This is a genomic window from Mycobacterium sp. E1386 (assembly GCF_001672745.1).
In the GTDB taxonomy this organism is placed as follows: domain Bacteria; phylum Actinomycetota; class Actinomycetes; order Mycobacteriales; family Mycobacteriaceae; genus Mycobacterium.
In genome coordinates this window covers 1-50,446 of the sequence record NZ_LZKH01000119.1, presented here as the reverse complement: position 1 = coordinate 50,446, position 50,446 = coordinate 1, and the positions used below count along the sequence as shown (strand labels likewise).

Annotated in this window: 50 protein-coding genes and 1 pseudogene; 20 read left to right on the top strand and 31 right to left on the bottom strand. The window is 69.5% G+C overall.

Features of this window, described 5'->3' with window-relative positions:
* The coding region (locus tag A5709_RS13115) for a hypothetical protein (RefSeq protein WP_068120246.1) at positions 1-754 on the bottom strand (754 nt) is incomplete at its 3' end.
* A gap of 139 nt (positions 755-893) precedes the next feature.
* On the opposite strand from A5709_RS13115, the gene A5709_RS13110 reads away from it, so the two are divergent.
* Together A5709_RS13110 and A5709_RS13105 are read left to right on the top strand one after the other, a co-directional pair.
* Positions 894-1,454: a hemerythrin domain-containing protein gene (locus A5709_RS13110; protein WP_068120244.1), complete on the top strand. Its 561-nt coding sequence runs from the start codon at positions 894-896 to the stop codon at positions 1,452-1,454.
* Positions 1,455-1,514: 60 nt separating this feature from the next.
* Positions 1,515-2,177 carry a UdgX family uracil-DNA binding protein gene (locus A5709_RS13105; protein ID WP_068120242.1) on the top strand — a complete coding sequence of 221 codons (663 nt, stop codon included), beginning with the start codon at positions 1,515-1,517 and terminating at the stop codon, positions 2,175-2,177.
* Here the strand turns inward: A5709_RS13105 and A5709_RS13100 are convergent.
* From A5709_RS13100 to A5709_RS13050, 11 genes are all read right to left on the bottom strand, one after another.
* On the bottom strand, positions 2,167-5,061 hold the full coding sequence (locus tag A5709_RS13100) for an FAD-binding and (Fe-S)-binding domain-containing protein (protein WP_068120240.1): 2,895 nt from the start codon (positions 5,059-5,061) through the stop codon (positions 2,167-2,169). The two genes, A5709_RS13105 and A5709_RS13100, sit on opposite strands and share 11 nt — an antisense overlap.
* Positions 5,062-5,065: 4 nt before the next feature.
* Positions 5,066-6,859: a thiamine pyrophosphate-requiring protein gene (locus tag A5709_RS13095; protein WP_068012297.1), complete on the bottom strand. Its 1,794-nt coding sequence runs from the start codon at positions 6,857-6,859 to the stop codon at positions 5,066-5,068.
* A gap of 226 nt (positions 6,860-7,085) precedes the next feature.
* Positions 7,086-8,387 carry a UDP-glucose/GDP-mannose dehydrogenase family protein gene (locus tag A5709_RS13090; RefSeq protein ID WP_067949836.1) on the bottom strand — a complete coding sequence of 434 codons (1,302 nt, stop codon included), beginning with the start codon at positions 8,385-8,387 and terminating at the stop codon, positions 7,086-7,088.
* Positions 8,384-9,349: a glycosyltransferase family 9 protein gene (locus A5709_RS13085; protein ID WP_304442539.1), complete on the bottom strand. Its 966-nt coding sequence runs from the start codon at positions 9,347-9,349 to the stop codon at positions 8,384-8,386. Before A5709_RS13085 ends, A5709_RS13090 begins: the two co-directional genes overlap by 4 nt.
* A complete protein-coding gene (locus tag A5709_RS13080; protein WP_068120238.1) occupies positions 9,346-10,041 on the bottom strand; it encodes an SDR family oxidoreductase in 696 nt (231 codons plus the stop codon). The genes A5709_RS13085 and A5709_RS13080 overlap by 4 nt, the downstream gene beginning before the upstream one ends.
* Position 10,042: 1 nt before the next feature.
* Entirely contained in the window at positions 10,043-11,461 is a 1,419-nt protein-coding gene (locus A5709_RS13075) for a PfkB family carbohydrate kinase (RefSeq protein ID WP_068120236.1), read from the bottom strand.
* A complete protein-coding gene (locus A5709_RS13070) occupies positions 11,458-12,027 on the bottom strand; it encodes an SIS domain-containing protein (protein ID WP_068120233.1) in 570 nt (189 codons plus the stop codon). The genes A5709_RS13075 and A5709_RS13070 overlap by 4 nt, the downstream gene beginning before the upstream one ends.
* A complete protein-coding gene (locus A5709_RS13065) occupies positions 12,024-13,034 on the bottom strand; it encodes a glycosyltransferase family 9 protein (protein WP_197520136.1) in 1,011 nt (336 codons plus the stop codon). Before A5709_RS13065 ends, A5709_RS13070 begins: the two co-directional genes overlap by 4 nt.
* Positions 13,031-14,524 carry an HAD-IIIA family hydrolase gene (locus A5709_RS13060; RefSeq protein WP_068120231.1) on the bottom strand — a complete coding sequence of 498 codons (1,494 nt, stop codon included), beginning with the start codon at positions 14,522-14,524 and terminating at the stop codon, positions 13,031-13,033. Before A5709_RS13060 ends, A5709_RS13065 begins: the two co-directional genes overlap by 4 nt.
* Positions 14,521-16,161, bottom strand: coding sequence for a carbamoyltransferase C-terminal domain-containing protein (locus tag A5709_RS13055; RefSeq protein WP_068120228.1), 1,641 nt, complete (start codon positions 16,159-16,161; stop codon positions 14,521-14,523). The genes A5709_RS13060 and A5709_RS13055 overlap by 4 nt, the downstream gene beginning before the upstream one ends.
* A gap of 8 nt (positions 16,162-16,169) precedes the next feature.
* Entirely contained in the window at positions 16,170-17,243 is a 1,074-nt protein-coding gene (locus A5709_RS13050) for an NAD-dependent epimerase/dehydratase family protein (RefSeq protein WP_197520135.1), read from the bottom strand.
* Here A5709_RS13050 and A5709_RS13045 point away from each other — a divergent pair.
* Entirely contained in the window at positions 17,242-18,120 is an 879-nt protein-coding gene (locus A5709_RS13045) for a glycosyltransferase family 2 protein (protein ID WP_068120255.1), read from the top strand. The two genes, A5709_RS13050 and A5709_RS13045, sit on opposite strands and share 2 nt — an antisense overlap.
* Positions 18,121-18,129: 9 nt before the next feature.
* On the opposite strand, the gene A5709_RS13040 is transcribed toward A5709_RS13045, so the two are convergent.
* The 6 genes from A5709_RS13040 to A5709_RS13015 form a co-directional block, all read right to left on the bottom strand.
* Positions 18,130-19,350: a glycosyltransferase gene (locus A5709_RS13040; protein WP_068120226.1), complete on the bottom strand. Its 1,221-nt coding sequence runs from the start codon at positions 19,348-19,350 to the stop codon at positions 18,130-18,132.
* Between the two features lie 19 nt (positions 19,351-19,369).
* Positions 19,370-20,338 carry a glycosyltransferase gene (locus A5709_RS13035; RefSeq protein WP_068120224.1) on the bottom strand — a complete coding sequence of 323 codons (969 nt, stop codon included), beginning with the start codon at positions 20,336-20,338 and terminating at the stop codon, positions 19,370-19,372.
* Positions 20,339-20,598: 260 nt separating this feature from the next.
* On the bottom strand, positions 20,599-21,654 hold the full coding sequence (locus A5709_RS13030) for a DNA topoisomerase IB (protein WP_068120253.1): 1,056 nt from the start codon (positions 21,652-21,654) through the stop codon (positions 20,599-20,601).
* A gap of 120 nt (positions 21,655-21,774) precedes the next feature.
* Entirely contained in the window at positions 21,775-22,173 is a 399-nt protein-coding gene (locus A5709_RS13025) for a heme-binding protein (RefSeq protein WP_068120221.1), read from the bottom strand.
* Between the two features lie 282 nt (positions 22,174-22,455).
* Entirely contained in the window at positions 22,456-22,863 is a 408-nt protein-coding gene (locus A5709_RS13020) for an STAS domain-containing protein (protein WP_068120220.1), read from the bottom strand.
* A gap of 170 nt (positions 22,864-23,033) precedes the next feature.
* On the bottom strand, positions 23,034-23,873 hold the full coding sequence (locus tag A5709_RS13015; RefSeq protein ID WP_068120218.1) for an SDR family oxidoreductase: 840 nt from the start codon (positions 23,871-23,873) through the stop codon (positions 23,034-23,036).
* A gap of 169 nt (positions 23,874-24,042) precedes the next feature.
* Here A5709_RS13015 and A5709_RS13010 point away from each other — a divergent pair, with 169 nt between their 5' ends.
* On the top strand, positions 24,043-24,279 hold the full coding sequence (locus A5709_RS13010; RefSeq protein WP_067949814.1) for a general stress protein CsbD: 237 nt from the start codon (positions 24,043-24,045) through the stop codon (positions 24,277-24,279).
* Between the two features lie 122 nt (positions 24,280-24,401).
* Positions 24,402-24,677, top strand: coding sequence for a DUF3349 domain-containing protein (locus tag A5709_RS13005; protein WP_068012294.1), 276 nt, complete (start codon positions 24,402-24,404; stop codon positions 24,675-24,677).
* A 12-nt stretch (positions 24,678-24,689) separates the two neighbouring features.
* Here the strand turns inward: A5709_RS13005 and A5709_RS13000 are convergent, their stop codons facing one another.
* The 5 genes from A5709_RS13000 to A5709_RS12980 are packed head-to-tail and all read right to left on the bottom strand — an operon-like array spanning position 24,690 to position 28,572.
* A complete protein-coding gene (locus A5709_RS13000; RefSeq protein WP_068012293.1) occupies positions 24,690-25,454 on the bottom strand; it encodes an endonuclease/exonuclease/phosphatase family protein in 765 nt (254 codons plus the stop codon).
* Positions 25,455-25,507: 53 nt separating this feature from the next.
* Positions 25,508-26,134, bottom strand: a complete 627-nt coding sequence (locus A5709_RS12995) for an SAM-dependent methyltransferase (RefSeq protein ID WP_068012292.1) — start codon at positions 26,132-26,134, stop codon at positions 25,508-25,510.
* A complete protein-coding gene (locus A5709_RS12990; RefSeq protein WP_068012291.1) occupies positions 26,131-26,904 on the bottom strand; it encodes a PIG-L deacetylase family protein in 774 nt (257 codons plus the stop codon). The genes A5709_RS12995 and A5709_RS12990 overlap by 4 nt, the downstream gene beginning before the upstream one ends.
* Positions 26,905-26,911: 7 nt before the next feature.
* Positions 26,912-27,853 carry an acyl-CoA dehydrogenase gene (locus A5709_RS12985; protein WP_067948183.1) on the bottom strand — a complete coding sequence of 314 codons (942 nt, stop codon included), beginning with the start codon at positions 27,851-27,853 and terminating at the stop codon, positions 26,912-26,914.
* Positions 27,850-28,572 carry a glycosyltransferase family 2 protein gene (locus A5709_RS12980; RefSeq protein ID WP_068012290.1) on the bottom strand — a complete coding sequence of 241 codons (723 nt, stop codon included), beginning with the start codon at positions 28,570-28,572 and terminating at the stop codon, positions 27,850-27,852. Before A5709_RS12980 ends, A5709_RS12985 begins: the two co-directional genes overlap by 4 nt.
* A 106-nt stretch (positions 28,573-28,678) precedes the next feature.
* Between A5709_RS12980 and A5709_RS12975 the strand changes: the two genes are divergently transcribed.
* The gene (locus A5709_RS12975; protein ID WP_068120216.1) at positions 28,679-29,245 is read left to right on the top strand and encodes a nucleotidyltransferase; all 567 of its coding nucleotides are present in this window, start codon (positions 28,679-28,681) and stop codon (positions 29,243-29,245) included.
* Here the strand turns inward: A5709_RS12975 and A5709_RS12970 are convergent.
* Positions 29,239-29,496 (bottom strand): Rho termination factor N-terminal domain-containing protein, encoded by a 258-nt coding sequence (locus A5709_RS12970; protein WP_067948177.1) that lies wholly within the window; start codon positions 29,494-29,496, stop codon positions 29,239-29,241. The two genes, A5709_RS12975 and A5709_RS12970, sit on opposite strands and share 7 nt — an antisense overlap.
* A gap of 145 nt (positions 29,497-29,641) precedes the next feature.
* Here A5709_RS12970 and A5709_RS12965 point away from each other — a divergent pair, with 145 nt between their 5' ends.
* Genes A5709_RS12965 through A5709_RS12955 form a run of 3 tightly spaced genes read left to right on the top strand, consistent with a single transcriptional unit; the run spans position 29,642 to position 33,294 of the window.
* On the top strand, positions 29,642-30,646 hold the full coding sequence (locus A5709_RS12965) for a chemotaxis protein CheB (protein ID WP_068120251.1): 1,005 nt from the start codon (positions 29,642-29,644) through the stop codon (positions 30,644-30,646).
* Complete coding sequence (locus A5709_RS12960) at positions 30,639-31,397, top strand: STAS domain-containing protein (RefSeq protein ID WP_067948199.1); 759 nt, start codon at positions 30,639-30,641, stop codon at positions 31,395-31,397. Before A5709_RS12965 ends, A5709_RS12960 begins: the two co-directional genes overlap by 8 nt.
* A gap of 55 nt (positions 31,398-31,452) precedes the next feature.
* Positions 31,453-33,294, top strand: a complete 1,842-nt coding sequence (locus A5709_RS12955) for a CheR family methyltransferase (protein ID WP_067948175.1) — start codon at positions 31,453-31,455, stop codon at positions 33,292-33,294.
* On the opposite strand, the gene A5709_RS12950 is transcribed toward A5709_RS12955, so the two are convergent.
* Entirely contained in the window at positions 33,291-34,157 is an 867-nt protein-coding gene (locus A5709_RS12950; RefSeq protein ID WP_231986965.1) for a chemotaxis protein CheB, read from the bottom strand. The genes A5709_RS12955 and A5709_RS12950 overlap by 4 nt on opposite strands.
* Positions 34,158-34,342: 185 nt before the next feature.
* On the opposite strand from A5709_RS12950, the gene A5709_RS12945 reads away from it, so the two are divergent.
* The 3 genes from A5709_RS12945 (at position 34,343) to A5709_RS12935 (ending at position 37,465) form a co-directional block, all read left to right on the top strand.
* On the top strand, positions 34,343-35,521 hold the full coding sequence (locus A5709_RS12945; protein WP_067948171.1) for a glycosyltransferase: 1,179 nt from the start codon (positions 34,343-34,345) through the stop codon (positions 35,519-35,521).
* Positions 35,522-35,563: 42 nt separating this feature from the next.
* Positions 35,564-36,655, top strand: a complete 1,092-nt coding sequence (locus A5709_RS12940) for a helix-turn-helix transcriptional regulator (protein WP_067948169.1) — start codon at positions 35,564-35,566, stop codon at positions 36,653-36,655.
* A 414-nt stretch (positions 36,656-37,069) separates the two neighbouring features.
* Complete coding sequence (locus A5709_RS12935) at positions 37,070-37,465, top strand: STAS domain-containing protein (RefSeq protein ID WP_197501102.1); 396 nt, start codon at positions 37,070-37,072, stop codon at positions 37,463-37,465.
* Here A5709_RS12935 and A5709_RS12930 read toward each other — a convergent pair.
* Positions 37,462-38,823, bottom strand: coding sequence for an NAD(P)/FAD-dependent oxidoreductase (locus tag A5709_RS12930; protein WP_068012284.1), 1,362 nt, complete (start codon positions 38,821-38,823; stop codon positions 37,462-37,464). The genes A5709_RS12935 and A5709_RS12930 overlap by 4 nt on opposite strands.
* 131 nt (positions 38,824-38,954) lie before the next feature.
* Between A5709_RS12930 and A5709_RS12925 the strand changes: the two genes are divergently transcribed.
* The gene (locus A5709_RS12925) at positions 38,955-39,911 is read left to right on the top strand and encodes an alpha/beta fold hydrolase (RefSeq protein ID WP_068120214.1); all 957 of its coding nucleotides are present in this window, start codon (positions 38,955-38,957) and stop codon (positions 39,909-39,911) included.
* Here A5709_RS12925 and A5709_RS12920 read toward each other — a convergent pair.
* The 3 genes from A5709_RS12920 to A5709_RS12910 form a co-directional block, all read right to left on the bottom strand.
* Positions 39,906-41,252, bottom strand: coding sequence for a flavin monoamine oxidase family protein (locus A5709_RS12920; RefSeq protein WP_067948193.1), 1,347 nt, complete (start codon positions 41,250-41,252; stop codon positions 39,906-39,908). The two genes, A5709_RS12925 and A5709_RS12920, sit on opposite strands and share 6 nt — an antisense overlap.
* Before the next feature lie 120 nt (positions 41,253-41,372).
* Positions 41,373-42,488 carry a hypothetical protein gene (locus tag A5709_RS12915; RefSeq protein ID WP_068120247.1) on the bottom strand — a complete coding sequence of 372 codons (1,116 nt, stop codon included), beginning with the start codon at positions 42,486-42,488 and terminating at the stop codon, positions 41,373-41,375.
* On the bottom strand, positions 42,488-43,624 hold the full coding sequence (locus tag A5709_RS12910; RefSeq protein ID WP_068120249.1) for a phosphotransferase family protein: 1,137 nt from the start codon (positions 43,622-43,624) through the stop codon (positions 42,488-42,490). The genes A5709_RS12915 and A5709_RS12910 overlap by 1 nt, the downstream gene beginning before the upstream one ends.
* Before the next feature lie 57 nt (positions 43,625-43,681).
* Here A5709_RS12910 and A5709_RS12905 point away from each other — a divergent pair, with 57 nt between their 5' ends.
* Positions 43,682-44,284, top strand: a complete 603-nt coding sequence (locus tag A5709_RS12905; RefSeq protein WP_067948163.1) for a TetR/AcrR family transcriptional regulator — start codon at positions 43,682-43,684, stop codon at positions 44,282-44,284.
* Positions 44,281-45,153, top strand: coding sequence for an SDR family NAD(P)-dependent oxidoreductase (locus tag A5709_RS12900; RefSeq protein WP_068120212.1), 873 nt, complete (start codon positions 44,281-44,283; stop codon positions 45,151-45,153). The genes A5709_RS12905 and A5709_RS12900 overlap by 4 nt, the downstream gene beginning before the upstream one ends.
* Here A5709_RS12900 and A5709_RS12895 read toward each other — a convergent pair.
* Positions 45,150-45,929 (bottom strand): class I SAM-dependent methyltransferase, encoded by a 780-nt coding sequence (locus tag A5709_RS12895; protein ID WP_197520134.1) that lies wholly within the window; start codon positions 45,927-45,929, stop codon positions 45,150-45,152. The genes A5709_RS12900 and A5709_RS12895 overlap by 4 nt on opposite strands.
* A gap of 140 nt (positions 45,930-46,069) precedes the next feature.
* On the opposite strand from A5709_RS12895, the gene A5709_RS12890 reads away from it, so the two are divergent.
* The 5 genes from A5709_RS12890 (at position 46,070) to A5709_RS12870 (ending at position 50,180) form a co-directional block, all read left to right on the top strand.
* Complete coding sequence (locus tag A5709_RS12890) at positions 46,070-47,017, top strand: DUF4129 domain-containing protein (RefSeq protein ID WP_068120208.1); 948 nt, start codon at positions 46,070-46,072, stop codon at positions 47,015-47,017.
* Positions 47,014-47,496 carry a hypothetical protein gene (locus A5709_RS12885; protein WP_067948154.1) on the top strand — a complete coding sequence of 161 codons (483 nt, stop codon included), beginning with the start codon at positions 47,014-47,016 and terminating at the stop codon, positions 47,494-47,496. Before A5709_RS12890 ends, A5709_RS12885 begins: the two co-directional genes overlap by 4 nt.
* Positions 47,493-48,461: a MoxR family ATPase gene (locus A5709_RS12880; protein ID WP_067948153.1), complete on the top strand. Its 969-nt coding sequence runs from the start codon at positions 47,493-47,495 to the stop codon at positions 48,459-48,461. The genes A5709_RS12885 and A5709_RS12880 overlap by 4 nt, the downstream gene beginning before the upstream one ends.
* A gap of 50 nt (positions 48,462-48,511) precedes the next feature.
* Positions 48,512-49,723: a DUF58 domain-containing protein gene (locus A5709_RS12875; protein ID WP_156768035.1), complete on the top strand. Its 1,212-nt coding sequence runs from the start codon at positions 48,512-48,514 to the stop codon at positions 49,721-49,723.
* Positions 49,724-49,787: 64 nt separating this feature from the next.
* Positions 49,788-50,180 carry a hypothetical protein gene (locus A5709_RS12870; RefSeq protein WP_231972170.1) on the top strand — a complete coding sequence of 131 codons (393 nt, stop codon included), beginning with the start codon at positions 49,788-49,790 and terminating at the stop codon, positions 50,178-50,180.
* A 1-nt stretch (position 50,181) separates the two neighbouring features.
* On the opposite strand, the pseudogene A5709_RS12865 reads toward A5709_RS12870, so the two are convergent.
* Positions 50,182-50,446 (bottom strand): annotated as a pseudogene (locus A5709_RS12865) (NADH-quinone oxidoreductase subunit N); the annotation flags it as partial.

Genomic DNA, 50,446 nt, shown 5'->3' with positions numbered 1-50,446 from the left:
CCGCCAAGCCCTCGCCGCCGCGGCGCGAATCCACGGCGTACAGCGTGCTGTCGTCGCGGCCGGCCACATAGCTGCGCGTCACCGCGGCGCCGTCACCCGCCGAGACCGCGACGTTCATGCGCAGCGCGCCGCGCTCCTCGGCGGGGGACGAAGACCCTTGGTAATGCCGGATTCCCGACGGCGCGTACACGTGGTAATCGATCTCGCGGCCGCGGTTGGCGCCGTCGATGGTGTCCGCCGGATCGCCCGCGATCGGGGCGGTGGGCAGCTTCCGGAAGCCGTACTGGTCCACCGGTGTCACCGACCTGCCATCCGAGGACAGCGCCAACAGCGTCCGCAACCCGGCATCTTCGGACAGATACGCCGGGGCGGGTCCGGCATCGAAATCGCCTACCTGGCGCAGGCTTTCGAGGTCGACCTCGGCAACCCTGCCGCGCTCGGGCTGCGGCACGAACACGATCCGGTCGTCCTTCTGGCTGATCTGCAGGTTGCGGCCGACCGGCATGGGTTCGGACACCCGCGTCCTGGCGTCGCCAGGGCGGTCACCGGCGGTGACCTCGGCCAGCCGGTGATCGTCGGTGAGCCCGACGAGGGCGTGCGCACGGTACGACCACACCGGATCGCGCAGCGGCGAGGCTACCGACCAGAGCGCGACGTCGGGCTCGCTTTCCAACGACGCTCCCGGCGCGGCGCAACCGGCCGTCACGATGAGGGCGCCCAGGATTGCCGCCCGACTGCGGACACCGGTGGCCACAAGCGTTCTCCCTTTTCCGCGACTTGGTGAGGAACTACCCACTGGTGGGCCGCCGTACCCGTTTGGTACCGAATTTCGTCGGGTAGCCGATCAGAAGCGCGCAACAGCCCGCGCGCCAAGCCGAAATGGGAAGGACACCATGGCTCAGAACGCCATCCAGTCGCCCACCGATGTGGTCGACTTTCTTGTCAGTCAACACCAGCAGATCAAGTCTTTGTTCGCCGAAACACTGGCGGCGTCCGGGAAGGAACGCGAGAAGGCGTTCGTCGAACTCCGGCGATTGCTGGCCGTCCACGAAACGGCCGAGGAGGAGATCGTGCACCCCCGGGCCAAGCGGAAGCTCTCAGACGGTGCCGCGGTGGTCGACGAGCGACTGCACGAGGAGCACGAGGCCAAGACCGTCCTGCAGAAGCTGGAGAAGCTCGACGTCGACAGCGCGGAGTTCACCCAGCTGCTCACGCAACTGCGCGACGCGGTCGTCGAGCATGCCGAGCACGAGGAGCATGACGAGTTCTCCAAGCTGGGCCAGGAATTGAGCGGCGAGGAGCTCGAACGGATGGGTCGCGCGGCCAAGCTCGCAGAGGCGATCGCGCCGACCCGGCCGCACGCCGCCGTCGAGTCGCAGACGGCCAACCTGGCCGCCGGACCGTTCGCCGCGATGCTGGACCGGGCCCGCGACGCGATCGTCGGCAAGGGCTAGTTACGGGCTAACGGGTGCCCCACTCGAGGGGGAGTGGGGCACCCGTTTGAAGGGGACACCATGGCCGCGACCAAGGCCCCGGGCGCCGACCGCTACCTACCCGAGGAGCGGGGACTGGATTCGCTGCGAGCGGCGGCCGAATGTTGCCGCGGCTGTCCGCTTTTCGCTGACGCAACCCAGACCGTCTTCGGCAACGGGAACGCCGGGGCGCCCATCATGTTGGTGGGTGAGCAGCCGGGCGACCAGGAGGACCTCGCGGGCGAGCCGTTCGTCGGGCCGGCCGGGCGGCTGCTCGACCGGGCCCTCGAAGACGCCGGCATCGAGCCGGGCCTGGCGTACGTGACGAACGCGGTCAAACACTTCAAATTCACCCGCAAGGGCGGCAAACGACGGATCCACCAAAAGCCCGGCCGCACCGAGGTGGTCGCCTGCCGCCCCTGGCTCATCGCCGAGATCGAGGCCGTGCGGCCGCAGGTCATCGTGTGTCTCGGCGCCACCGCCGCGCAATCCCTGCTGGGGGCGGACTTTCGGGTGTCCACCCAGCGGGGCCGGCACGTGCGGCTGCCCGCATCCGTCGTCGACCTGGAGCCGGAGCCGACCGTGGTGGCGACGGTGCATCCGTCGGCGGTGCTGCGCGACCGCAGCGATCGACACGAGGAGGCGTACGGACTTTTCGTCGACGACCTGCGCAGCGCGCGTTCGGGAGTCGCGGCTAGCCCTTGACCGCGAGCCCGCCGGCGAGCACCTGGGCAAAGTGCACCGGGCTGCGCTCGCCGGCCAGCTCACGGATCTGCGTGCGACAACTGAATCCGTCGGCAAGGACCAGAGTGTCGGGGCCGGCCTCGCGCAACGCGGGCAGCAGCTTGTCTTCAGCGCAGGCGACCGACACGTCGTAATGGCCCTTCTCGAAGCCGAAATTGCCTGCCAGGCCGCAACATCCGGCATCAAGTAGGTCGGTTTCCACCCCGGCGGCACCGAGCAACTTCCGTTCATGGGTGTAGCCCAGCACCGCATGCTGATGGCAGTGCTGCTGTACGACGCCGCGGGCGTTGACCGGCGACGGCTGCCAGTCGGGAGCCTTCTCGGCCAGGAGATCGCCCAGCGTGAAGGTCTGATCGGCCAGTCGGTGGGCATCCTCGTCACCGGCGAGCAGCTCCGGCATGTCGGCCCGGAACACCGCGGCGCAGCTGGGCTCCAGCACCACCACCGGTGTCCCGCTGCGCAGCGCAGGGCCCAGTGCCGTAAGCGTGCGGCGCAGAACGCGTTTGGCGACGCGAAGCTGGCCGGTGGAGATCCAGGTGAGTCCGCAGCACACGGTCCGGTTCGGGACCTCCACCTCGAAGCCGGCCGCCTCGAGGACCGCGACGGCGGCCTTGCCGACCTCGGGCTCGAAGTTGTTGACGAAGGTGTCGGGCCAGAGCATGACCGGTCCGCGCGGCTTCGCGGACCCATCGGTAGGACGGCGGGCGAACCACGTGGTGAACCTCTGGTCGGCGAAGTTCGGCATCCGCCGTTGGGGGTCGATACCGCCGAACTTCTTGAACGCCGTCGACAACCCGGGCGTGTGCGTGACGGTGTTGAGCAGGTGCGGTGCCACCGCGGCCAGCCGGGCCCACAACGGTATCCACCCCATCGAGTAGTGCGCCATGGGCCGCACCCGGCCGCGATAGTGGTGAAACAGGAATTCGGCCTTGTACGTGGCCATGTCGACGTTGACGGGGCAGTCGCTGCGACAACCCTTACAGGCCAGGCAGAGATCGAGCGCGTCGTGCACCTCGGTCGAGCGCCAACCGTCGGTGATGACGTCGCCCTCGAGCATTTCGAACAACAGCCGCGCCCGCCCCCGGGTGGAGTGCTCCTCCTCCTGCGTGGCCCGGTAACTGGGACACATCACGCCCGACTCATCCCCGCGGCATTTGCCGACGCCCACGCAGCGATCCGCCGCACGCGAGAAGCGGTGGTCGTCGTGCGGGTAGGCGAACATGGTGGCGGGTTCGGTGGGCCGGTAATGCACGCCCTGTCGCAGGTTTTCGTCGAGTTTGTAGGGGTGTACGACCTTGCCGGGGTTCATCCGGTTGCGGGGGTCCAGCAGCGCCTTGGTCCGCTCGAATGCCGTGACCACCCGCTGCCCGAACATGATCGGCAGCAATTCGCCGCGGGTCTGGCCGTCGCCGTGCTCGCCGGACAGCGAGCCGCCGTAGTCCACCACCAGCCGCGCCGAATCTTCCAGGAAGGCACGGAAATTAGCCACTCCCTCCGCCGTCCACAGCACGAACGGGATCCGGGTGTGCACGCAGCCCTGCCCGAAATGCCCGTACAGCGAAGCCGACCCGTAGTCGTACTGGTCGAGCAGCTTGCGGAAGTCGCGCAGGTAATCGCCCAGCCGGTCCGGCGGCACCGCGGCGTCCTCCCAGCCCTCATGGGTGGGGGGCCCGTCGGGCGGGTATGCGGTCGCGCCCAGCCCCGCCTCACGGGCCGCCCAGACTTCCTTCTTCCGCTTGGGGTCGTCGAGCACGGAGGCGTCGACGGCGCCCTGCTTGCACAGGTCGTCGATCATCGACTTGGCCTTCCGGTCGGCCTCCTCCTGGTCGTCGCCATCGATCTGGACCATCAGCCACGCCTTGCCGTCGGGCAACTGGCGCAGCGCCTTCTCGGCCAGCCGGCGCGAATGCTCGAGATCGACCAGGCGGTGATCGAGGCCCTCGAGCGCCGCCGGCTGGTGTTCGAGCACCGCCGGCACCGCGTCGGCGGCGGCGAACACGTCCTCGAATCCCAGGACCGCCAGCGCGCTCGCCGCGGGAATCCGCACCAGCGCCAGCTCGGCGCGCAGCACCGTGACCAGCGTGCTCTCCGACCCAACCAGCGCCTTCGCCAGGTGAAATCCATTGTCCGGCAACAGCGAATCGAGGTTATAGCCGGAGACGCGTCTCGGGATGTGCGGGTAGTTCGCCCGGATGTCGTCCGCATAGGTTTCGGCGATGTCCTTCAGGCCGCGATAGATCTCGGCCCGCCGACCTCCTTCGGCCACGATCCGGGCGAACTCGTCGTCGTCGGTCGGCCCCACCCACATCCGGACGCCGTCGTAGGTCAACACCTCCAGTCGGCGCACGGAGTCCACCATCTTGCCGTACGCCTGCGCGGTCGAACCGCACGAGTTGTTGCCGATCATCCCGCCGATCGCGCAGCTGACATGCGTCGACGGCTTCGGTCCTACCATCCAACCCGAATCCGCGAGGTGGTTGTTCAGCGCGTCGAGCTTGATGCCCGGCTGCACGACCGCCACCCCGGCCTCGGTGTCGACCGACTCGACGCGGGTGCAGTACTTGCTCCAGTCGATTACCACCGCGGCGTTGCAACACTGGCCCGCCAGGCTGGTGCCGCCCCCGCGGGACAGCACCGGCAGGTCGTGCTCCCGGCAGACCGCGACCGCTTCGGCCGCGGCCTCCGGGGTGCGCGGCACGACCACCCCGATGGGCACCTGCCGGTAGTTCGACGCGTCGGTGGAGTAGGTCGCGCGTGAAGCGGGATCGAATCGGATCTCGCCGTCGACCCGGTCGCGCATGTCGGCTGCCGCCGCTTCGAAAAGCGTCGACGGTTTCGTCCCCATGGCGTCAACTCTTCTTGTGCGGCAGGAACTCCTGTGCCTTGGTCTTCAGCCCGACCTTGACGAAGCCCACCCGGTCCTCGTCACCCGACAGCACCGCGGCGGTGGCCGACTTGAACTGATCCCAGTTGGCGTGCGGCGGGATCGGCGGCATGTCGGGGTCGGTGTAGATGTCCAGCACGGTGGGGCGGTCCGCCGAGAGCGCGTTGCGCCAGGCGTCCCCCAGTTCGTCCGGGTCCTTGATCGCCATCGCGTTGAGGCCGAGGCTGGCCGCGAACGCGGCGAAGTCCACGTCGGGCAGGTTCTGCGACTCCGCGAACTTCGGCGAGCCGGCCATCGCGCGCATCTCCCAGGTGACCTGGTTGAGGTCGTTGTTGTGCAGGATCGCCACGATCAGCCGGGGGTCACCCCACTGCTGCCAGTAATGCTTGATCGTGATCAGCTCGGCCATGCCGTTCATCTGCATGGCGCCGTCGCCGACGAACGCGATGACCGGGCGGCGCGGGTGGGCGAACTTGGCGCCGATCGCGTAGGGGACGCCGGGCCCCATCGTGGCCAGGTTGCCCGAGAGCGAACCCCGCATGTTGCCGCGGAACTTCAGTTGGCGCGCATACCAGTTGGCCGCCGACCCGGAATCGGCGGTGACGATGGCGTCGTCGGGCAGCATCGGTGACAGTTCGAAGAACGGCCGCATCGGGTTGATCGGATCGGCGCTGACCTTCGCCTCCATGTCCATGGTCGTCCACCAACGCGCCACGTTGGCCTCGACGGTGTCGCGCCACTTGCGGTCCTCTTTGCGGCGCAGGTGCGGTATCAGGGCCCGCAGCGCGGACTTGGCATCGGCAACGACGTTGACCTCGTACGGGTAGCGCATGCCGATGAAGCGGCCGTCGATGTCGATCTGCACGGCGCGGCACTGGTCGAAGCCGGGCAGAAACTGCGTGTAGGGGAAGCTAGACCCCACCGTCAGCAGGGTGTCGCAGTCCCGCATCAGCTCGTAGCTGGGACGGGTACCCAGCAGCCCGATGGAGCCTGTCACCCAAGGCAATTCGTCGCTCAGCACGTCCTTGCCCAGCAGCGCCTTGGCCGCCCCGGCACCGAGCAGGTCGGCGACCTCGCTCAGCTCGTCGGCAGCTCCGGTCGCGCCATTGCCGACCAGCATCGCGACCTTGCTGCCGGCGTTGAGCACGTCGGCCGCGCGCCTGACCGCCGCGTCGTCGGGGGTGACCGCGGGCCACTCGATGCCCAGGCTCGAGGGCACCATCTTGAAGGCGTGGGTCGGCGGTGAGTACTCCAGCTCCTGGACGTCGGACGGGATGATGATCGCCGTCGGCGCGCGCTGGGCCAGGGCAACCCGGATGGCGCGGTCCAGCACGTTCGGCAATTGCTCTGGGACGGTGACCATTTGGACGTAGTCGCTGGCGACGTCTTTGAACAGCGTCAGCAGGTCGACCTCCTGCTGGTAGGAGCCGCCCATGGCGCTGCGGTTGGTCTGCCCGACGATGGCCACCACCGGGACGTGGTCGAGCTTGGCGTCGTAGAGGCCGTTGAGCAGGTGAATGGCGCCGGGGCCGGAGGTGGCCATGCAGACCCCGACGCGGTTGGTGAATTTGGCGTAGCCCACCGCCTCGAAGGCGCTCATCTCCTCGTGCCGCGATTGGATGAACATGGGCTTGTTGTCGGCGCGCCCGAAGGCGGCGAGGATCCCGTTGATGCCGTCGCCGGGAAAGGCGAAGACGTGCTCAACGCCCCACGCTCGCAATCGCTCCAACAGGTAGTCCGAGACCTCTTGCTTTGCCATTGATGTCCCTCCTAGACAGACGGTTCGAATGAGTTCGCTAGCTACGCCGGGCAGCCGCGGCAGTCACTGTGGCCCGTGTTTGCTGCGATGGCCCGCGGCCGTCTGTTTCGACCGCAACCTGGCGTGAATGAGCCGCCAGGGCACTTCCCACAGGACGGGCATACCCATGTTCGCCGCGGTTATTCCTCCGTTTTTCAGCGGCGTCCACGGGCGGCCCGTCCCGTGATCAAAAGCCCTGCGGCACACCATTTCCGAGATAGATCAGGCCCGCCGTTTCCACCAGGGCCGGGTCGAGAGTGTTCCTGGCGTCCAGCACCACGGCCAGCGGCGCGTCCCGGGCGATCACGCGCCAGTCGAGGTCGCGGAACTGCGGCCACTCAGTCAGCACCACGATCGCCTCGGCGGCCTTGGCGGCGCGGTACGGGTCGTCGACGGCGGTCACCCGGCTTTCCTGCAGAACTGCCGGGTCAATGCGGGGCAATTGCGGGTCGAAACCCATGACCAGCGCGCCGGCCTCCGACAGTTCCCGGCACGCCGCCAGCGCCGGCGAATCGCGGGTGTCGCTCGTGGCGGCCTTGAATGTCAGGCCGAAAGCGGTGACCCGGCAGCCGGAGAGGGGTCGACCCACCATTTGCCGCACGGCGGTGACGATTCGCTGCGCCTGAGCGGTATTGGTTTGCCGAGCCGCCTCGACCTCGGCGAACGCGACCCCGTGCCTGCGCGCGGTGTGCACCAGCGCCGCGGTGTCCTTGGGCAGGCACGAGCCGCCCCAGCCCGGGCCGGGCCGCAGGAATTCCGGGCCGATCCGCCGGTCGGCCCCCATGCATCCGGTGACGTCGTCGATGTCCGCGCCGACCCGCGCGCACAGCGCGGCCAACGAATTGGTGTAGGACAGCTTGACCGCGAGGAAGGCGTTGCTGGCGTACTTGGCCAGCTCGGCGCTCTCCGGGCTCATCCGCAGCACTTGTTCGGGGCCCAGCCCGTAGGACCGCTGCACCAGCCGGGCCGCGGTGTCATCGTGCGTGCCGATGACCAGCCGGTCCGGATGGCGGAAGTCGTGGACGGCGCGCCCCTCCCGCAGGAACTCCGGGGCGGACACGACGCGAATGTCGCTGTCGCGCAGGCGGCCCGCCATCGCGGAGGTGGTGCCCACCGGCACCGTCGACTTCAACGCCACGACGGCGCCGCGGCGCAGCACCCCGCCGAGCCGGTCGATCACCGATTCCACCGCGCCCAAATCCGCACGCCCGCCGTCGGTGCTGGGAGTGGGGACGCAGACGAAGACGACGTCGCGGTCGGCCAGCGCACCGAAGTCCTCGCTGAAGGTCAGCAGGCCGCGGGCCAGCCCGTCGCGCAGAAGCTTTGGCAGCTGGGGCTCGTCGATGACCGCGATGCCGGTGCTCAGCTTGCGCACCCGGCCCGGGTCGATGTCCACGGCGACCGTGTGCAGCCCGTGGTCGGCCACGCAGACGGCGGTGGTCAGCCCGACGTAGCCGACACCCACCACGCCGACGAGCGGCCCGCTCATGCCGACTCCCGCAAGATTTGGCGGCTCGCGGCCAGCACCCGCGCAACGGTGATCAACAGCAGTCCTTCGTGCGGCACGGCGGCGTGCGGATCGCCGACGCCGCCGGCCCACAGTGCTACGTGTGGTGCCGGACCGCGCGGACCCCAGCGGGCGGGAGCGGTGGGGCCGAACAGCACCACCGATGCGGTTCCGGTCGCGGCGGCCAGATGCGCCAGGCCGGTGTCCCCGCAGATGACCAACCGGCTGTCTGCTATCAGCGCGGTCAGTGCGGGCAGGTCCAGCAGCCCGGACACCACCGCGGTGCGGGGCAGGCCCGCGGCATGGGCGACCCTGTGCGCCAGGTCGAACTCGCGGGCAGACCCGGTGATGATGACGTCGTAGCCGTCGTCGCTGATCGCCGCGGCGACCGCGGCGAAGCGGTCCACCGGCCACTGCCGTGCCGGTGCGGACGCGCCGGGATGGATCACGACGGCGCCCGTCTGGTCGAACGGAATCCCCGCGGGCCGCGGTATCAGTACATCCGTTGCATCGCAACGGATTCCGGCCCACTCGAGCAGCGTGCACCAGCGGTTCACCTCGTGCACGTCCGCCCGCCACGGCGGACCCTTGAGGGCGGGGTGCCGATGGTGGCGGTGGGTGAGCACCGCCGCTGGCGCCCACGCCAACAGGTGATCGATGCTTTCGGGTCCGCAGCCATGCAGGTTGATCCCGAGGGCCGGCGGTCCCGGCAACGGCCGCACATCACCCAGGCAAGTGGTGGGCAGCAGTTCATCGATCGCGCCGGTGAGCATGGCCAGCTCGCGGTAGCGGTCGGGGGCGGCGAGCATCACCCGGGCCGCCGGGTATCGCCGGCGCAGCCCGCGCAGCGCGGGCACCGCCGTGAGCAGGTCACCGAGCCCCAGGGCGCGCAGCACCACGATGCTGTCGGCCCCGTCAAGGTCGGGGCCGGGCTCGAGGCTCAAGGCCACGACGACTCCGTGGAGGCACACACCACCAACTCGCGCACCTCACACCCGGCCGGCTGAGACAAGGCGAAAAGCACCGTCTCGGCGACGTCTTCGGGCTGGTTGAGCTTGGCGTCCGCCGGCGGCTTGTACTGCTCGGTGCGCCCGTCGAAGAACGGGGTGTGCATGCCGCCGGGGATGAGCAGCGTCACGCCCACCTCGCCCGCGAGCTCGGCCGCCAGCGCACGGGTGAAACCGACGACCCCGAATTTGGATGCGCAGTAGGCGGTGGCGTCACCGACCGCCTTGATGCCCAGGGTCGACGCGCAGGTGACGATGCGGCCGTGGGTCGGCTTCAGGTAGGGCAGGGCGGCGCGGATGACGGCCGCGGTGCCGACCAGGTTCACGGCGATCACCTGCTCCCACTCCTTGGCGGGAACCTGTTCGAGCGTGCCGCACGAGTCGATGCCGGCCGCGGTGAAGACGCCGGTGATTCGGCCGTCCACCCGCTCGGCCAGCGACTCGGCGGCCGCCGCGACCGCGCTGGTGTCGGCCAGATCGCAAGCGGCAAAAGGCACGTCGGAGGCCGGCGGTTTCTTGTCGATCACCAGCGGCACGCCGCCCCTTCGCACCACGGCGGCCACCGTTGCCGCCCCCAGGCCCGAGGAGCCGCCGGAGATGAGTACGCCTTGCAGTGAATGTTCAGTCATGTCAGGGCCTTTCGATAATGGTGCGGCCGGAGGTGGCCGCGGCGATCAAGCGGGACGACGAGTAGCCGGCCACCGTTGGCAGGATGACCACCTCGCCACCGTGGCGGTAGACCACGTCGGCCTCGGGCAGTTCGGCGGCCACGTAATCGCCGCCCTTGACCCAGATGTCGGGACGCAGCGCTTCCAGCATCCGTTCGGGGGTCAGGCCGTCGAAGATCGTCACGCCGTCGACGCAGGCGAGTGCGGCGAGGACGCGCGCCCGGTCGACGTCGCGCATCACCGGGCGCGCCGCCCCCTTGAGCGCGCGCACCGACGCGTCCGAATTGACCAGCACGATCAAGGCGTCCCCGAGTTCGCGGGCCCGCCGGAGCAGCCGGATGTGCCCGGTGTGCAGCAGGTCGAAGCAACCCCCGGTGGCCACCACGACGCGTCCGTCGCGGCGCAGCCGCGCGGCTAGGGCGATCGCGTCGACCGCGGCCGGGTCCTCGAGCGCGGTGCCCTCGGCAAGGACGTCGGAACCCTTGACGGGCACCGGTGTCGAGACCGCGGCGGCGCCGCCTGCGGCGACGAACCTGGCCGCGTCGGCGACCGCCGCCTCGACGGCGGCGACGGGGTCGGCACCGGCGCCCAGGGCCACCGCCGCGGCGACGGCGAATCGGTCCCCGGCGCCGCACACGTCGGCCGCGCCGGTGGCCGACCCCTCCGGTATCCCAACGTGCCGGGCGCCCGTCCCAGGCCCGTAGACACGTGCGCCGTGGGCGCCGCGGGTGATGCACACCGCGCCCGCGCCCCACTTCCGCAGCAGCGCCTCGCCCCCGTCGCCGTGTGTGCCGGGTTCGCAGAAGTGCCGTGCCTCTTCATAGTTGGGTGTGACCAGCGCGCAACCGGACACCGGGGCCGCGCCCCGAGGGTGCGGGTCCCACACCACCGGAATGCGGGACGCCGATTCGGTCAGCGCCGCCCGCATGGCCGGCAGCGCGGTGACACCGGCGCCGTAGTCGGCCACACAGATCGCCCGGGCGCGGGCCAGGGTCTGGGCGGCCTCGACCGGAAGCGGGCCGTCGACCGGAGCGGCGTCACCCCGATCGACGCGCAGCATCGACTGACCGCGGGCCCGGATCCTGGTCTTGGTCACGGTGTTCCCGGTCATCGGCAGCGGTAGGACGCTGACCCCCGCGGCGACCAGCAGGTCGTGCAGCCGTCGTCCCGCGTCGTCGGCGGCGATGCCGGTGATGAGCACGACCCCGGCCTCGGTCCTGGCCGCCAGCAGGGCCGCGAGGCCGGCCCCGCCGGGCCGCTGCACCTGGCGTTCGGCGTCGACCACCGGCACCGGCGCCTCGGGGCTCAGCCGGGACGCGGAACCCAGGATGTCGACGTCGAGTATCGAATCACCAACGATGACAAGGGGTTTGGTGGTCATGATGCTTCCCGCCGTAGTAACACGTCGTCGAGCGCCATGCACAGCCCGTGCACGAGCAGCAGATGGATCTCCTGAACGGTGGCGGTGCTGGCGGCGTCCACGCAGATCGCCTCGTCGCACCTGGCGGCCAGTTCATTTGGCCCGCGCCCTGTCAGCGCCCACGTCACCATGCCCACGTCGTGCGCCGCCTTGACCGCCGCGATCACGTTGCGGCTGGCGCCGCTGGTCGACAGGGCGACCAGGACGTCGCCGGACCGTCCGTGCGCCCGCACCCCGCGCGCGAATACCTCGTCGTTGCCGTAGTCGTTGGCGATGGCCGTCACCGCCGATGTGTCGGCGTGCAATGCGATCGCGGACAACGGGATTCGGTCCTCCCGGAACCGGCCGACCAGTTCGCCGGTGAGGTGTTGCGCCTCGGCGGCGCTGCCGCCGTTCCCGCATGCCAACAGGCGCCCGCCCCCGGGCAGCAGTGTGGCCAGCTGCCGGCCCCAATTGCGCAGCCGGCCCGCCTCGCCGCCGTTGCGGCGCACGGCCTCTCGCAGCGCGTCGAAGTGCGCCTCGATCATGGCTGTCCTCCTTTCACCGCGTCGAGCAGTTCGGCATCGGTGATCCGGTCCAGGCAGTGGTGGTTGGGTACCGGGCAGACGCGGGCGCGGGTGGCGCGGCACGGCGCGGACTGATCGCCGAGCACGCGCACCCGCCGGGCGTAGGGGCGCCACTGGGCGGCGGGCACCACGGGGGCGAAAAGCGACACCACCGGTGTGCCCACGGCCGCGGCCAGGTGCGCCGGCCCGGTGTTGGGAACGACGATGACGCGGGCGGCCGAAAAGACCGCCGCCAGTTCGGCGAAGCTCGTCCGGCCGCCGAGGTCGACGGCCTTGCCGCTCGCGACCGCGGCGGTCAGGTCGGCCTCGTCGGGTCCGCCGGTGACCACGACCCGGTATCCCGCGCCGGTCAGGGCCGCCACCATCGCCGCACTGCGCTCCTGGCTGGGGCGCCGCGCCGGTACCGCGGCGCCGGGATGGAAGACGACGAACGGTGAGTGCCCGGCGATTTCGGCGAGCGGAGCCGGGAGGGGTTCGACAGCTCGGATCCGCAGTGCGCCGTCGTCGCCGGGGGGCAGGCGGCAACCGGCCGCCTCGGCCAGCGAGAGCGCCCGCTCCGGTTCGGGAATTCCGTCGGGCACCTGATGGCGCAGGTCCAGCAGGGTGCCGGGGTAGTCGACGCTGATCGCGCCGACCCAGGGCACACCCGCCATCCGGGCGAGCAGGGCCAGCGGGAGCGGGGACTGATGGAACGACGTGAAGATGTACATCTGGTCGGGCGCGATGTCACGCAGGTGCTTGATCAGCGCGTCGGCGTGGGCGGCGGTCAACTCCGGCGCCTCGAAATCCACCCACGGGGCTTGCCATTCGACTATCTCGTCCACCCCGACCAGCAGTTCGGCGGCGTCCCGGCCGCGCGGGCCCACCAGCATGGCGACGTGGTCGTGCCTTGCCGCGACCGCGCGCACCGCGGGCCCGGTGATCAGCACGTCGCCGGCGCTGTCCAGCCGCGCCACCACCGTGGTCATTGGCACTCCCGGAGCACCAATGACACGGCGGCGTCCAGGGTCGGGGCCACTCGGGCGTGCCTCCGCGCGTGGTCCACCTCGGCGATCAGGGTGCGGCCGGTGGGGACCAGCACCGCCCCGGCGCCGGCGGACAGGGCGGCCTGCACGTCGCGCCCGATGTCGCCGATCATCACGCAGCGCTGTGGCGGTACCCCCAGCGCTTCGGCCGCGGCCAGCACCAGGCCGGGCCGCGGCTTGCGGCAGTCGCAGCCGTCCGCTTCGCCGTGCGTGCACACCTGCCAGGAGCCGAAGGGGCCGAGGAGTTGATCCACCCGGGCGTTGACCGCGGCGAGCTGTTCGGGACTGATCAGCCCTCGCGCCACGCCGGACTGGTTGCTCACCACGGCCAGCAACAGGCCGCGTCGGCGCAGCCGCTCCAGTGCCCGAGCGGCCCCCTCGGTGGGCCGCACGCCCTCGGGATCGTTGAGGTAGGGCCGGTCGACGATCAGGGTGTCGTCACGGTCGAGGAGCACGGCGAGCGGGGGATCGCGCCGGGCCCGGCGAAACGTCCACTCGCCGGCCAGCCGGTGCCCGACCGCGACCGGCGGGATGAGCGCGCTGGTCACCAAAAGGCGCGCCGCCTCAACGACATTCCGCGGGCCGCCGAGCCAGCGCCGCGCCGCGAATTCCGCCGTCAGCAGCAGCCACGCCGCCGTGGCCGGGCGGGCGACGCGGCCGCGGCGCAGCAGACCGGCGAGGACGGCGGCGCCGCCGGCCAGCGTGGTGGCCGCGTGCGCCGGCATTCGGCCGGGCCCCTCGCCGGTCATGTCGCGCCAGGCGCGGCCGTGCTTGCGGCGCATCAGGGCGTTGTCGCGGTTGCCGACCTGCGCCCGCGCGCTGGACCACCAGGTCGCCGCCGCGACCGGATGCGTCGAGCGACGCTCACCCCGCACGATCGCTCCGCCGGCGGCGACGATCCGCACCGCCAGGTCGGAGTCCTCGCGGTAGGCGCGCGGGAACCGCTCGTCGAAGCCGCCGACCGCCACCAGGATGTCGCGGCGATAGGCCATGTCGGCGGTGATCCATTGCGCCGCCGACAGCCGCTGGGTGCGGCGCTCGTCGTCGGTCGGCCGCCGCGGTGGCGGCGCGGGCACCTCGATCACCGCCTGCGAGCCCGCCGCGTCCGCGGCCCCGGCGGCTTTGAGGTCGATGGCCAGCGCCGACTTCCAGTCCGGGGCCGGCACCACGTCGTCGTCGAGGAAGCACACCCACGGCGCGCCGGTGGCGCGCCAGCCCACGTTCCGTGCGGCGGCCGGCCCGCGCCCGCCGCTGCGCAGCACACGCACCGCCATGTCGCCGCCGACGGACGGGACGGTGGTGGGCCACGACCGGTCATCGACCACCACCACCTCCGTGGGCGCGGGCCCGGATCCGCGGTGCAGCGCAACAAGCAAGCGCTGCAACGAGTCTCGGCCGACGGTCGGTATCACGATTGCGTAGTCGGTCGTCATCGGCGCCGCCTGACCAGGTATGAGCCCAGGGCCAGCACGTCGATCGGTGAGCTGCCGAACACCTCGAGCGCGTCGCGCGGGCTGTCCACCATGGGCCGGCCAGCCGTGTTGAAGCTGGTGTTGACCACCACCGGGACGCCGGTGCGCTCGGCGAATCGGCTGATCGTCGCGTGCAGGCGCGGATCGGCGGCCGCGTCGACGGTCTGAATCCGGGCGGTGCCGTCGATGTGGGTGACCGCCGGGATGCGGTCCCGCCAGGCCGCCGCGACGTCGTGGACGAACAGCATGTAGGGGCTGGGAAGCGGCCCGCGGGAAAAGATTTCGGCCGCGTGCTCGGCCAGCACCATGGGCGCGACCGGCCGGAACTGCTCGCGGCCCTTCACCGCGTTGAGGCGCTCCAGGTTGGCGGCGTGGCGCGGATCGGCCAGCAGCGACCGCCCGCCCAGGGCCCGTGGTCCGAACTCGGCGCGGCCCTGAAACCAGCCAACCAGCTGGTTGTCGGCCAGCGCGTCGCCGACCGCGGCGGCCACGTCGGACGGGCATTCGTAGCTCACGCCCGCCTCCTCGAGCGTGGCCTCGATCCGTTCGTCCGACCAGCCGCGGCCCAGCTGTGCCGAGGGCATCGGCGCGACCGGTTCACCGAACGACGCGGCCAGGCTCAGCGCCGCGCCCAGCGCGGTGCCGGAGTCGCCGGACGCGGGCTGCACCCACACGCGATCGAAACCGCCCTCGGCGTGGATGCGGGTGTTGGCAACGCAATTGAGCGCGACACCACCGGCCAGGCACAGCGCGTCGCCGTCGGTCCGTTCGCGCAGCCAGCCGACCAGATCGAGCAACACGTCCTCGACGACACGCTGCACGCTGCAGGCGAGGTCGGCGTGCACCGGGTCGAGCGTCTCGTCATGCGGCCGGCGGGGCGGCGCGAGCTCGTCCCAGGCGATCGGCTCCGTGCGAAACCCACCATCGCCGCACGCGTAGACGCGCTCGCGCAGCGCGTCGGCGAAGCGTGGCTCGCCGTAGGAGGCCATCGCCATCACCTTGTACTCGTCGCTGGAGCGCGCGAATCCCAAATGCTCGGTGAGGCTTTCGTAGAGTAATCCCAGCGAGTGCGGCAGCCGCTGGGAAGCCAGCACGTCGAGCTTGTGGTCGCGGTACACCCCGGCCAGCATGGAACTGCGCTCGCCGCGGCCGTCGACCACCAACACCGCCGCGTCGGGATCCGGAGAGGCGAGCGCCGTGGACGCGGCGTGCGCGACGTGATGGCGGACGTGACGCACCACCGCCGGGTTGAGGCCCGGCACCGCGGAGGCCAGAAAACGTGGGGCGCGCTCCGCGTACAGGGTCCGCAGGTATTCCCAGTCCTGGTCGAGCCCCTGCGCGTTGGCCGGCTCTTCGTGCATCAGGGCGGGGTCGTACGAATAACCGATGGCGTCGATCTCCTCGGGGGCCACACCGGCGTCCTCGAGGCACCAGCGGATGGCCGCCGCGGGGACTTCCCACGTCGAGAACGGCACCGCCTGCTTACCGTGCTTGCGCCGGGAGAACCGCTCCTCTTCGGCGGCGGCCACTACCTGGCCGTCGACCACCAACGCCGCGGCGGGATCGTGAAACACCGCATTCACACCGAGAATTCGCACCGCACCCCCTACTGCGCCAATCGGTCAACGGCCGAGACGAGGTCTCGGTCCGGGTCATCGGTCGTCGTGCGGAACCACGCCACGGTGGTGGCCAGCCCGGTGCGGTAGCCGACTTGCGGCTCCCAGCCCAGCCGCTCGCGGGCGACCGTGATGTCGGGGCAGCGGCGCTGTGGGTCGTCCTCGGCCGGCGGGGTGAACTGGATGGTGGATCTGCTGCCGGCCAGCTCGCGGATCAGCTCGGCGGCCGCCAGCACCGTCAGCTCGGTGGGATTTCCGATGTTGACCGGACCGCCGAAATCGCCGCGCGCCAGGGCGATCAACCCCGCGACCGTGTCATCGACGTAGCAGAGGGATCGGGTCTGCAACCCGGTGCCCGAAACGGTCAACGGCTCGCCGCGCAGCGCCTGGCGGCAGAAGGTGGGCACCATGCGGCCGTCATCGAGGCGCATGCCCGGCCCGTAGGTGTTGAAGATGCGCGCGACCGCGGTGTCGGCCCGGTCAAGCCGGCGATGGGCGAATGTCAGGGCCTCCGCATACCGCTTGGCCTCGTCGTACACGCTGCGCGGGCCGACGGGATTCACGTTTCCCCAATAGCTTTCGTGCTGCGGGTGCACCTCGGGATCGCCGTAGACCTCGCTGGTCGACGCCAGGACGAACCGCGCACCGCCGCGCTCGGCGATCTCCAGTGCCATCGCGGTGCCCGCCGATCCGGCGCGCAGCGTCTCGATCGGCCGCCGCAGATAGTCCACCGGAGAGGCGGGCGAGGCCAGGTGGAACACGGTGTCGAATGAGATGCCGACCTTGTCGACCACCGAGGGGTCGCAGACGTCGTGCGGGACGAACCGGTATCCGGGATGCGGCGCCAAGCGGTCCGTGGCGTTAGGGGGACTGGTGGACAGGTCGTCGACGCTGACCACCTCGACACCGGCGCGGAGCAACCGGTCACACAAATGGGCACCCAAGAACCCGGCACCGCCGGTGATGAGGACCCGCGAAAGATCACGCACCGAGCCGTCATACCCGCCGGCCCGGTGGCGAAACCGCGTTTCGCCGACCAGTTTTGGGGTAGCTGCAGCAATCATGGCGACCAAGCCCCTCACTACTTTCGTCATCGCGACCCGGGACCGTGCGCGCGAACTCGGCACCGTCCTGGAGCGCTTGCTGGATACCAGTGCGTGCCCGATCATCGTGGTGGACAACGCGTCCCGCGACGATTCGGTGCGGGCGGTCGTTCGCGTCGCGAACCGGGCGGCCGGCCGCGTCACCGTCATACCGCTGGACCGCAACGAGGGCGCGGTGGCACGCAACATCGGTGTGGCGCGGTGTGACACGCCGTATGCCGCGTTCTGCGACGATGACTCCTGGTGGGCGGCCGGGGCGACCGCGCTCGCCGAGGAGGTCTTCGAAAAGTCGCCTACCGTAGCGGTATTGGCTGGGCGGACGGTGATCTGGCCGCAGCAGCGCGACGACCCCTTCGCCGCCGCACTGGCCGACAGTCCGCTCGGCAGGGATCCGGCCCTGCCCGGCCCGTCGATCCTGGGCTTCCAGTCCTGCTCGGCGGTGGTGCGCAAGTCCGCCTTCGGGGCGGTCGGCGGGTTCAGCCCGATCCTGCATTTCCGGGGTGAGGAAAGCCTGCTGGCTTGGGATCTGGCGGCGGCCGGCTGGGATCTGTGCTTCTGCCCCGCGCTGTTGGCATACCACCAACCGTCGCAAGCGCGATCCTCGAGCAGCGCCCAGCACGCTCGCGTGGTGCGCAACGAGATGCTGGCCGCGTGTCTGCGCCGGCCCGTGGGTCGGTGCGCCAGCGCGACCGGCGCATTGGCCCTGGCCGCCGCCCGTGACACCGCACACGCCAAGGCGATGCTGGAGGCGCTTGCCGCGTTGCCGGCCGCGTTGCGGGAGCGCCGGCGACTGCCGGAAGCGGTGGAGCGATCACTGCGAATCCTGGAAAGCGCCTGAACCACAACATCACCCGAAGCGTTGGGTTGGGGTGCGGACCCCGCGCCGCACCGGCGCCAGCTTTTCGTAGATGCGCTCGGTGTCGGCCGCCACCCGGTCCCAGGTGTAGCGCGTGCGGGCGCGCTCACACCCGGACTCGCCCATCGCCCGGCGCCTCGGGCCATCGTCGAGCAGCGTGGCGATGGCGTCGGCGAGCCTGCCCGGGTCCTTGGGCGGCACCAGCCGGCCGGTGACGTCGTCGACGACCGTGTCGCGGATGCCGCCCACCGCGGTGGCCACCACCGGGACCCCGCACGCCATGGCTTCCAGCGGCACGATCCCGAACGGTTCGTACCAGGGCGTGCAGGCCACCACGTCCGCCGACCGGAGCAGCGCGGGCATTTCATCGCGGGCGACCCCGCCCTGCAACCGCACCCGGTCGTCAACGCCGAGCCGCGCGGCCAGGTGCTGCAGCTGTTGCGCCTGAACGTCATCGGCCAGGTCCGCCCGGGCCGGGCCGCCCACGATCACCAGTTCCGCGCCGGGGACGCGCGGCAAGGCCCGGATCAACGTCTCAAAGCCCTTGCGCGGCACCAGGCGTCCGACGGACACGATGCGCGGCTGGCCCCCGCGCGGCGCGACTGGGCCGGTCGGGGTGAACGCCTGGACGTCCACACCGCACGGCACCACGGTGGTGCGCGAGCGGGCGCGTCCCATGCGGACCAGCTCGAAGACCTCATCGGTACTGGTGGCGGCGACCCAGTCGGCGTCGCGGGCGATCCTGGCTTCCACACCGACGCGGCAGTCCGGGCTGGTGTCGTCGAGCCCTTGGTGCAATCGCTTGATGAGGCCCAACGCGTGGAACGTCTGGACGGTGGGAACGCGGTGCGCCCGGGCGGCGCGCTGGGTGGCCACCCCGGACATCCAGAAGTGCCCGTGGGCGACGTCGGGTGAGTCGGCGATCCACCGCGCATCCAGAAACTTGGCGAAGGCGTACATGTATTGCAGCAGTTCGTCTTTGGGCAGTACGCGCGCCGGCCCCGCCGGAACGTGCACGACGGAGTAGCCGTCCTCGGTCTCGACGCACTCCGGCAGTTGCGCGTCGTCGCGGCGGGTATACACCACCACGTCGTGGCCGCGCCGGGCCAGCGCGGACGACAGCTCGGCGACGTGGACGTTCTGGCCACCCGCATCCACCCCGCCCAGGTGCGCTAGCGGGCTGGCGTGTTCGGAGATCATCGCGATCCTCATGCGGGCTCCTTTCCTCCGGTCATCGGCACTGCTCCTCGATCAGTTGGTCCCAGTCGGCGAGAAAGCGCCCCAGCCCGAAGCGGGCGGAGGCGAATTCGCGTGCGGCCTTGCCGGCGGCCGCCGCGGTGGCCTGGTCGTTCATGAAGGTCCGCAGGCCCGCCCCCAAGGCGGCGACATCTGCGCTGACAACGCCCGCTTCGCAAGGGATTACGAATGGCGCCATGGTGGCGCCGACGGCCACCACCGGCATCCCGAGAAACATGGCCTCGATCAGCGAGAGGCCGAGCGAGGTCCAGCGGGCGGTGTGCAGGTATACACGCCTGCGGGCGATCTGGTCCCAGAGTTCCGGTGCCGCCACGTCACCACGGCCGGTTACAGCGCCGCGGCCGGCGTGCAGCGCCTCGGTGCCGATGCCCCACACGTCGATCTGCGCGTACGCCGACAACGGTTCCAACAGGTCCGCGCCGACGATGCGGTTCCGGCGCAGCGGCTCATTGATCATGGTGGCCGTTCTGGGGATGTCGCCGGTGTAGCGGTGGCCGGGGTCGGCAATGCCATGGTCGATCACGCGGGTCGGTGCCCGACCGTTGTCCCACATCAGCCGGTTGAAATCGGTGACGTGGACCAGCGGGATGTCGGGACGGTCGGCGACCGGGTGCCGGCTCTGTGCGGGGCTCGGGCGCGGCGCGTTGTGTTCGACGTAAGCCGTCGGCAGCTCCGCGCCGGGGCGGCGGCCCGTCCAGCGTGCGACCAGACCCGCCTCGTGCGGGCGTTGCAGCACAACCAGATCGACGTCTTCGCGCTCCAATTCCTCGAGCGCGACCTCACGCGCGTTGGGCCAAGTACGCCCGGCCAGCCCGATGCCGCCCTCGCCGCGATCGCCGGCCACCGGAATCAGATACCGGTGCCGACCCGCGACGAATGCCTGCGTCCAGGAGCCGTGGACGTGCCACACCAGCACCGTCTTTGCTCGTCCCGGGTCAACCATGGCGAGCGAAATACCCTATAGGTACTTCGTTAAACGGCGTCTTTCGCGCCGATGCGGTTTGCGGGATGGCGCGGCGACATTGGTCTGCGCTTCGCGGGCTGCAGCGCAGTCGGTTTGACGTCGCAGCCAGTGGAGCTGTGCGTTTCGCCGAGCGCGCGGGTGGTGTCCGTCCGGCGAAGTGTCAAGGACGTGTGACGAATGGCCGCGGGGGAGAAGCGGTTTGCGGGAACATCTTTCGCGGGCCGGCCGTCCCGCCTGGGTCAAGCGCTCTTGGCCAGCGTGGACGATCCAGACACGCTGTGGCCCTTGGCCACTCGTCGGATCAACATTCGGGTGGCCTTGTCGAGGACCTCCTGGGCGGCATCGGGATCGGTGGCGCGCTCGGCGCGTCGCGTCGCGGCGGCGATCGTCAGCCCCTGCTCGTAGCCGTTCACGACGCGCGGATCGACATACGAACCGCGGGCCACCGCCGGGGTGTTGCCGAGCTCCTCGGCGACTTCCTTCATGACGGCGGATTCCACGCGTTTGGCGACCCGCCGGGAAACGGCCGGGTCCGCGTCGGCGAACGCCGTGGCGGCCAACACCGTCCCGTGCCAGGTCCGCAGGTCCTTCACGGTGTACTCGTCACCGACGAGCTCCTTGAAGCGGGCATTGAGGTCGTCGGATCGCACCTCGACCCAGCCGGATGCGGTGCGGCACACCAGCAGCCGCTCGGTGCGGTTGGGCCGGCGCATCAGCGCGCGCACCGCCCGGACCACTTCCGGGTCCTCGATCTCCACGGTGCGGCGCACGCCGCTCTTGGCGGGAAAGTCGAATGCGACCGCGTCGCGCCGGACCACCACGTGATCGCACAGCAGGGTCGCCAGCCCGTACGATTCGTGCTCCTCGGCGTACTGCTCTCCGCCGGCGCGGAAATACCCGCGATCCAATAGGCGCAACGCCAGGGCCAGCACCCGTTTGCGGGTCAAACCGCTGCGGTTCAGGTCTTTCGCGATGACGGCGCGCCACTGCGGCAACCGGGTGGACAGTTCCAGTACGCGGTCGAACTTCTCCTCGGCGCGCTCCTGTTGCCATGCGGTGTGGTAGAGGTACTGGCGGCGGCCTGCGGCGTCGACGCCGACGGCCTGAATGTGCCCGTTGGGGTGCGGTGAGATCCACACGTTCTTCCAGGCCGGCGGAATCACCAAATCCTTGATTCGCTGCAGGGTTTCGGGGTCAGACACGAGTTCGCCGTCGGGCCCGTAGTACGCGAAGCCTTTGCCCCGGCGCTTGCGCGCGATGCCGGGCTTGCTCAGAACGCTGCGACGCAGCCGCATCATGTCCCTCCAGTTACGTTCGCTGCCTGGACAATTACCCGCCGCGGCCGCCGTTCACACGTTGCAAGAGAACCGACCCGCCACAACGTCGTGGCGGGTCGGTCCTGTACGGCAGCGGAATCAGCCGGCCATGAACTCCTGGTAGGCCGACTCCAGGGTCGGCGGCAGCGCCTTGACGTTGCACTGCCGCTCGGTGTCGCCGATCGGTGCCAGGATGCCGCGCAGGTCGTAGTACTCCTGCGGATGGGCCGTGAAGTAGCCCCGCAGGTTCGACTCGGCCTCCGGACGCGGCTGGCCGTAGGCGGCGGTGACCACCTGGTTGGCGCCCGGGTGCGCGGCCAGGTACTGCTCGGCCGAGCCCTGCACGGACGAAACCGTGGCGTTGACACCACCGGGGCTGCAGTCGGGCGCTGCGACCGCCGACGGAGCGCCGGCGAGACCCATGGTGATTCCCCCGAGCAGGCAGCCGGCACTGATGCCGGCCAGACGCCGGCGCGCGACGATACTGCTGATTTTCATGATCAGTGTGTCCTTCAGAATTGCGAATTGACTTCTTCGACCGAGGCTCCCGATCCTCGAAATCCAAAGTAGCGGAATTGGAAAGTGGTCGCGTTCGCCCACGTCGAACGGTAGGACCGCCAACCCGGAAATACCGCCACGGAACGCGCTCGTTCACTAAGCGAACGATCAAATCCGCTCGTGGACGCTGAGGATTCTTACGGAAAGCATGGTGGTTCTTAAGTAACCGTAAGAAAGATCGTGACGGAATCGTGATCTGAAGTCGGCCCTCCAGCCACGCCTTCACCCGGTTTTGTGGGCGCCTTGAATCAGCCGTAGGGCGTCGGCGACCGAGTCGACCAACGGCAACCCGAGGCCGGTGACCAGGCGGGTGAGCCGACGCAGTGCCACACCGCCGACCACGCTGCAGTGCAGACGGGCGAGCTCGCACTCGTCCTGGACGAGTAGCAGAACTCGAAGGCCGGCGCTGCCCAGGTACTCCACCCGGCTCAGATCCAGGATCAGCGGGGCCCGTAGCCGCACGAAGCGGCGGATCGCCCGCGCGAGGAGGTCCGCGTTGGACGCATCGATTTCGCCGCTGATGCGGAGCACGGTGGCCAGGCCCCGCAACTGCACGTGCAGTTGCACTCCCGCGCAATCGATTTCATAGCAATGGAGTCGTTCTTCGACTCGGTAGGGTTGAGCTTTCATATCGTCGCCCGTCGAATCGCGGTGAGTGGTGAGCGACCGGTGCCCGCGGCCGCTCCGAAGAGGGCGGCTGTGGATTCAACCTAAGGCGACCATAACCCCAACACGGTCACCGGTAGGCCGAAATGTCGACAGGCGGCCGGAACTTTTTCGTTTCCTGGCTTCGTCGACGCTCAGGCCCGGGAGAAATCCGGCCTGTGCACCGACGCGTGCGCATCTTCGCCGCCGTCCGTCGCGTGGCCGTCGGTGCTCGCCGGCGGCAGCGAGCTCAGCCAGGACTCGACGCCAGGACCGATGACAACGGCGCGTTCGGAGGCCAGCAGCGCCCCCGTGGCGAGCGCGGGAACGCGAGGCTGCACCGCCCGAACGGCGCGGTTGTCACCTTGCCGGGCAAGCACTTTCGAGGTCAGCTCGGGCAGCCGGATGGCCTCCGGGCCGGTGATGGTGCGTGGCGTGTGTGTCTGGCCAAGGGCCGCCTCGACGAGTACGTCGGCGACGGTGTCGGCGGCGATGGGCTGGATCAACCAGTCCTCGACGATCACCTCGTCCCCGTCAGAATTCACCGGCCCCGAGGGGCCGGCGGCGGATTCGTACCACGGGGTCGACTTCACGACCGTGGTCGGGACCGGACCGTCCAGCAGGATCTCTTTCGCCGCCCGTTTGGCCTCGAAGTATCCGAGCCCGTCGAACACCGGATCGTCGATGCCGGCCATCGTCGACACCACCAGGCGCTGGACGCCCCGCGCGGCGCACACCCCCATGACGTTGCGGGAGGCGGTGGCCAGCGTCTTGGCGATGTCGGGCTGCCCGTCGTCCGCCACCGGGTTGGATACGTCGATTGCGACGTCGACTCCGTGGAGCGCCCGATACAGGCTCTCCCCGTCGAGCAGGTCGACGCCATGTGCGCGGGAAACCTCTATGACGGCGACGTCGCGGGCCTTGAGCCTGGCGACGACGCGGGATCCGGCTGTGCCGGTCGCTCCTATCACGGCGATCGTGGTCAGATGCCTCACCTCTTTCGTCGGTCGCTCATTCGTACCCAGTCGATCGCGGTTGAAACGACCCAATCCGGCGGCGATGCGTCTCCCGTGATCGCGCGCACACGGGCGTGGGCGTTTGACTGGTCGGCCGACGGGAACGCCGTAGAGGCGAGTCGAACAGCAACCAAAGGGAGGTCGACCCATGGGGGATGACAAGAGCGGGCCGCAGGAGGCCGTTACCGGCGCCGTCGAGGGCGTGAAGGGCAAGGTCAAGGAAGTCGGCGGGGCCGTCCTCGGTCGCGACGACGTCGTCAAGGAGGGTCAGGCCCAGCAGGATAAGGCCGACGCTCAGCGCGACGCGGGCAAGAAGGAGGCCGAGGCCGAATCCGCCCGAGCCGGCGCGGAGGCCGCCGAGGAGCGCCAGAAGGAAAACCAGTAAGTCGGTTGCGAAGGGGTCCGGTCCATCGGGGGCCGGGCCCCTTTTTCGCTTCCGCGCGGCGGCGGGTTTCAAACCTTTGCGCCGGGCTATTCCTGGCTACGACCGGATGAGCGAGGTGGACGATGGGCCTGAGTGATCGCGTCTTGAGCATTGTCGCGTTCCTGCGCGCGGGTTACCCGGGCGGCGCCCCTGCCCTCGGTTACGCCCCGGTGTTGGCGCTGCTGCCGCGCCGGGTGTCCGATGCCGAGGCCGCCACCATCGCGAGCAAGCTCCTTGTCGCCGAGCGTCGTTCGATCACCAACGTGGACGTCGGAGTGGAAATCACCCGGGTCACCGACGCGCTGCCTTCGGTGGACGAGATCGAGCGCGTCCAGCGCCGGCTGAGCGCGCGGGGATAGCCCCACACGCAGTCACGGCTGTTCCAGGTCGACGACCAGCGGGCGATGGTCGGAGATTCCCATGGGCTCGGCCTCGACGGCGCTGCCGCGCAAGCGGTGATCGTCGGTCAGGATGTGATCCAGCTGGCGGTCGGGGGCATCCGCGGGAAACGTCGCCGCCGCGGCCAGCGCCCGCATGCCCGACCAGCGGCGCACGGTTTTGGGTGTCATGTTGAGGTCGCCGGTCAGCAGCCGCGGGCCCGGGAAGCCGCGCAGGTCGTGTACCAGCCGGCGCAGCTGGCGGCGATTCCAGCCGGGCACGAAGGACAGGTGCGTGTTGGCCACCGTCAGCGCGCCCATCGGGGTGTGCAGTTGCGCGATGACCGCCGCCCTCGGCTCTTCGTCGACCACCATCACCCGGTTGGGGCCCGGCAGGTACATCGGAAAGCGCACCGGGATGCGGGGCAGCCGCACCACCTGCCAGCTGGCCACCGGGTATCGCGACAGTAAGGCGATTCCGTAGGCCGCGGTGCCGGGTTGCTCGTGACCGGTGGCGGCCATCCACGTCGCCCCTGGGGTGCCGGAAATGGCCGCCACGAAGCGGTGTTCCACGGCTCCCATGGCCTCGGCCGCCACGGCGGTCAGATCGGCGCGATCGGACCGCGGCTGATCACAGTCGACCTCTTGCAGGCTCAGCACGTCCGGATCGAGCCGGCGCACGCAGTCGCGCAGCCGCTGAATTTCCACCCCGTCACCGACGGTGCGGCCGTGCAGGATGTTGAAGGTCGCCACACGCATAGGATTTCTCCTACCCACTTTCCCGTCCGTGCAGTCGTGGGGCAGCGTCGTGGTCAGCGCGCCCCGGGCACACCTTCGCGGGCCGCCACCGACCGTCCGTCTCCGGTGTCGTATGCCTCGACGATGACGTCGCGGTCCTCGTAACGGCCCACAGATCGCAGCCGGGGCGTACGCGCGATGATGTCGTGCGCCGCGTCGCCGGTCAGCGGGTAATCGGCCACGTCGTGCCGCCAGTGCGCGGCAACGATTGTCGCGCCCCGCTGCAGCCGGGGGCATTCGCGACGCAGCACCCCAGCCAGCGCCTCGGCCTGCAGGTAGTAGGCGACCTCGCTGAGGACCAGCAGGTCAAAGGGTCCGTCCGGCCATGTCGCGTCTAAGGACGACCGGGTCAGCGTCACCCGGTCACGACAGCCGGCCCTGCGCAGCCGGGCGTCCGCTCCGCGGAGCGCCGCATCGGCCACATCCACCGCCGTCACGTGGTCGCAGCGCCGCGTCAACTCCGCGGTGAGAGTGCCGATCGAGCAGCCCGGTTCGAAAGCGTGCCGGTACCGGCGGGTGGGCAACAGCGCGAGGGTGATGGCGTATTTGCGTTGCTCGTACCATCTCGTCGAGAGCTGCCAGGGATCGTCGGCGCCCGCGTACATCCGGTCGAAGTAGGCATCGGGCAACCGCGTTGTCACTGGAAGATCACCTCTCCCACTGTGAGCAGTCGCTGCAGAACGAACGGCGGCAATACGGGCGTGGTTCCGCCGCGGCCGGGCCGAAATTGGCTCCGATAGCATTGCACGGCTTGGCGTTTGAGATTCACTGCCCAGCCGGGGGCGGGGACCGAGCGGGCGCGGTCCCACGGGACCACGGGGTCGGCCGGGGTGGCCCAGTGCCACATCCAGACCGGGTATTCCAGTAGCGCGATGCCGGCGCATTCGCACGCCGCCGCGGCCGCGCGTCCTACGGCTTCGTGGTCGGGATGCCCGTCGCCGCGCCAGGTGGCGGCGCACCAGGTGCCGGGCCCCGCGGTCCGCAGGATTTCTACGAGGGCCCCGGTGAGCCGTTCCTCGTGGCGGGCCAGCTCGCCGTCGGGCAACCCCAGCCGCATCGGGGGTGGAACCCCTAAAATATTTGTGGCCCTGCGCATTTCGTATCGGCGAGTCGTCGACAGCCGAATCCGGCCGGACACGGTCGTTCCGGGCTGGGCGGCACCGCCGTCGCTGACCGACACCACCTGGACGTCGGTGCCGGCCGCGACCAGCTGGGCGATCGTCGCGCCCAGGCCGAGGGTCTCGTCGTCCGGGTGGGGCGCGACGACGATCAGGCGCTGGAGTCCCGCCGGATCCAGTGCCGGCAGGGGGGCACGCTCAAAAGCGGCCAGCCACAACGGCGCCGGAGTGCCGCCGTAGGTCAGCGGCTTGGCCGCGAACCGGGCACTGTTACTTGTCGGCGCGGTTCTCACGGCGACCTTAGTGCTGGCGGCCAGCGAGCTGCCCGAGCTCGGCGAGATCGCGCTCGGCGTGGCTTTGCCGGATGTAGATGCTCAGGTCGGCGACCCGCTGGGCGTGCCGTCCATCCTGGCAAAGTGGACCCGGCCCCAGCGCGCGGCCGGTGCGGGTGATGGCTTCGTCGACCGCGTGTTCCACGACCGTGCGGACGCGGCGGGCCAGCAGTTGCGCGGTCCCGGTCCGGTCGAACGGGTCGGAGTCGACCTGTGCTGCCGCCGCGGCCAGGATCGCGTCGCTGGCGGCCAGCGCGGCGTCCACGGCGCCGAGGTGAGCTAACGAGTAGGCGTCCGCGGATTCGCTTCGGGCGCAACGATATAGGGGATCTGCCACCCGGCGTGCGCCCCCAAGCCAACAGGCGGCCACCCCAATGGCGCCGTGCCAGAAGCCCGGCCTGGTCAGATAATCACCGGGATCGCCCACGGCGACGGCATGAGTATTGGTGAACTGCACCGGCCGGGTGTCGCTGCCCGCCATCCCGGCGTTCCACCAGGTGCTGGGCAACGGCTTGACGCTCGGGTCGGTCACCTGCACGGCGAAGAGCCCTCGTCTTCCGTCTTCGAGCCGGGCTGTCACCAGCGCGTGAGTGCAAAACCCGGCACCCGAGCACCAGACCTTCGTGCCCGTCAGAGTGAACGCTCCCTTGACATCGGTGGCCGTCAGCACCGCGTCCGGCGCCTCGGCCGCCCAAACGCCCCACAGCTGGCCGGATTCCGGTGGCTTACCGCCCAATTCGTGAAGTATCGCGACGGCGTCCACGTGTGCTTCGGCGACGCGGGCCGCCACGATGTTCTCCTCGGCCAGCGACGCCAGACGTTGCCAGCGTTCGGCGGTGCGCCCGGAGGCGGGCAGAGGCAGCTCGAGTCGTCCCGACTCCAGCCAGTGCATGACCAATCCCGCCGTCACGCGCAATCACCCGCCGCCGATCTCCCCAGTTGCCTGAGGTGGTGAGCAAACCCGTGTGGCGCCCGAGCCTGGGTTCGTGCCGACGTGATGACGGAAAGTTCGGTGTCGCGGTGGATGCGGTGGCCGGCGGCCTCGAAGCGCTCGACCAGGTCGACATCCTCGCCGGAGGCGAGAACGCGAAAGCCACCGACCCGCCAGTACGCGCGCGCGCTGAAACCCATGTTCGCGCCGTGAATGTGCTCGTGATCCCCGTCGCCGTTTATCGGATTACCCTGGTAGGACTGTAGATAACGGTCGACGACGTCAGCACCGTGCTGGCGCCAGTCGGTGACCCGTACCACGCCCAGGACCATGTCGGCGCCAACCTCCAGCTGATGCACCAGCCAGCCGGGCTCAACCCGGCTATCGGCATCGGTGGTGGCATACCAGCACCGAGCGTCCCCCAACAGTGATCGCGCGTAGCCGAAACCGACCGCCCGGGCGGTTCCGACGTTGTGCGCGTCGACGCTGATGAAATGCACGTCGGGCCCATACTCGCCGGCCAACTCGTCGCTGCCGTCATCGCAGTCGTCGAGCACGACGACGATGGTGACCTGGACGGGGGCGCACAGCGCGGCGGTGAGCACCGCGCGTAGGCAGGTCGGCAGCTTCTCGCGCTCATTGTGGGCAGGAACCACGACGGCGGCGGCATCATAGGCGCGGAGCCAAGCGGTTGACACAACATCAAGACTTGCCCAATTGGCCGCAAGTTAAACGGGCTTACCAACTCTGGGGCCCTGTCCGTGCAGGTTGCGCCGGCCGCCAGCGGGGTATGACCTATGCACCATGGCACCTACCGAGCCCCACGCGTCCAACACGCAGTTGCGGGACGCGCTACGCGGCGCGGCATCGGCGCTCAAGGAGAACGGCCCTCGGTTCGCATTGGCCGGCAGCTACGCGCTGTGGGCATACGGTGCGCCCGAGCCCACGCACGACGTGGACCTGGTGGTGGCCGAGGCCGACGTCGACGACGCCGTGGCCACGCTGACCGATGCCGGGTTCGCCGTCGAGCGGCCGCCGGAGGATTGGCTGTTCAAGGCGCGCACCGGCGAAACGGTCGTCGACGTGCTGCACCGCGTCAACGGCGTGCGGGTGGAGCCCTCAGTACTGGACTGCGCGGAGCAGCACGACGTGCTGGCGATCAGGATGCCCGTGCTGCCGCCCACGATGGTGCTGATCCAGCAACTGCGCGCCCTGGGTGAGCATCATTGCGACTTCGCGAGGCTGCTGCCGGCCGTGCGCGCGGTCCGCGAACGGCTGGACTGGGATCGAATCACGGCCTGCACCGCCGACAACGATTACGCGGTCGCCTTCCTGGTGCTGGTCGACCGGCTCGGCCTCACGGATCAGTGATTCCGCAGTTTGGCGACCAGCTTGTCTTTCGTCAGGCTCGAATACCCGGAGATGCCAAGCTCTTTCGCGCGCTTCTTGAGTTGCGGAACGGTCCAGTCCTGATAGGACCCCGATTTGCCGCCCTTGCGCCCGACGGAGGACTTGCCCCGCGCGGCTGCCGCATTGGAGATCCGGGCCGCCTTTTCCTTCGAGTCGCCCTGCTTGCGCAGGTCCTGGTACAACTTCTCGTTCTTGATCGACGAATTCGGCATGGTTCATCCTCCTGTTCACGATGAGACATCCCTGACGTCCTGGTCAGAATGCCCGCCCGCGCCCGGGTGAAAACCCATGTCTTCGTGCGAGAACTATCCGTGGTCAAGTGGGTTATCTAGCATTGACGCGGGTAGTCGAGGGGTGGTGATTACGGTGAACAGCGACGATGGCGACCTGCGCGGCGTGGTGGCGATCGGCGCCTCCGCGGGGGGAGTGGAAGCGCTGTCGAGGCTGGCGGCGGGGCTGTCGCCGGACCTGCCGTACGCGTACCTGGTCACCCTGCACATCCCCGCCGGCGGGCCAAGCGCCCTGGCCCGCATCGTCGATCGCAGCGGCCCCTTGCCGGCCGTCACGGCCGAGGACGGTGCCGACCTCGAACCGGCGCGCATCTACGTCGCCCCGCCCGACCGCCACCTGCTGGTTGCCGACCACGGCCTGATGCTGTCGCAAGGGCCGACCGAGAACGGACACCGACCCGCGATCAACGCGATGTTCCGTTCCGTCGCGCTGGCTTTCGGCCCGCGCGCCATCGGCGCCCTGCTCTCAGGCTTGCTCGATGACGGTGTGCTGGGCCTGGGCGCGATCCGCTCGCGCGGGGGCACCACCATCGGCCAGTCGGCCGAAGACGCGTTGTTCGCCGCGCTGCCGGCCAACGCCCGCGACGCCGGGGTCGTGGATCGGCAGGCCGCGGCGGCGGACATCGGCGCACTGCTGAAAGAGCTGTCGCAACAAGAGATCAAGGAGCCGGACATGGAGCGCGACGCCGGCATGGAGCTCGAGAATCGCATCGCCATGATGTCGCGATTCTCGACCGATCTCGACACCAGAGAACTCGGTGCGCCGTCGGGATACACCTGCCCGGACTGCAACGGCTCGCTGGTTTCCATCAGCGAGCGCAACTTCCGCTGCCAGGTCGGTCACGCTTGGACGGCCCACGCGCTGCTTGCCGCGCGGGACGACGAAATCCAGGGCGCGCTGTGGGTGGCCCTGCGCAGCCTGCAGGAGAAGGCACGATTGGCGCGGCAACTGGCGGAGAAAACGGGCCCTGGTCTGATCAACCGGCGCTACACCGGCCTCGCCGAAGAAACCGAGCGTGCGCTGAAAGTGCTCAGTGACCGATTGTCGGGCGGCGGTGATCCCGATGGCTGAGTACGAGCCGGCGATCCGCATCGACACCCAGGCACACCAGGATGTGCCGATCCTCGTGGTGGACGGGGTGCTGGACAGCTCCACCTATCGGCACGTCCGCGACACCGTCATCAAGGCCGCGCTCGACGAGCCGCAGGCGGTGATCGTCGACGTGAACCGGCTCTGCGTACCGACAACCTCGGCCTGGACCGTTTTCACGAGCGCGCGCTGGCATGTCAGCACCTGGCCCGATGTCCCGATCCTGCTCGTCTGCGCGGAACCCCGCGTGCGGCGATCGATCATCGCGGGCGGCGTGGCGCGATACGTGCCCGTCCACCCCAGTCGGGAGTCAGCGCTGAACGCGGTCCGCAGCCAGTCGACGCAAGTTCGGCGGCGGGCGCGCGCCGAGTTGCCGCGCTCACCCGCCAGCCTCGGCCTCGCCCGCGCGCTCGTCACGGATTGGCTCACCGAATGGGAGAACTTCGAGGTGATTCCGGTCGCATCCACGGTCGCCACCGTCTTCATCGAGAACGTCCTCGACCACACCGACAGTGCGCCGGCGCTGATAGTTGAAAGCTATCGGGACGACGTCACCGTCGCGGTGGAGGATGGCAGCGACCGCCTGCCCAGCCGGCACGAAGACGCCGACCGCGGCGCCGAGGTCGTGTCCGGCCTGGCGATCGTTTCCGCACTGTGCCGAACCTGGGGCAGCACCCCCACGTCGACGGGCAAGACGGTCTGGGCCCTGGTCGGTCGCGAGAATCAATTCTGACGACCGCGAGTAATGTTCAAGTCCTTCGGCGACGCTGAATGCGGACGGGACTTGGATGGACGGAACGACTGACGAGGCTTTCGAAGCCCTGCTGCGCTACATGCGGGATTCTCGCGGCTTCGACTTCACCGGCTACAAACGCACGTCCTTGATGCGCCGCGTTCGGCACCGGATGGATCAGGCCGGTTACACCTCCTTCGAGGAATACCTCGACTTTCTGCAGGCCAGTTCCGACGAATTCGCGGCGCTCTTCAACACCATCCTCATCAACGTGACCGCGTTCTTCCGCGACGCGGAGGCCTGGGACTACGTCAGCTCCGAAGTCATTCCGCGGATGCTGGCCGAGCGCGGTCCCGCCGACCCGATCCGGGTGTGGAGCGCGGGGTGCGCGTCCGGGGAAGAGGCCTACACACTCGCCATGCTGCTGGCCGAAAACCTGGGTGCCGAAGCATTCCGGCAACGGGTCAAGATTTACGCCACCGACATCGACGAGGACGCACTGACCGAGGCGCGCGCCGCGTCCTACGACGCCAAGGCCGTCGAGTCGGTGCCGCCTAAACTGCTGTCGCGCTATTTCGAACAGGTCAACGGCCGCTATGTTTTTCACAAAGATCTGCGCCGCGCGGTGATCTTCGGCCGTAACGATCTGGTGAAAGACGCGCCGATCTCGCGCGTCGACCTGCTGGTGTGCCGCAATACGCTCATGTACCTCAACGCCGAGACACAGCGAAACGTGTTGGGCCGCCTGCATTTTGCACTCGCACCGCAGGGCACGCTGTTCCTGGGGCACGCCGAGATGCTGCTCAGCCACGGCGACCGGTTCACCCCGCTCAATCTGAAGCACCGAATTTTCCGCAAGGCGCTCGGAAGTCACGCCGGCGTGGAGCGCTACGACCCCGCCGGGGCCTTCTACGAACGCCACGTCGACCTGACGGGTTTGACCACGGTGCGCGACTTGGCTTTTCGCGCCAGTCCGGTGGCCCAGATCGTGGTCACCGGCGAGGACACCGTCGCGATGATCAACCAGCAGGCCGAGACCCTGTTCGGACTCTCGGCGCGCGACATCGGCCGGCTGCTGCGCGACCTGGAAGTGTCTTACCGTCCGGTAGAGCTACGCGCCTACCTGGAACAGGCCAAGGTGGAACGGCGGTCGGCGCGAATCCAGGACGTGAAATGGCAGCGGCCGGGCGCCGAGACGGTGTGGTTTGAAATCCACGTCAATCCGCTCGTCGACGCCGAGAACGGCCTGCTCGGTGTGTCGATCGTGTTCTTCGACGTCAGCGCCACCCGCGCCCTGCTGGACAAGGTCGTGCATACCAACCGCCAGCTGGAAGCGGCGTACGAGGAGCTGCAGTCCACCAACGAGGAACTCGAGACCACCAACGAGGAACTGCAGTCCACCGTGGAGGAACTGGAGACCACGAACGAGGAGCTGCAGTCCACCAACGAAGAACTCGAGACGATGAACGAGGAGCTGCAGTCCACGAACGACGAGCTGCACACCATCAACGACATGTTGCGGGAACGCAGCCTCGAACTGGACGAGTCGAAAAACTTCCTGGATTCGTTGATCGACTCGGTCCACATGGGAATGGTGGTGGTGGACCGCGAGATGAAGGTGATCCTGTGGAACCGCGGCTGCGAAGAGCTGTGGGGGCTGCGGTCCGACGAGACGATAGGAACCAGGCTGACCGATTTGGACATCGGAATGCCATTGGACAGCGTGCGGCCGCTCATCGGCAATGCCTTCGTGGACGCCGACGGCTCAGGTGAGGCGGAAGTCGATGGGGTCAACCGGCGCGGACGGCCGACCCGGGTGCGCGTCACGTGCACTTCGTTTCGTTCGCGCGACGGGGTGGTCGGGGGCGCGCTTCTGCTCATGGAGGTGGTGAGCTAGCCGCCCCATCGCGCGGCCGCTTCCTCGGCCGCCTGGTGGGCCAACTGCGCCCGCCGCCGCGACTCGGCGGCCCGGCGGCGCGCCATTTCCACCGTTTGGGCGGTGGCCCGGGATCCCGCCGACAGGTCCCTGCGCCTGCGGCCGAGTTCGGCGGCGCGCAGTCCGGCGAGTTCGGCGCGGCACGCCGCGGTGTTGGCGGCCTCATCGCGCATCGGCCCCAGGTCGTCCGCCTGGGCGGCATCCTGGGCTACCGGCTTGCCGTCGCCCGGCTGTGGCTCGGGCACCGGCGCGCCCTCCACGATGTCGGCCAGGGCGCCGCCGATCCGGTGAATGGGCAACACCAGATCGGCCCCGGCCCGCGCCGCCGCCATCGGCATCGACGGGTACAGGGCGGTGTCCGGGCTCTCCGCAATGACGACGGCCCCGGCCCGCTTCAGTGCGGCGGTGCCCGCCGCCCCGTCGTGCCCCGAACCGGACAACACCGCGACCACGCAGCGCGGTCCGTACGATTCGGCCACCGACCGCAGTAGTACGTCGAAGCGTCGCGGCCCGAGGTCCTTCATCGCAATCAGGCGACACCGGCCGCCCGGCGTCAGTTCCAGGTTGTTTCCCGGCGGGCACACGAGCACCTGTCCCGGCCCCACGACCTGCCCGTCGCGCACCCAGTTGACCGGTTGCGCGGACAGCCGGCGAAGAATCGCCGGCAGGACGCTGTCGTGGTCGCCCAGGTGCTGTTGCACCACGACGGCGGCCGGAAAGTCGGTCGGCAGATCGCTCAGAACCGTCGAGAGCGCGGCCAGGCCACCCGCCGACGCCAGCAGGACCACCAGCTCGACGACGGGCCGCTGCACGTCGCTTGCCACCTCTCCAGTTTCCCAAACGGACGGCCGCACCACAGTCCCGCGAGCGATCCTTTCGCATCCGAGCCGCGCCGGATATCCATGATGCGAAATGAGCGCGCGGCAGGCGAAGGCCGGGCTCACCGCGGTTTCGCCGATAAGGGGCCGGGTACGCCACCACGCCGAGGACGACGAAAAGGGGGTGGGAAGTGAGGATTGCGATCGTCAGCGGCGACGACATCGTCGGTGACGACCCACAGCAACTGTCCGCTGCGCTCGCGGCCCGCGGGCACGAGGTCACCGGATTCGTCCGGCGCCCGGGCCGCCGACATGCAGAAACCAGCAACGGCCACCGCACGGTACCGGTGCCCGTCGGGCCCCCCACAGCAACGTCGGCCGCGGAGGTACTGCCTTACGTGGGTGACTGGGCGGGTGCGCTCGCGCGCGAGTGGACAGCCGAACGGCCGGACGTGGTGCACGCGTACGGCTGGCTCGGCGGTTTGGCCGCCCAACTGGCCGCCCGGCGGCAAGCGGTCCCTACCGTCCAGAGTTTCCTGGGACTGGCCGCCAGTTGTAAGCCCAGGGGCGCCGCTGTTGAGCCGACGGACAGCGAACGGCTTCGCATCGAACCGCTACTGGCGCGCAGCGCGACGTGGGTGACCGGGGAGAGCGGCGACGACGTCGACGCCCTGAGCCGGCTGCGCCGCAGCCGGGCCCGAGTGTCCGCTTTGACGAGTGGGGTCGACGTGGAGCGATACAACTCACGCGGCCCGGCGTTGGCCCGCACCGACCTGCATCGCGTCCTCTGCCTCGCGCCAAATCCCATGCCCTGCAACGGCTTGGACATCGCCATCAAGGCGCTGCCCAGGATTCCGGCCACGGAGCTGGTGATTGCCGAGACCGAAGCCACCGAGCCCGATCACAACGAGGCGCGGGCCGGGCTGCAGCAGCAGGCCGCCAAGTTGGGGGTGGCCGAGCGGGTCCGGTTCGCCGGCACGGTCGTCGGTGACGAACTGCCGATGCTGCTGCGGTCCGCGGACGTGGTCGCGTGCACGCCGCGACAGCCACCGCGCGCGACGACGGTGCTGCAGGCGATGGCAAGCGGCGTCGTGGTGGTGGCCTTCGGCGTCGGGGTGCTCAAGGACGCGGTGGTGGACAACGTCACAGGGCTCGTGCTCTCGTCGCAGACTTCCGGCGGTTTGTCAGCTGCCCTGAGAAACCTTTTGGCGCAGAGTTTCCAGTGCGAGAGCATGGGCGCGGCGGGCCGCAGCCGCGCGCTGTCGCGTTATGCCTGGGATCGGATCGCGCTTGACTCACAGAACATCTATCAACAGGTGGGAGCCCCCTGTCTGGCGCCGCGGCGCTTGCAGTCATCGGGTGTCCGGTGATGCAATGATGAAACCGTGCACGGCCCTTAGGGGACGCCGATTATGACGACCATGACGAGCGCCACTGACAAAACCGGCACCGGCGTGCTCGCCGGTGCAGTGAGTCAACCCCTCGGAGCGGGCCAAGCCGCAGCCGGCGCTGAACTCGCGGGCGACGCGGGCCGGCGCGCGGGTGGTTCGGGCCCGGCACTTCGGCACGACCAGTTCCGCACCATCGATGCGCAGACCGCCCGCCAATTCTTTGCCAGGGCCTACCATCCCGGCTGGCGCATCACCGGACTCACAGGCCGCTCGACCGTTTCCCATCGCCGCTGCGAGGCGGGTTCGTTGACGGTCGACGACGTGACGATTCAGGGTCGCGTCGCGGTGGAGATTCCGGCCTCCGACACGGTCGCCGTTATCCAGCCTCGCGCGGGTTCGATGAGTGTTGCGGGCGGTTCCCCCGCCACCGTGGACTTTCCGATACTGGTCGCCCAGGACATGCCGTGCGTGTTGCAGTGCAACGGGGCACGGTTCGACGTGGTGAGCATCGCCCCGGACGTGCTGCAGAAGGTCGCCGCGGATTGGCGCCCGCCGCTACCCCAGCAGATCCACTTCCTGGACTGGCGCCCGCGCTCGCGCGCGGCCGTGCGTGCGTGGCACCGGACGCTGGACCACGTGGTGTTGACCCTGGCCGGCCCCGACACCGCCCACCAGCCAATCATCGTGGCGGGGCTCGCTCCGCTGTTGGCCGGCGCGCTGCTCGAGTGCTACCAGTCCAACCTCACCGAGCACGACCTGGCCAACGAGCCCGCGCTCCCCGAAACGCTGAAGGACGCCGTGTCTTTCATCCATCGTCACGCCGCCGAGGACGTCAGCATCAACGACGTCGCGGCGGCCGTGCATTTGACCCCCCGGGCGGTGCAGTATCTCTTCCGTCGTCAACTCGCCAGCACGCCAACGGAATACATTCGGCGCGTGCGCCTCAACCGCGCACATCAAGAGTTGTTGGCCGGGGCGCCGTCCAACACCACGGTCACGGAAATCGCCCAGCGCTGGGGTTTCGCACACACCGGCCGGTTCGCGGTGCTGTACCGCCAGACATACGGCCAGAGCCCGCACACCACGCTCCGGCGCATGACATCGCGGCCGTGACGACGACACGCCGCTAAGCCCCAGGTCAGGCCCGCCGACACCACATTCGTGGCGCGTTCGAACGAACACGCCGGAATAAGTTTTTCTCCCGCAGAACCGAAGCGAAACCGCCTGGTTGAGCGCCGATTTCGGGGTCGTCCGAAAATCCCGGTGCCGCTCATGGGTACGGGCGGCCGCTTTAGCCGGTAGGCTGTAGCCAGGTTGAGTCCCCAGCTGCCGTTATCAACGGGCGCCATTCGGACACCGTCGTCGCTCGCCCTGCTCACTACCATCCCCTTGAAGGGCGCACTCAACATGACTGCTTCAACCGATCTTCGTACACCCGATCGACATACAGCCGGGTTGCTTGGACAACCCCGTAACCGCTACCAAATCGATTGCGCCGGAGCACAAATCCATGTCCACGCCCGCAGCGTGGCCACCATCTTGCGCATCGAAGGCGAGGTCGACGCGTCCAACACCGAGCTCATCGCCGAGGCGATACGCCGCTTTTCGCGGCTCAGGGCCCCGTTGGTCCTCGACCTCGCCGGCCTGGACTTCCTCGCCGCCTCCGGCTTGCGAGCGCTGCTGCTGCTCACCGAGGAGCATCGCCGGGCCGGGTTGCGGTGCTGCATCGTCGGCGGCGTGGCGCTGCGCCGGCTCACGCGGGTCCTGCCCGAACTGGGCCTGCCCATGGCGGACTCGCTCGCTGCGGCCCTCGCGCACATCGAAGGCGTCACATCGGCCCGCCGCCGGTTGGTGTCGGGCCCGGCCCGCCAGCACGAACCGCAGCGTGACGCGTCGACGCGGCTCCGCGGGCTTGCTTCCTAACGACCCAGCCGGCGCATCAACTCCTCGGCGGCGTATCGGCCACTGGCCATCGCACCGTGCACCGTGGACGGATTGCTGACGCCGACCGCTTCGCCCGCCAGGTAGAGCCGGTCGCTGATCGGTTCCTGCAGCCGGCGCCTGTCATCCAGGCCGGAGCCGGGGGCGTGAAAAGAGTAGGCGCCGCGCGCATACGGGTCGGCGCTCCAGCTCGACGTCCTGACCTCGACCGGGGAGACGTCCTCGCCGAACAGCCGGTGAGCAATCGGCAGCGCGGTGGCGATCAGCTCCCGGGGCGGGGATGCCTCCACGGCACGACCGCGGTCACCGGCGTTGAACGCCAACGCGATTGGTCCCGCGGCCGCCGGGAGGCTGAACCACTGGGCCCACGGGCCGCTGTCGGCGGCGAGGTATTGATAGAAGGCGTTGTCCACCGTCCAGCCGCGCCTGTTGAACCGGAAGAAACTTTTCGACAGCACACCGAAGCCCAGCGCGTCGACCGCGCGGCGATGCGGGCCGGGAAGGGGCGGATCGAAAGCGATAGCACCGGCTTTCAGCACGCCGAGCGGAACGGTGACGATCGCGGCGGGTCCCTGGAAAGTCCGATCCTTTGTCCGCACGACGACGGAGTCGTCGCGCTGCGCGATCGCGGTCACCGGCGTGTTCAGCTCTACCCGCAGCCCGTCGGCGAGCAGCTTCGGCACGGCGTCGTAGCCGTTCGTGATGACGGCCTGATCGCCGCCGCTGTAGTCGCCCTCGTCAAAGGTGATGGCGGACAGTTGATCCGCGTCGGCGGCGAATTCGTCCTCGATCTCGGTGGTGAGGTAGAAGGCCAGTTGGGCGCGGTCCGAGGTGGACAGCGCTTCACCGCCCGCCGCGGCGTTGACGGCGGCCGCGAGGCTGCCGGAGTCGACTTGGTAGCGCGCCCGCTCCACGAACACGCGCCACAGTGTCGGGTCGTAGTCGAGCGGTGGAAGTTTGGGATCGATCACGAGCTTGGCCCAGCTGTAATAGTCGGTCGTGACCAATTGCGCTCCCGCTTGGCGCGCGAGCTGCACCAGCGGGTTGTCCGCCGTGCCGTGGATCCACGACGCGCCCATTTCGAGCGGTACGCCCCAGTCGCGGTCGGTGTGCACCCGGCCGCCGATGCGGTCGCGGGCCTCGATCACGCGAACGGGCCACCCCGCATCGGCGAGGCTGCGGGCGGCCGACAGGCCGGCCATCCCGGCGCCGACGACGAGCACCGACCGGGTATCCGGTCGGTGCGGCCGCGCGGATGGCGGGTGGTGCGGCGCGCAGGCGGCCAGCAGCCCACCGCCGACCACGCCCGTGGTAGCCGCGATGAATTCCCGACGGGACATCGGGTACACGGGTGTTAGCGTCTCACATCGCAACGGTTTGCCGGATTTACCGAATCTGAACGGACCTTAGGGATAAGCTTGCGCAAGTCCTTAACTGCGGCGACGAGGCCGTGTTGGAGGGGGAGGCGGCGATGAGTGCTCGACGATCGGGTCGCGCGGTCGATCCCTACCCCCACGTGCTGCCGCCGAGCCAGACGGTGGCCGTCCACGTGACCGACGGCACCCGGTTGCACGCCGAGGTCTTCGGGCCGCCCGACGGCTATCCGATTGTCCTGGCACACGGCATCACCTGCACCACCCGCGCCTGGGCCTACCAGATCGCGGATCTGGCCAACGACTACCGGGTGATCGCCTACGACCACCGCGGCCACGGGCGCAGCGGTATGCCCCGGCGTAACGGGTACAGCCTGAAACACCTTGCGTCCGACCTGAATTCGGTGCTGGATGCGACGCTGGCGCCGCACGAGCGCGCCGTGCTGGCCGGCCATTCCATGGGCGGCATCACCATCGCCGCGTGGTCGGCCCGCTACCGCCACATGGTCCGCCGCCGCGCCGACGCCGTCGCGCTGATCAACACCACGACAGGGGATCTGGTCCGCAAGGTGCAGCTGCTGTCGGTGCCGCGCGGGCTGTCGCCGGCCCGGGTGGCCGCCGCTCGCGCGCTGATCAACGCGTTCGGCGGGTTCCCGATCCCCACCGCGGCCCGCATCCCGAGCCGCTACCTGGTCGGAATGCTGGCGGTGGGCAAGGAAGCCGACCCCAGCGTCGCCAGGATCGTCCACCAATTCTTCGAGCAGACATCGCCGGCGGGGCGCGCCGGTTGCGCCAGGATGCTGGTGGCCGCCTTGGGGTCGCGATACCTGGAGCTGGACGGTTTGACGGTCCCGACCCTGGTCATCGGCAGCGAACGCGACCGACTGACCCCGATCAGCCAGGCCCGCAGGATCGCGGGCACCGCACCGAACGTCGTCGGCCTGGTCGAACTGCCCGGCGGCCACTGCTCGATGCTGGAGCACCCGCGCGAGGTGAACCGCCACCTGCGGGCACTCGCCGAGTCGGTGACCCAGGACGTGCGGATCAGTTCATAGCAGGGCGGTGATCTCGGCGGCCGCCCGCTGGCCGGACCTGACGGCACCGTCGAGAAACCCGGTCCATTCGTCCGCGGTCTCGGTGCCGGCCCAGTGAATGGGGCCGACCGGCTCGCGTAGCCACGGCCCGAATCGTGTCCACGAGCCCGGAGGGACCGCGGCGGTGGGACCGCCGGGCGCGAATTGTTCTGCGCCCCAACGGTGGTCGACATAGTCGAGTGGTTTGAGGGCGTCGTCGCCGAACAGCGTCGCAAAGCAACGCAATGTGTCGTGGCGGCGCTGCTCGGGGGAGAGCGAGTCGAAGGCGCGCGCGTCGACGAAGCCCATCAGGACGCCCGGGCCGTCGGCGTGCGGACTGACGTCGAAGGTGATGAAAACCGGCCCCGTGTCGGACAGCGCCTGGCCGGAGAAGCCGTTGGTCCGCCAAAACGGTGTGGAATAAGCCGCGTAGGCCTTGCTGAGCTGGCCCTGGGGCCAGTGCTGGGCGAGTTGTTGATACTCGGCGGGCAGCGGGGGAGCGAATTCGATCGACGCGCGATGGGCGGGCGGGACCGCGACGACGACGAATCCGGCTTCCGCCTGGCCGACATCGGTGGTGACCGTCACCCCGGCGCCGTGCCGGTCGATGCGGCGCACCGGCGCGTTGAGCACCACCCGGGTGCCCAGCTCGGCCGCCGCGGCCTCGGCGATCTGCTGGGTGCCGCCCGGAAAACGGTCCTGTTGGGCGCCGTTTTCGACGTCGAGCAGCCGGTCCAGCCCACCGGCGGCGTGCGTGTAGCGGGCCGCGTGCAGCATCGACACGTCGTCGGGCTCGCAGCCCCAGGTCACCCGGGACACGATCGCCAACAGGTCGTGCGACGAGGCGGTGGCGTGTACCGAGCGCAGCCAGCCGCCGAGCGACACGCCGTCGAGCTCGCGCGCCCGGCGCGCGTCCCACGGGGCCGACAGCGGGATGCTGCGGGCGATCCGGTCGAATTGCCAACGCAACCGGCCGATGTCGAGCAGGCCGGTCAGCGAGAGCTTGGGGATGGTGCCGCGATAGGAGTGCGTCCAGCCGCGCCAGTGGATCACGTTCTTGCCGTCGTGGTGGGTCGGGATGGTGGGGACGTCGAGTTCGGCCGCCAGCGCCAGGACCGCGTCCTGGGTCGGGCCGACGAACGTGCCGCCCAGATCGGCGGGCAAGCCCGCCACGCTGCCGGTGAACGACCGGCCGCCGACCCGGTCGCGGCCCTCGAAGACGACCACGTCATGACCCTGGCGGGCCAGCTCGCGCGCCGCGGCGAGTCCCGCAAAGCCCGCACCGACCACGACAACGTCGACAATCCACGGCGGATTTGGCACGCGCACCAGTCAACCCCAATTTCCGCGATTTCGTACGCCAATCGCCCGACACCCGCGAACGTCGAGTTGTTGCGCGAGATGGCCCGAGAATCCCGGAACTCCTCGACGTTCGCGGGCTGACTAGGGGGCGACGGTCAGCCAGTCGGAGAACCCGGACGGGTCGTGGCGGCCCAGCGCGCCGTGCTCGTAGAGGCCCCAGCCCTCCACCGGCTCGCGATCGCCGTCGCGGCACACCGCCCGGCCGACGTGGTCGATCACGCCGAAGCCGGACCGTGCGACGATCGCCGGGTCGGTCATCTCGTAGGTCAGGCGCTCGACGAACTTCTCGCCCTTCCACATGCCGTGCAGCCAGTCCGAGTCGCCGCCGTATCCGCCGCCGACGTGGATGGGCACCGGCAGCTTGGACTCGACGTCGAAGTGGACCGGCGTGCCGTCGGGGGCGGTGGCGTCGATCGTCGCCCCGGTCGGGATCCGGGTGCCGGAGCGGTAGTGGATCTTGACCCGCGGCCAGCCCAGCTGCTCGACGCGGCCGTCGCGCCAGATCCGGGTGCAGTCGTTGAGCGAACGGAAGCCGTTGGGCTCCTCCTGGATGATCAGCACGATGGCGAACTCGTCGAACGCCATCGGCACGTACAGCCACCACATGCCCTCGAACGGCGGGTCGGCGGGCCGCCCCGCCGGCTCGGGTTCGCCGATCGGCCTGATGCCCCAGGACCGGTCGCGGCTGCCGAGCCAGGTCGCGGGGTCGACGGGGATCTCCTCGCCGTCGACGGCGATGCGACCGCTCCAGCTGCCGAGCTGGGCGAACCGTTGGGCGTCCAGCGTCACCCGGTTGCCGGACCGCATCAGGTGCGGCTGTTCCTGCACGACGTCGAACAGGCCGTCCCAGATGAGATCGGCTGCGATGCCTTCGGTTTCGTCGAGGACCAACCGCAGCTTACGCAGCGGCTCGACGACCTCGATCCGGTAGCCGTTGACCTTCTGGTTGAGGCGATCCTGGTCGATGGCGTCACTCAGGTGCACCGCGGTCTGGGTATCGCCGCGCCGGACGAGGAAGAACGCGTCCTTGACCCCGAGGTTCGGGTAGTAGCCGATGCCGCTGATGACGAAGATGTTCCCGGTGCGGTCGTGGGCGTTGAAGTAGGAGCGATCGTAGAAGTTGCGGTCCGAGGAACCCGGCCACGCGATCGGCTGCGGGATCTGATGTACCGGGAACTCGTCGAGCGGACCAAGCATCATTGCTCCTCTCCGATAAGGCGGCGCATCAACCCTGCGTGGTAGAACAGCGACTCGACATCGTCGGGCTTCTCGGTTTCGCCGAAGTGCACCCGGCGCGCGCCGGTGCGCATGAACACGCAGGCCCACATGACGCCCGAATACACGTAAAACCAGCGCAGGTCACCCACTTCCACGCCGGTCAATCGCTGATAGGTGGCGCGGACGTCGTCCTCGCGCATCACCTCCGGCAGGCCAGGCAGACCGGCCAGGCCGGTCAGTTCCTGAAAAACCATGTGCGCGTAGATCATCCACGCCACGTCGAGCTCCCGCGGCCCGAGCGTGACCATTTCCCAGTCCAGCACCGCGACCGGCTGGAAGTCGCGGTAGAGCACGTTGCCCACCCGGGCGTCGCCCCAGAGCAGCACGGGCTCGCGCGCGGCCGATTCGGCCGGCCAGTTGTCCTCCAGCCAGGCGAAGGTTCGTTCCAGCAGCGGCGAGCGGCCGATGTCGGGAACCGAGAAGTCGTACCAGGATCGCACCCAGTTGAAGTGCCGGCGCAGCGCGGTGTCGCCGTCCTGGCCGTCGGAGAGAAAGCCGAAGGTGTTCTGGGCGTTGGGGATTGAATGCAACTTGGCCAGCACCCCAACGGTTGCGTCCTGCAGTTCGCGTTGACGTTCGGCGGGGGCGTCGGCGAACCAGTTGTTGCCGAACGTGTAGGGCATGACGTCGGGCGGGACCACACCCTCGACGTAGTCCATCACGAAGAAGGGGGTACCCAGCACCTCGCCGGTGGGCTCGAGCCAGCGCACCGGCGGGACTGGTACGTCGGTGAGTTCGCCGACCTTTCGGATGACTTCGAATTGATGGTCAAGCCGGTAGGTTGGAAAGACCTGCACGTCTTCGGCGGCGGGCGCAACCCTGGTCACGAGTTTCTGCTCGACGGGCTTTCCGCCCTCCTGCCAGCGAGTGGAGAGGATGATGGTTTCCGAGGACATGCCCGTGGAGTCGACGCCGCTCTCGACGGTCACCTCCGGCATCGCACCGGCGGGCAGGACGGTCGACAGCCATTTCGACATCACGGCGGGCAGCGTCGTCACGTCTCGGCTGGAGCGTTGCAGCCGGTCGACCTTGTCCAGCACGGGTTCGTTGGCCACGGGTGCCTCCATTCTTTGAGACTTCGGCGCGGCAATTACGATACGGTAGGTAGCGATATGAAAGCAGACCCGTCCGCCATTGACAAGGCCCCCGGTGCCGGCCGCCCGCGGGACCCGCGTATCGACTCGGCCATCCTATCGGCCACCGCGGAACTGCTTGTGCAAATGGGCTATTCAAATCTGAGTTTGGCGGCGGTCGCCGAGCGCGCGGGAACGACGAAGTCGGCGCTGTACCGCCGGTGGTCCAGCAAGGCCGAATTGGTGCACGAGGCGGCCTTCCCGGTGGCGCCCACCGCGCTGGAGGCGCCGGCCGGGAACATCGCCGCGGACATCCGGATGATGATCGAGGCCACCCGCGATGTCTTCACCACCCCGGTGGTTCGCGCCGCTCTGCCGGGCCTGGTGGCCGACATGACGGCCGATCCCGCCTTGAACGCCCGGGTGATGTCGCGCTTCGCGGACCTGTTCGCGACGGTGCGGGTGCGGCTGAGCGACGCCGTCGACCGGGGCGAAGCGCATCCCGATGTCGATCCGGACCGGTTGATCGAGTTGATTGGGGGAGCCACGATGCTGCGCATGCTGCTGCGCCCGGAGGACGAACTCGACGATGCGTGGGTGGAGCAGACCACCGCCATCGTCGTGCACGGGGTGAAGCGATGACCGGGCGCCTAGCGGGGCGGGCCGCCATCGTCACCGGTGGCAGCCGCGGACTGGGCCGGGCGATCGCGCTGGCCCTCGCGGCGGAGGGCGCCGCCGTCGCGGTGGCGGGCCGCACCGAGCAGGTGTGGGATGAGCGGTTGCCCGGCACCATCGGCGAGACGGTGGCCGAGATCGAGGCGGCCGGCGGACGGGCGGTGGCCATCCGGGCCGACCTGACTGACCGTGAGGACATCGCCCGGATGGTGGGCGAGGCGCGAGAAGCCTTGGGGCCCATCACGATCCTGGTGAACAACGCGGCATTCACCGCGCCCGGACGCCCCCCGGCGCCTGGCTCCGAACCGCGCGCCAAGTCGGCCAAGCCGGCGAGTGCCGCCGCGAAACCGGGCTGGCCGGGATTCGTCAGCATCCCGCTCGCCGCGTATCGCCGGCATTTCGAGATCGCGGTCTTCGCCGCGTACGAGCTGATGCAGCTGGTGAGCCCGGACATGATCGAAGCGGGCGGCGGGTCGATCATCAACGTCACCTCGGTCGCATCGAGGATCCCCGGCGACGGGCCGTACCCGGACCGCACCGGCGGCGTGCTGCCCGGTTACGGTGGCTCCAAGGCGGCGCTGGAGCATCTGACCCAGTGCGCGGCATACGATCTCGCCGATCACCACATCGCGGTCAACGCCCTGTCGCCGTCGAAACCGATCCTTACTCCGGGGCTGGCCTACTATGCCCGCGATTTCGCGGATACCGCCGCGGCCGACGAATTCGCCCGGGCGGCAGTCGAATTGACACTCGTCGATCCCGCGAAGATCACCGGTCGCACCATCGGCCATCTGCAGGTGCTCGACGGCAGCTTCCGGCCCTTCCAGCCGGACTAGGCCCGCGTCTTCGCCGTGACCGCGTTGATGATCACGGCATGCAACCGCTGCCATTTGGGGGACTGGAATCCCGCCTGCAGGAGCAGGCGCTCGACGCGGCGCCTGGTCCGCGCCTTGCCGCGCCGGCCGACGGCGAGGGTCGGCAACAGCCACAGCGAGAACCGGTCGACGAGCACCAGGCTTCCGCCGGGCCGCAGCACCCGGGCGCACTCCAGCAGGCCCGTCAGCTGATCGCTCCAGTGATCGAATGACGTCGTGCTGACGACCAAGTCGAAGGCGCGGTCGGCATAATTGAGCTCTTCGGCTACTCCACGGGTGAAGCTCAATCGCGGGTCGATAGCGAGACTCCTTGCGGTGGAAACCATTTGCGGGGCCGGATCGATCCCGGCGAGGTGCTTGGCGTTCGGGTAGCGGCGGGCGAGCAGTTGCAGCAGGTATCCGGTGCCGGACCCGACGTCGAGCACATACTCGGGGGCGGTGACCGTCGCCACGGCCAGCTGCGCGGTGCGGTCGGCGATCTCGTGATGCAGCCGTCCGCGCCAGCCGCGGTCGTAGCCGGCGGCACGATCGTCGAACGCGGCGACGTCGCGGTATGGCGGCACGAATCGTAGTGTCCCACCGCGCGGGGGCGCGTGGCGAGACGCGCGCCGCGCGTCGGCCCTCGGGCGTATCGGGCGGAACGACGTCGCCCGCAACGCGTCGTGCGCGGCGTCGATCGCGTCAAGAGCGGCGCCGATCCGCTCTCGTGCCTGCTCGGCGCTCATCCGGAAACCCACGACCCAACGGTATCGAACAAACATTCGATGAAAAACGTAAGAACGCGGGTTTGTGGATGGATCTCCGACTGTGGATAACGCGCGGCCTGACGTGCCAGGATGAGGCAAGGCCAGTGCCGCAACAACCGAGTGGTATGCCAATGCCTGGTATGGACAAGCCGACGGGGCGGGTCGTCGCCCTGATCGTGCTGCTGCTCGTCGTCTCCGCCGCGCTGCGGGGTTACCTGCCGGCCGCCCACCACGAGGAGCGCGGCGAGGCCGCCGGTAGCCGGGCGGCGCTGCTATTCGTGGTGGCCGCCCTCGGCGTGACGCTTGCGCTGGTGGCGATCGCGGTCATCGCCCGGTTGCGCGACCCGCGCGCTTCGGCGCCGCAAGCGGGCCAGCTGTCCGAGATGCTCGGCACCGGCAGGGGCCGGCCGAGCTGGCGCGTGGTGCTGATCGCGCTGGCGGTGATCGTGGCCTGGCTGGTGATCGTGATGGTGGCGTCCCGCCTGTTGGCGCCGCACGGCGTCGGTCAGGCTCAGCCCCCGCAGACGAACGGCGCTCCACCCGCGGAGCAGGGCAACGCCCCGGCGCCGCAGCGGCCGCATTCCGCGAACGGGGACATGTTCGGCATCCTGCTCGCCGCCACAGTCCCGATGATGCTGATCATCGTCACGGGGACCGTCGTCATGTCGCGCCGGCGGTGGCGCGCGGCGAAGCCGGGCGCCGTCATCGACGATCACGCCGAATCCCCGGCGCCGCCGCCGCGGTCGGAATCCCTGGTGCGCGCGGCCGAGCGGGGGCTGGCCGAGATGGCAGACCTCAGCCGGGAAGCCCGCGAGGCGATCATCGCCTGTTATGCCGCGATGGAGCGCGAACTCGCGAATGTGCCCGGCGCCGTCCCGCAGGACTTCGACACCCCGACCGAGGTGCTGGCCCGGGCGGTCGAACACCATGCGCTGCATGCCGATAACGCCGTGCAATTGGTGAACCTGTTCGCCGAGGCGCGATTCAGCCCGCATGTGATGAACGAGGGGCATCGCGACGTAGCGGTGCGCGTTCTCCAGCTGGTCCTCGACGAGCTCGGCTCCCGGAGTCCCGTATGAAAAGGACGCTGGCCCTGGGCATCTGCCTCATCGTCGGGATCGAGCTGCTGGCGTTGATGCAGCACGACCGGCAACTGGTGTTGGCCGCCGCGGGCGGTGCCCTGGCACTGGTGCTGCTCACCGTCCGCCGCGTCCTGGGGCGCGGAACGCGACCCGAGGCGGAAGCGGACCCCGACGAGCTCGGGGATTCGCTGCGCCGCTGGCTTTCCAACACCGAGACGACGATCCGGTGGTCGGAGTCGACCCGGGTGGACTGGGACCGGCACCTGCGCCCGATGCTGGCGCGCAGATACGAGATGACGACCGGCGAACGGCGATCCAAAGATCCTGTGGCGTATCAGGCGGGCGGTCAGATGCTGTTCGGGGCCGAACTGTGGGAATGGGTTAACCCGAACAACGTCGCGCGGACCGGCGACCGGCGACCCGGTCCCGGCCGTGCGACGCTGGAAGAGATTCTGCGAAAGTTGGAACAGGTATGACGCTGCCGGCGGCAACAACCACAGCGCACTGCGAGGCCGTGCTCGACGAGATCGAGCGGGTGGTGGTGGGCAAGCGTTCCGCGCTCACCCTCATCCTCATCGCGGTGCTCGCCCGCGGCCACGTCCTCATCGAGGACCTGCCCGGCCTGGGCAAGACCCTGATCGCCCGGTCGTTCGCCGCGGCGCTGGGGCTGCAGTTCACCCGCGTGCAGTTCACCCCGGACCTGCTGCCCGCGGACCTGCTCGGCTCGACGATCTACGACATGCAGTCGGGCCGCTTCGCTTTTCGGGCGGGACCGATCTTCACCAACCTGCTGCTCGCCGACGAGATCAACCGCACGCCGCCCAAGACTCAGGCGGCGCTGCTCGAGGCGATGGCCGAAGGCCAGGTCAGCATCGACGGTGAAACACACCAGCTGCCAAAGCCTTTCGTCGTCCTCGCGACCGACAATCCGATCGAGTACGAGGGCACCTATCCGCTGCCGGAAGCACAGCTCGACCGGTTCGCCATCCGCCTGGAACTGCGCTACCTGTCCGAGCGGGACGAGGCCGCGATGTTGCGCCGGCGCCTCGAACGGGGGTCGGTGGAACCGACCGTCAATCAGGTGGTGGATGCGCACGACCTGCTCGCGATGCGTGAATCGGTCGAGCAGGTGACCGTGCACGAGGACGTGTTGCACTACGTGGTGTCGCTGGCCAATGCGACGCGGCACCATCCGCAGGTGGCGGTGGGCGCCAGCCCGCGCGCCGAGCTCGACCTGGTTCAACTCGCGCGCGCCCGCGCGCTTTTGCTCGGCCGGGACTATGTGATCCCCGAGGACGTCAAGGCGCTGGCCGTCCCGGCGGTCGCGCACCGGATCACCCTGCGCCCGGAGATGTGGGTGCGCAAGATTCAGGGCGCCGACGTGGTCGGGGAGTTGCTGCGGCGCTTACCGGTGCCCCGCACCGGCGGGGGCTCCGGTTGACCCAATCTCCGGTTGAGTTTCGCTGGCGCGCATCGTATTTGACGCGGGCGATGGCCAGCTGCGCGGGGCTGGCGCTCGCGGTCGCGGTGATCGGCGCGCGGTGGCAGCTGATCGCGTTCGCGGCGCCGCTGCTGGGCGTGCTGTGCTCGGTCAGCTGGCAACGACCGGTGCCGGCGATCCGCGTGCACGGCGATCCCGATGCCCAGCGGTGCTTCGAAAAAGACCGCGCGCAGCTGCGCGTCTGGGCGACCGAAGAGGGCGGGGCAACGGGGTTTTCCGCGGTCGAGGTCACGGTTCCGCCCGTCGAGGGGATGGAGCTCGAAGTCCTCGACTCGGACTCCCGCCAGACCAAAAGGGTTGCGGCAACGGCGCAACGCTGGGGCAGGTACTTCATCCGGGCCCGGGTCGACGCGGTCGCGCGCGGCGGGCTGCTGTACGGGACGGCGACCGTCGACGCCGCCGAAGTCATCGTCTTTCCCCTCACGCCCCCGCAGTCGACGCCCATCCCGCAGACCGAGCTACTCGACCGCCTGGGTGCGCACCTCACCCGGCACGTCGGCCCCGGCGTGGAATACGCCGACATTCGCGCCTACGTGCCCGGAGACCAACTGCGCGCGGTGAATTGGCCGGTGAGCGCGCGGCGTGGCCAGCTACACGTCACTCAGCGTCTCACCGATCGAGCCGCCGACGTGGTGGTGCTGATCGACACCTATCGCCAGCCGTCGGGCCCGGCGACCCACGCCACGGAGCGCGTGGTTCGAGGCGCCGCGCAGGTCGTGCAGACCGCGCTGCGCCACGGGGACCGCGCCGGCGTCGTCGCCCTGGGCGGCAACCGCCCGCGCTGGCTGGGCGCCGACATCGGGCAGCGCCAGTTCTATCGGGTGCTCGACACGGTGCTCGGTGCCGGCGATCGATTCGAGAAGACAACAGGCACATTGGCGCCGCGCGCGGCCGTTCCGGCCGGCGCGATCGTCATCGCGTTCTCGACGCTGCTCGATACCGAATTCGCGCTCGCGTTGATCGATCTCCGCAAGCGGGGCCACGTCGTCATCGCCGTCGACATCCTCGACAAGTCCCCGTTCGAGGGCGAGCAGGATCCCCTGGTGGACCGGATGTGGACGCTGCAGCGCTCCGCCATGTATCGCGACATGGCCACCGTCGGCGTCGACATCGTGTCGTGGCAAGGAGATAGCGGGCTGGAGCAGTCCATGGGTGTGCTGCCCGACCGCCGCCGAAGGATACGGGGACGGCTCGGTGGCTAGCGAAGTCAAGGCGGCACTGCCGCGGCTGTGGGCCCCGGTGTTCTCGGTGGCATTCGGCCTGCTGATGGTCGGCTTGGCCGCCGACGGCACGCACGGACGCGCCGTCGCCGCTTGGGCAACGGCCCTGGCCGCGGTGGTGGCGGGGACGGCTTTTCGTCCCGCCGCAACGCTTGCGGTGGTGCTGTCGGTGGTCACCATCGTGCTGTCCGATCCGCCGCTCGTGTTCGTCGCGCTGTCGGGGCTGAGCGCCGCCGCCTACCTGGTGTGCCGCCACGCGGTCGGCGGGTCGGCCGCTGTGGTGCTGGGCAGCTGGCCGACGGCCGTTGGCGCCGTTGGGTTCACGTTCGCCGGGTTGGTGGCGACGTCGTTCCCGTTGCAGCTGCCGTGGTTGCCGCTGGCCGCGCCGTTGGCCGCCCTGGCCGTGTACGTGCTGGCCGTGCGGCCGTTCCTCGGCTGATTCAGTGCAGCAGCTGGGCGGCCTGGTCGGCGAGGTCGAGCACCGGCTGCGGGAAGATGCCCAGCACCACGGTAATCGCGGCGCACACCGCGATCGCGGCCTTGCTCAAAATCCCCGGCGCCACCACGTGCGGGGTGTCGTCGGTTGCCTCGGTGAAGAACATCGACACGATCACCCGCACGTAGAAGTAGGCCGCGATCCCACTGGCCACCACACCGATGATCACCAGCGGCGCCGCGCCGCCCTGCGCCGCGGCCTTGAACACG

Excerpts from the sequence above, each read along its gene's own strand:
- A5709_RS13110 (WP_068120244.1), top strand. The coding sequence starts at position 894 with ATGGCTCAGAACGCCATCCAGTCGCCCACCGATGTGGTCGACTTTCTT.
- A5709_RS13105 (WP_068120242.1), top strand. The coding sequence starts at position 1,515 with ATGGCCGCGACCAAGGCCCCGGGCGCCGACCGCTACCTACCCGAGGAG.
- A5709_RS13100 (WP_068120240.1), bottom strand. The coding sequence starts at position 5,061 with ATGGGGACGAAACCGTCGACGCTTTTCGAAGCGGCGGCAGCCGACATG.
- A5709_RS13095 (WP_068012297.1), bottom strand. The coding sequence starts at position 6,859 with ATGGCAAAGCAAGAGGTCTCGGACTACCTGTTGGAGCGATTGCGAGCG.
- A5709_RS13090 (WP_067949836.1), bottom strand. The coding sequence starts at position 8,387 with ATGAGCGGGCCGCTCGTCGGCGTGGTGGGTGTCGGCTACGTCGGGCTG.
- A5709_RS13080 (WP_068120238.1), bottom strand. The coding sequence starts at position 10,041 with ATGACTGAACATTCACTGCAAGGCGTACTCATCTCCGGCGGCTCCTCG.
- A5709_RS13075 (WP_068120236.1), bottom strand. The coding sequence starts at position 11,461 with ATGACCACCAAACCCCTTGTCATCGTTGGTGATTCGATACTCGACGTC.
- A5709_RS13070 (WP_068120233.1), bottom strand. The coding sequence starts at position 12,027 with ATGATCGAGGCGCACTTCGACGCGCTGCGAGAGGCCGTGCGCCGCAAC.
- A5709_RS13065 (WP_197520136.1), bottom strand. The coding sequence starts at position 13,034 with ATGACCACGGTGGTGGCGCGGCTGGACAGCGCCGGCGACGTGCTGATC.
- A5709_RS13060 (WP_068120231.1), bottom strand. The coding sequence starts at position 14,524 with ATGACGACCGACTACGCAATCGTGATACCGACCGTCGGCCGAGACTCG.
- A5709_RS13045 (WP_068120255.1), top strand. The coding sequence starts at position 17,242 with ATGGCGACCAAGCCCCTCACTACTTTCGTCATCGCGACCCGGGACCGT.
- A5709_RS13050 (WP_197520135.1), bottom strand. The coding sequence starts at position 17,243 with ATGATTGCTGCAGCTACCCCAAAACTGGTCGGCGAAACGCGGTTTCGC.
- A5709_RS13040 (WP_068120226.1), bottom strand. The coding sequence starts at position 19,350 with ATGAGGATCGCGATGATCTCCGAACACGCCAGCCCGCTAGCGCACCTG.
- A5709_RS13035 (WP_068120224.1), bottom strand. The coding sequence starts at position 20,338 with ATGGTTGACCCGGGACGAGCAAAGACGGTGCTGGTGTGGCACGTCCAC.
- A5709_RS13030 (WP_068120253.1), bottom strand. The coding sequence starts at position 21,654 with ATGCGGCTGCGTCGCAGCGTTCTGAGCAAGCCCGGCATCGCGCGCAAG.
- A5709_RS13025 (WP_068120221.1), bottom strand. The coding sequence starts at position 22,173 with ATGAAAATCAGCAGTATCGTCGCGCGCCGGCGTCTGGCCGGCATCAGT.
- A5709_RS13020 (WP_068120220.1), bottom strand. The coding sequence starts at position 22,863 with ATGAAAGCTCAACCCTACCGAGTCGAAGAACGACTCCATTGCTATGAA.
- A5709_RS13010 (WP_067949814.1), top strand. The coding sequence starts at position 24,043 with ATGGGGGATGACAAGAGCGGGCCGCAGGAGGCCGTTACCGGCGCCGTC.
- A5709_RS13005 (WP_068012294.1), top strand. The coding sequence starts at position 24,402 with ATGGGCCTGAGTGATCGCGTCTTGAGCATTGTCGCGTTCCTGCGCGCG.
- A5709_RS13000 (WP_068012293.1), bottom strand. The coding sequence starts at position 25,454 with ATGCGTGTGGCGACCTTCAACATCCTGCACGGCCGCACCGTCGGTGAC.
- A5709_RS12975 (WP_068120216.1), top strand. The coding sequence starts at position 28,679 with ATGGCACCTACCGAGCCCCACGCGTCCAACACGCAGTTGCGGGACGCG.
- A5709_RS12970 (WP_067948177.1), bottom strand. The coding sequence starts at position 29,496 with ATGCCGAATTCGTCGATCAAGAACGAGAAGTTGTACCAGGACCTGCGC.
- A5709_RS12960 (WP_067948199.1), top strand. The coding sequence starts at position 30,639 with ATGGCTGAGTACGAGCCGGCGATCCGCATCGACACCCAGGCACACCAG.
- A5709_RS12955 (WP_067948175.1), top strand. The coding sequence starts at position 31,453 with ATGGACGGAACGACTGACGAGGCTTTCGAAGCCCTGCTGCGCTACATG.
- A5709_RS12940 (WP_067948169.1), top strand. The coding sequence starts at position 35,564 with ATGACGACCATGACGAGCGCCACTGACAAAACCGGCACCGGCGTGCTC.
- A5709_RS12930 (WP_068012284.1), bottom strand. The coding sequence starts at position 38,823 with ATGTCCCGTCGGGAATTCATCGCGGCTACCACGGGCGTGGTCGGCGGT.
- A5709_RS12925 (WP_068120214.1), top strand. The coding sequence starts at position 38,955 with ATGAGTGCTCGACGATCGGGTCGCGCGGTCGATCCCTACCCCCACGTG.
- A5709_RS12915 (WP_068120247.1), bottom strand. The coding sequence starts at position 42,488 with ATGCTTGGTCCGCTCGACGAGTTCCCGGTACATCAGATCCCGCAGCCG.
- A5709_RS12905 (WP_067948163.1), top strand. The coding sequence starts at position 43,682 with ATGAAAGCAGACCCGTCCGCCATTGACAAGGCCCCCGGTGCCGGCCGC.
- A5709_RS12900 (WP_068120212.1), top strand. The coding sequence starts at position 44,281 with ATGACCGGGCGCCTAGCGGGGCGGGCCGCCATCGTCACCGGTGGCAGC.
- A5709_RS12890 (WP_068120208.1), top strand. The coding sequence starts at position 46,070 with ATGCCTGGTATGGACAAGCCGACGGGGCGGGTCGTCGCCCTGATCGTG.
- A5709_RS12885 (WP_067948154.1), top strand. The coding sequence starts at position 47,014 with ATGAAAAGGACGCTGGCCCTGGGCATCTGCCTCATCGTCGGGATCGAG.
- A5709_RS12880 (WP_067948153.1), top strand. The coding sequence starts at position 47,493 with ATGACGCTGCCGGCGGCAACAACCACAGCGCACTGCGAGGCCGTGCTC.
- A5709_RS12875 (WP_156768035.1), top strand. The coding sequence starts at position 48,512 with ATGGCCAGCTGCGCGGGGCTGGCGCTCGCGGTCGCGGTGATCGGCGCG.
- A5709_RS12870 (WP_231972170.1), top strand. The coding sequence starts at position 49,788 with ATGGTCGGCTTGGCCGCCGACGGCACGCACGGACGCGCCGTCGCCGCT.